This is a genomic window from Propionispora sp. 2/2-37 (assembly GCF_001298735.1).
In the GTDB taxonomy this organism is placed as follows: Bacteria; Bacillota; Negativicutes; order Propionisporales; family Propionisporaceae; genus Propionispora.
The window spans coordinates 1-57671 of the sequence record NZ_CYSP01000004.1 but is presented as its reverse complement, the minus strand read 5'-3'; the positions used below and the strand labels follow the sequence as shown (position 1 = coordinate 57671).

Below are 57671 nucleotides of genomic sequence, written 5' to 3'. Positions count from 1 at the left end.
TGGAATGTCTGCAGCATTATTTCAGGGTGTTTGGTTGTGTAAACCGGGCAGGAGATGTCAGCTATGAGCAGAAATTTATTATGAATAGTGATTTTGACGCCAGTGGGTCGGCCTGACCATATAAGGAGACAGACAACATGGATGAATGGGAAAAAGAACGCCTTTCCGTAAAAATTGCCAGTATGTACTATATACAAAACCTTACGCAGGATGAAATTTCGAAAAAGCTGGGGATTCACCGGACTACGATCAGCCGTTTAATTAAATCGGCCCGCCAGGAGGGAATTATTACCATCAGTATCCGCGAGGATTTAAATAAGTACTATGAACTGGAGAGCAGGCTGGAAAGTGTGTTTGGATTGAAAGAAGCATATGTTGTGTCTTCGCAGCGGGTGAAAGAAGGCGGTTCGGAAAAACAGGCATTGGGAAAAGTATGCGCCGATTTATTGACACAAATCGTACAAGACGGTGATGTTGTCGGACTGAGCTGGGGAAGCTCGCTTAAAGAAGTGGCCAATGCCCTGAAGCCGTCACACCAGCAAAAAACTTTGCAGGCCGATATTGTGGCCATCTGTGGCGGGCCAGGCAATGTTGAAAGTGAAAACCACGTAAATTCCATCGTTGGTAAGGTCAGTCAGGCATTGAAGGCCAGGCCGAATTATTTCTATGCCCCGATCATTACTTCAAAAAAAGAAACCAAAGAAGCTATCTTGCAGGACGATAACTGCATTGCAGTCACCAATCTCTGGAAAAAGGTACGGATTGCGGTAGTAGGAATCGGGTCTTTTCCTGAACATAGTTCTATTTTGCCTTCCGGTTATATAACACCGCAGGAAATTGAAATGTTGCGGCAGTTGAAGGTTGTCGGCGATATATGTTCCCGGTTTTACACTATAGACGGCAGTCCGATTCATATTGAGCTGACAGAAAGGACTATCAGCATAGATATGGAATATTTAAAGCACATGGATTATTCCATCGCTGTTGCCGGTGCACCGCAGAAGGTGCCGGCTATCTTAGGGGCGTTAAAAGGCAAGTTTGTCAATGTTTTGATTACTACTGAAGAAACGGCGCAAAGTCTGCTGGATGTTGCTGAGAAATCAAAATAAGGATGGGATGAAGAATGAGGTTTGCTGTGGATGAGCAGGTTTTTGCAAAACTGGAGCAGGTGTGCTTTGGTGTTGTGGTAGCCAGGGGTATTAATAATACTAGGCGCTCTCCGGAGATTGACCGGCTGCTTTTACAAAGCATCCAAATGGTCCAAAACCGTTTTCAGAATGAAAAGGTAAAAACGGCAGCGGAAATTCTTCCTTACCGGCAGGCTTTTAGCCTATTGAGAATCAATCCGAATAAATATATGAGTTCAATTGAAGCCATGGCCTCGCGCCTCGAAAAGAAAAAAGAATTTCCCCATATTAATCCGGTGGTAGACTTGGGCAATGCAATCTCGCTTAAGTATTTAGTACCTATTGGCGCACATGATCTTAGCAGCACTCAAGGCGATATCCAGGTGAGGTTTTCCAGGAACGGAGATATTTTCATTCCTTTTGGGGCGGCGGAGCAGGAGGTTTTGGATGCCGGGGAATTAATCTATTCTGCCGGAAATCTGGTAAAGACCAGAAGATGGATTTGGCGACAGAGTGAGCAGGGTAAGATTACTGCGGACAGCAGTAAGGTGTTTTTTCCCATTGATGGTTTTATTGCGGAAAATGATGACCGGGTTTTACAGGCCAGGGATGAATTGGCAAAGCTGCTTGCCCGTCTGTTTTCCTGTGAGGTGCAAGTGGGTTGGGTGGATAAAAAGAATCCGGTAATGGATTTGTAGCGGGAAAAGAATACGAAAACTACTTGTCATTCAGAATATTATGTGTTATATTTGATGCATAATATCGTAGACTGGCGTGTTACGGTAACGGCATTAGCCAGTAGGAGTAGCTTAGGAGTATTTCTAAGTTGTACTCTTACTGGCTATTCCCTTTTACAACAGGAGGGATGGCATTTGGCCATAATACAGGGCCCATTTTCTGTTCAGCGCATTTTAAGCAATAATGCGGTGATTGCCAATACGGTCAGCGGGCAGGATGTTATTCTGTTAGGCAAGGGAATGGGATTTGGACGTAAAACCGGCGATATGCTGACGAGTCCAAAATATGAGAAGATATATGTTGTTCCGGAAGGCGTAGCGGAACAACAGGCCTTAAACTTGGTTGAGCAAGTAGATCAGGCGGTTATCCAGGTCACGGAAGAAATTATTGAACTGGCTAAAAGACAATTGGGACAGGCGTTGCATCCCCGTATTTATGTGGCGTTGACCGATCATATTAACTTTACTTTGATCCGGCTTGCCCAGGGAATGGAGATCAAGAATCCTTTTATTTCTGAAATTGAGGCCATGTACCCGGATGAATTTCAGATAGCACAGCAGGGGGCTAAACTGATTGCAGAAAAGCTGCAGGTGACTGTTCCGCGTGAGGAGATCGGCTTTATTGCACTGCATTTGCATGCAGCCAGGCATAACCGGTCTGTGGGGGAAAGCTTAAAATACTCTAAAATCATTAATAAGGTAGTCCGGATTATTGAAGCCGAAGTTGGACCGTTGCAGGAACAAAGCAGCATTAATTATACGAGGCTGCTTACCCATTTGCAAAGCTGTATTCATCGGCTGGTCACGTTGACTACGATTGAGAATCCTTTTATGGAACAATTAAAAAAAGATTTTGCCGAGTCGTATGAATTAGCCCGGCAAATTGGTGATATAATTGGCAAAGAATTAAAAATGAAAGTACCTGACGCGGAAATCGGATACCTAACTATCCATCTCGAGCGCATTCGCAGCAAAAATAGTTGATATCCTGTGATAATTAGATATGGAACGTGTTACTGGTAAAGCAGGCATGAGTTGTTAGTGAGGACGTAAGTTCTCATAATGGCTCATGCTTTTTTTATTCTATTTTTAAGGAGGTGATTGGAGTATTTATTGGCGATAATTGACCAAATTATAAAATAGAGAAGATAAGAGAGGAGATTTACAATGTTCAAAAAATCATTCGGTATTTTGCAACAAGTTGGTAAGGCACTTATGCTTCCCGTCGCCTTGTTGCCGGCAGCCGGTTTATTATTGGCGTTTGGCAATGCTTTGCAAAATCCAGCCATGTTAAATTTGCTGCCTGTTTTAGATAATCAGGTGATCCATGCACTGGCTAAAGTTATGGAGCAGGCTGGGAATATTATTTTCGGCAATCTTTCCCTGTTGTTTGCTGTCGGTGTTGCCGTTGGCTTATCAGGCGGGGAAGGGGTTGCCGGTCTGGCAGCTATAGTTGGTTTTTTAATTATGAATGTGACGATGGGGCTGGTCAGTGGTGTTACTGCGGATATGGTTACCGGCAATCCGGCATACAGTAATGTATTAGGAATACCCACTTTACAGACCGGGGTATTCGGCGGTATCATCGTAGGTATTCTGGCAGCTCAGGCATACAAACGGTTTTATAATATTGAACTGCCGTCCTATCTTGGCTTTTTTGCCGGGAAACGGTTTGTCCCCATTGTGACGGCAGCGGCAGCGGTCATCTTAGGTATTGTTATGACCTTTATTTGGCCGCCGATTCAATTGGGATTGACCTTGTTTTCGCGAAACATGATCGATACGAATAAGACACTGGCCGCTTTTATCTTCGGAGTTATTGAACGTGCTTTGATTCCTTTTGGCCTTCATCATATTTTCTACAATCCGTTTTGGTATCAGTTTGGTGAGTACGTAAGTAAGAGCGGGCAAATTGTCAATGGTGACCAAAGTATTTTCTTTGCCCAACTCAAAGATGGCGTGGCTTTTACGGCCGGAACATTTATGACCGGGAAGTTTCCTTTCATGATGTTTGGTTTGCCGGCAGCGGCTCTGGCTATTTATCACGAAGCGAAACCGGAACAAAAAGCTGTTGTCGCCGGTATTATGGCCTCGGCGGCACTGACTTCCTTCTTAACCGGTATTACCGAACCTATTGAATTTTCCTTCCTGTTTGTCGCCCCGGTCTTGTTTGGTATTCACACTATTTTTGCCGGTTTATCCTTTATGTTGATGCATATTCTGAATGTAAAAATCGGTATGACATTTTCCGGCGGGGTAATTGACTACTTGCTGTTTGGCGTTATTCCCAACCGTACGGACTGGTGGCTGGTGATTCCCGTGGGGCTAGTTTTTTCCGTTGTTTACTATTTTGGGTTCCGGTTTGCCATCCGTACCTGGAATCTAAAGACCCCTGGGCGGGAAGATGAAACAGAAACAGAGGAAGTGCCCAATATGGGCTCTTCCGGTTTGGCAGTTGATATTCTGGAAGCGCTGGGAGGGAAAGGTAATCTTGCCCATCTGGATGCTTGCATTACCCGGTTACGTGTCAGTGTTAATGAGATAGAAAAAGTAAATAAAGATAGACTGAAAAGTTTGGGTGCGTCAGGTGTCATGGTGGTAGGTGATAACCTGCAAATTATCTTCGGACCAAAATCAGATATGATTAAGACACAAATACAGGATATTATCGCGGGTAAAAATCCGGTGCAGAGCTTGACAGCCCAGAATGCTATAAGCAAAGTGGAAATGGCAGCCACGGATAAAAAAACGCTTACACGTTTTGTTGCTCCGCTTGACGGAAAAGTTATACGTTTGTCACAAGTCCCCGACCAGGTGTTTTCGCAAAAAATCGTTGGCGACGGTTTTGCCATTGAGCCGAGCCATGGTGAGGTAGTTTCTCCTGTAGATGGGACTATAACCAGCGTGCCGGAAAGCAAACATGCTGTGGGAATAACTGCCGACAGCGGATTGGAACTCATTGTTCATATTGGTATTGATACCGTTAATCTTCAGGGAAGCGGATTTATTTCTCTGGTTACACCGGGAGATCATGTTACTGCCGGCCAGTGCATCCTGAGGGCTGATCTGGAAAGTATCAAGCCTAAAGTCCCATCCCTTATTTCTCCGGTTGTATTTACCAATCTGTCCGGTGAAACCGTTGTAGTCAAGGAAGAAAAACAGGTAAAACGTGGAGAAGAAATGGACATCAGAATACAGTAATATGCCATAGGCAGTATAATGTAGTGAAAAGGCATCAGAATGTAGTATTCTGGTGCTTTTTCTACTGTTTTTCCAATAGGATTGTTTTGCAGAGGACATAATGAAAACAGCGAACACGGATAAAGCAATAAAAGAAGACACAATTTTTTATGTGTTATTGCCATGGAGGGGATTTTTACAGTGAAAAATGCATTCCGGTATTTCCAGCAGATTGGTCAATCACTGATGCTGCCTGTATCTGTTCTGCCGGCAGCCGGACTTTTATTTCGGTTTGGAGAAAAGGATTTACTGGATATGCCGGCACTAAGAGAAGCGGGCATGGCAGTATTTACAAATTTGCCACTCATTTTTGCCGTGGGAGTAGCTATCGGTCTTTCCGGCGGGAAATCGGTTGCCGCCTTGGCAGCCGTGGTTGGACATCTGATTTTTCTGGCGGTATTACAGTCCATCAATCCGGAGATGAATATGGGTGTTTTTTCCGGTATTACCATGGGAATTGTGGCTGCCGTTGCTTATCGCCAGTATCATGAAATAAAACTGCCCCAGGTATTGGGTTTCTTTTCCGGGAAACGTTTTGTACCAATAGTGACATCAATAGCCGGGGTTTTTATTGCTTTTCTGCTGCAGCTGATCTGGCCGGTATTTCAGAATGCAATTGATACAGTCGGTCATCTGGCTGTGAATTCCAGTTTCGGTCCGGCCTTCTTTGCTGCCGGTAAACGTCTTTTGATTCCTATCGGGCTTCATCATGTATATTATCCGGCTTTTTTGTATGAATTCGGCCATTTTACGACCATAGACGGAACGGTTATCCGTGGCGATTTCAACCGTTATTATGCCGGAGATCCGGCGGCCGGAATGTTTATGGCCAGTGAATTCCCCATCATGATGTTTGGTTTGCCGGCAGCGGCTTTTGCTATTTTTTATAATGCACTTCCGGAACGCCGCAAAGCAGTTGGCGGATTAATGGCCAGTGCCGCACTGACCTCGTTTTTGACTGGAATTACTGAACCGGTGGAATTTACTTTTATTTTTCTGGCACCGGCATTATTCATTTTCCATGTGTTGATGGCCGGAATTTCCGGCCTTATTACCAGCTGGCTTGATATTCATCTGGGATTTACGTTTTCCGCATCATTTATTGACTATGTATTATCTTATCATTATGGTCATCACCAGCTATGGCTATGGCCGGTCGGACTGGGTATCGGGATATTGTATTTTGCCGTTTTCCATTTTGCGATAAACTATTTTCAATTAAAAACACCCGGACGGGAGGAGGCGTTCCTGTCCGAACAGGCAGTTCCACATAGCCGGCTGGCAGATAAGGTGCTGGAGGCCCTGGGCGGAGCAGGTAACATCGAAGCTCTGGACGCCTGTGTTTCGCGGCTGAGGGTCTCGGTACGGAAGCGGGAACTGGTAAAAAAACGGGAATTATCTTACTTGGGAGCCGTTGGCATTATGGAAATGGGTGATAATTTCCAACTTGTTTTTGGAACGCAGTCCGATCTACTGAAAGAAGAAATCGCCGACTTGCTCGGCAATGTAATTGCCGGCAGAGAGGAGCATATAGCGCAAGATGCTCCTCCGGTTGAGCAATATATCCGTATTAAAGCTCCGGTCAGCGGCAGGATTTTCCGGGAAAGCGAGTGTCCGGCCGCAAATGGTAATCATGTCGCAATTGCAACCGGAGACCGTTATTGTCTGGCGCCCGTTGTTGGCAGGATTACGGAAAGTGATTCCGAAAACCGGTTCCTGACCATGATGATTAATGATTCTTACCGGATTAAAATCCGGGTTGACAAGGCCAAGGGAAAGCCGATGATGGTAGCTGATAAAGGACAAGTGGTTTGTCCGGGAGAACCGTTAATGAGTCTGCCGCATCCGGAAACGGGCGAATTGATCATCATAGATCTTGTTGTCATTGGAAACGGTGAGATCGAAATAACTCCGGCGGAAGAAGTAACGGCAGGGGAAGATGTAATTATACAAATAGCGGAGAAGTAGTGTCTGGCAGTAAACAAGCTGAATTTTGTAAAGGCTATACAAAAATTCAGCTTGTTTTGTCACGGATAGCTTAGGTTTCGGCCAGAATCATTCCTGTTTGGGAAATATCATAACCTCCCATACCGGAAATTTCATTATGAAAGTTCTTGGAACCTAGTATAGTAAGCAGTGCATGGAACTGGGGCTTGGCGGCATCTTCCCTGCGAATGACCAAATCGTAACGTTCTTTTTTTAGCGGAATAAAGTCAACAGCATTGACCTGCAATGCTGCTTTTTCAATTCCCAGTCCTACGTCGGCTTCACCTCTGGCAACGCAGCTGGCAACAGCTAAATGACTCATTTCTTCGTGGGCATATCCCTGAATGCTACTGTGATCTATTTTTAGTAAACGAAGTTGTTCGTCCAGCAAAACCCGGGCACCGGCCCCACGTTCACGATTGACGAAACGAACCTGGGGCTGGCTTAAATCCTGCCAGGTTTGAATATTTTTGGGGTTGCCCTTTGCTACATAAAGCCCCTCCATACGATGTGTTAAGTTGACAATCAGTGTCCGGTGACCGGGTAGAAGGTGACGTACGTACGGCAAATTGTAAGTATCCGTATCGCTGTCCCATAAATGTGCGGTAACGGCGTTGGCCGTTCCCCGGTACAAGGAGATAAGACCGTCCATGCTGCCAATATACTTGCGGAGAAACTGAATGTAGGGCATTTCTTTTTCCAGATGTTTGGTCAAAATATCCAGCAGCGGGTCCTGACCGCAAAGGATAAGACCGTCATGAGAGGCAAAAGGGGGCTGCTCGGTAGAGAGAGGAATAGTCGTTCCGGCCGGAGAAAGACCTTTAGATTTATTGATATAGATCTCCAGATCCGGAGCTTCGACCCGCATCTTTCTGCCGATACGGTAAGCTGTTAGGTCACCACGTTTAATCATTTCATATACGGTAAAGCGTGAAATTTTTAAAATCTTGGCTACTTCTTCCGGTGTATATACGGTTGTTTCCGGCATGACATTCCACTCCGTTCCGTTGTAGAAATTTTATTTGAAAAATCAGGGCGGTTATGATTTACTGGTCTATCTGCTGTGTAATTAATAAAAAAACTGCATGGCAGCAGCAGTGCCGGCAGAGGAGTTTACTGCTTTGTGCCAGGAAGGTGGCGGACCGGGGACTTCATGACCTTCTTCTAAAAAGAGGACTTCATTTCCTAAAGAAAGCGCTTCCTCCGGAGAGTGAGTGACCAAAATAAACGGAATTTGCCAGATTTTCTGCAGTTTTCTTAATTCGTCCTGCAGTTCATAACGGGTTTGCGCATCAAGTGCCGACAAGGGTTCGTCCAACAGCAAAATTTCCGGTTCGGACATAAGTGCCCGGGCTAATGCCACTCTCTGCTTTTCGCCGCCGGATAACTGATGGATGGTCCTATTGTGCAGATGTTCAATTTTAAGCAAGTTTAGTAATTTCTGATAGAGAACAATGCTTTTGGATGTATGGTTTTTTACTCCATACCAAATATTCCGGCTGACATTCATATGGGGAAATAGCGCCAAATCCTGAAACATATAGGCAACATTCCGCGCTTTTGGCGGTAAGTAGGTGTGAGACCGGGAATTAAAAAATATTTTATCACCGAATACGATATTGCCTTCATCAGGTTTGATTAATCCGGCTATAGAACGTAAAATGGTTGTTTTGCCGCATCCGGACGGACCAAACAAGACAAGTATTTTGTTTTCCATGGTAAAGCTGATATTTAAAGTAAAGTGAGAGAGTTTTTTTGTAATATCAATGGCTAACAAACGACTCATCCTTTCGACAAAACGTTATTTTCCCACTTTCCAATGATTTAATCCCCAAATCAGCGAAAATGTGGCTATGCTGATAATGAGTACATAGATACCGGCAGTGGTCAGATCATTGGCTTCGGAGGCAAAGTAAATAGCTAAGGGAATGGTCTGAGTTTTTCCCGGAATATTACCGGCGATCATGATCGTTGCACCGAACTCGCCCAGTGTACGGGCAAAAGAAAGCACCATACCAGATAAAAGTCCGGGCCAGGACAGTGGAACAGTGACAGTCCAGAATACGCGCCATTCACTTGCACCCAGTGTGCGGGCAGCATCTTCCAGAATGGTATCAATACTTTCAAATGCAGCTTTGGTACTTTGATACATTAGCGGGAAAGAAACCACCGTTCCGGCTAAAATGGCGGCAGCGGGCGTAAAAATGATCTGCGTATCGAAATATCTGTTTAACAATATACCGATGGGGCCTTGTTTGCCAATCAGCACAAGCAATATAAATCCTGTGACTACAGGCGGTAAAACCAGTGGCAATGTAAACAGGGCTTCAATTGCCGCCTTACCGGGAATATGTGTGCTGCGCATTAGATAAGCTGCTGAGACGCCAAACAGAAATATGAAAACCAGTGAAATGAGTGCAACTTTTATCGATAGGATTACAGGCTGCCATTCGATCATGTCCATGAATACCCATTCCTTCATTGAGAGAGTGTATTTATTTGCTCATCGTAAAACCGTATTTTTCAAATATGGCTTTGCTTTCCGGCGTCCTTAAGTATGCAAGAAATTCTTCAGCGGTTTTTTGCTGTTTGGTACCGGATAAAATTGCGGCCGGATAGACAATCGGTTTATGTGATCCCTCCGGTGCGGCAGCGGCGATTTTCACTTTGTCACTGACTGCAGCGTCGGTTTTATACACTATACCGGCGTCAACGTTGCCGGTTTCGACATAGGTTAATACCGTACGCACATCTTTGCCAAAAACGATTTTATTTTGCAGTTTATCCCAGATATCAAGCTTTTTTAAGACTTCCTGTGCATATTGACCGGCAGGTACGGTTGCGGTTTCGCCTACGCTGATGTTGTGCACTGCGTCGCCGGCTAAATCCTCGTATTTAGTTATAAAGAGAGTCGAATCTTTTGGAATAACAACAACCAGTTTATTTTCGACTAAATTTTTACGACTGTCTTTATTGACCAGGTTCTTGTCAGCAAGTTCGTTCATTTGCCTGGGCGCAGCAGAGATAAAAATGTCCGCCGGCGCACCCTGTTCAATTTGTTTTTGCAATGAACCGGAAGACCCTAAATTGTAAATTACTTTTACATTGGAATGTTTTGCTTCAAAGTTTTTTTGAATTTCCGCCAGCGCGTCTTTCAGACTGACTGCAGCTGAGACATTCAGTTCAACAGCCGCTTCCGCCGGTGGTGCGACCGGTTTATCGGTCTTGGTACCGCCACAGCCTGCCAATAAAGCGGATGCGAATACAACTGACAAAGTTATAATCCAGGTGAGTCTTTTCATGGTATTCCTCCTGAAAGTTAATTTTCCGGAAATCGGTTTTGTTTATAGCAGCAATCCGGCTGGATGGCTAAAACAACAAAAAAATCAACTAAATATAGTTTAGAGTAACTACATTAGTTGATACTTCTTTGTACCTGTTGCCATGTTTGCAAAAGTTCAGAATTACTTATCTCTATATAATATAATTTATATAAGCCATCAATTTGTTTTGGCTCGTCAATTAAAATCTTGAAAAGTGATTTTCCGGAAAATCCGGTTTTGTGTATAGCAGCAGTCCCTTTGGATGTCTGAGATAATAAAAAAATCAACTAAAATATAGTTTAAAACAACTACATTAGTTGATACTTCTTTGTACCCGCCGCTATACTTGAAAAAGCTTAAAATAATAATCTATGTATTTTTATATAAGCTATTATATACGAAATAAAATGAAAAAATCAATAGGTTTTTATTTGGTTATATTTGTTTTTATCGTGGTACTTGTTATTATGCAGATAAGAAATCTGTATTTGTTTTTTAAGGTATGATTAATCAATAGATAATCTTGGACAGAAGGTGGTGGCGCTATAACGCAATAAATTCTGACGACGGTCAAACGGACGTGTTAGGTTATAAGCCTGGAGCCAGCGTTCAAATGTGTATGGCAGGTTTTTTACAGGCGTGTCGTATATTCGGATGCCTTCAAAGAAACCGGCAAGAATGAATTTTCTAAACCCCTGAATGGTTCCGGAAGGGCGCCGGGCTGCTTGTAGGGACAAACTACTTGCAGCGGGAATTTGACCGTCTGGAGAGTAGTACAGTATAGTTGGCTTATTATAGTTTTTAGCAGCATAGACAGGGGCAATTTCAGAGCGAAATAAGGCCAGTGCCGCGTCCAGAGAGCGCTGGGGCATGAATTTGCCAAACACATAGCCGTTGTATAAATCAATAAACAAGTGTATGTATTGTAAGCTTTTCAGTTTATTGACCATTCTCCGGGTACAGATACATTCATAGGCGAGAAGTTCGCCGGGATAGGAAACACTGATTTCACGGTCACAGAAGACCGGATTTAGACGCTCGACAAAACGGATTTGTTGTGCATTCAGCGACTGGGAATTTTCTGTATGCAGGTCGGTTAACGCCTGACATAATGCTGTTTTCGTTTCGATTCCGGCGCATCTTTTTATATGCTGCAGTTCCTGAATGGTAAGCTTCAGGCCATTACGATTAAAGAAATCCAGCAGACGAAATTCATTCCAAAAGGGATTTTCCATACAAGTGGCTAAGATGAAGCTTTTCAGCAGTGGAGAAGATACATGAGGACATGCAGCAAGATCAACAGCTTTTTGATAATAAGACAGTCCGGGTGAAAGCTTGGGCTGACAGGATAGGGCTTCTTCCATGCACATCAGACCAATGCCGCTGTTAATCGCTTTTGGCACCGGCACAGCAAAAACAGAATTAGGCATGATAACACCTCCAAAATAAAAAAATGCGGTTTCAACACTTGGGGATATCGTGTTGGCCGCATTGCCTTCATCAGTATAGTTTCTTTATAGCGTTATTATACACTTAGTTTATGTTTATTTCAATTGGTTTTTGTTTGATTTAGTCAATTGCTATTATCATGCTGCTCGTATTTCGGGTGAATTGATAGGGGCAATATTTTTCGCGGGTTATTTTTACAAATTTAAAGGATTTTTAGAAAAAGTGTAGGAAATTAATATACTGTTTTTAACATATTCACTTTTGGGCTTTACATGGTTGAGTTAAGTCAGTGTCAACGGGAGGCAGTATTGAATGGTTGGAAAATTGGTTGAAGTCCAGGATTTAGTTCCGGGCACCGTCCTTGCGGACGCGGTCCTTGCGCCTAATGGCAAAGTGCTTTTAGGCAATGGTGTGGCACTGACGGAACGGCATATTTTTTTGTTAAATTCATGGGATGTAAAATGTGTATATGCGGTTGCCGAGGAAGCGGAAGCTGCCGAACCTGTAAAAGCTGCGGCTGAACCGGATATCGTAGCAAATGGCGGACTGATTGCTAAAAGTCATTATGAATTTGAAGAGCGGTACGGTTCAATTGCCGGCAGTGCGGTGCAGGCATTTGATTTTATGCGTAAACAGAATTTAATTCCTGTTCCGTGTTTAAGGGATACAGCGCACGATATTCATCAAAGTGTTGTAAAATATACGTCCACGGTAACCAGTTTGTTGTTGATTGATGGACAGGATATACCGGATTTTGTATCGCAGCATTCCATTAATGTGGCATTTTATGCCAGCTTTATTGCCCGTCAGTTACACTGGAGCGATAAAGAGATCAGAGAAGTGGCCCTGGCCGCTTTATTGCATCATGCTGGTAAATTAAGTGCCGGCACGTTAATTGAGCTGCATACGCAAACGCATATTGCGGAAGCTGCCGTCCTTTTAAGAAAAACCAAGGGACTTTCCCTTGAAACCATTTTGGGAATTATTCAGCACAGGGAGCATATGGACGGCAGTGGAATTCCTACCGGCGTTGCCGGAACGAGGATTCATCCTTACGCCAAAGTAATTGCCATAGCCGACTCCTTTGATGCCCAGATCCAGGCGGGCGAGCAGGCCAATCCTTTTCCGGTGCTGGATCTGCTGAGGCGGGAAATGTTTGGCAAGCTGGACACGGAAATTTGCACCACCTTTCTTAACCGGGTAAAAGATAATTTGCTGCATACCAAAGTTGTTCTTGCTAACGGAAGAGAAGCGGAAATTGTTTATTTCAGGCCTAATGGCTCCAGCCTGCCGCTTGTCAGAACGGCGGACAATCAGATTCTTGACCTGGAACAGCTTGGATATTCTGTGATTCAAAGAATTGCACTGCCCAATTAATAAAGCTTACCGGGTATAGTTTGCCCAATCAATTCATATATCGGCAAAACCTGTTCAAAATGTAATGCTGGCTGTCCAATAGCACTTTTTCTAAGTGCTATTTTTTTATAATTAGTTTGCGTCTTTCCTGTTTTAGATGCTAATATAGAGGAAAGTAATTGTAAGATAAATCCGAATATATTGAGAATTGCCGGGGGTGAAGCGATTTGAAAAAGGATATGCTTGCTATGATTAATGCTGAAGACAAGAAAAACCCGTATACAGATGATCAATTAGCGAATCTTTTAAAAGTCCGGCGCGATGAAGTCACTTCACTGCGGAATGAACTGGAAATACCTGACTCACGGAAACGACGGGAACCGTATTTGCTGGAGACTTTTGCACAAATCCTGGCAAATCATCCTGAGCTGTCGGACCGTGAACTTACTGCAGAAATCAATAAACAAGGTTTTACCATTTCACGCTTTACGGTCGCTCAAATACGCAAGGAGTTTTTATTGCCTGCCAATAGGATGAGCAAAAAGCAGACCATCTGCGATCCTGGTGATGAAGATGAACAAATGAAATCTGCCATTCATAAAAAAACAGCAACTTTCCGTCAGATTATTGGTGCGGCAGGAACTTTAAAACCGCAAATTCAACAAGCGAAGGCTGCCGTATTGTATCCGCCCCTCGGGCTGCATACGCTGATATTGGGACCGACCGGATCGGGAAAAAGCTATCTCGCGGAAGCCATGTACCGTTATGCGGTAGAGTGTGACAGGATTTCCTCTAAAGCTAAATTTGTTGCTTTTAATTGTGCTGATTATGCGGAAAATCCACAAATGCTGCTGTCACAGTTGTTCGGGTACGTCAAAGGCGCTTTTACCGGGGCGGATGCGGCGAAAGAGGGGTTGGTGGAACAGGCCAATGGCGGCGTGCTGTTTTTAGATGAAATTCATCGGCTTCCACCGGAAGGACAGGAAATATTATTCCATTTAATCGATAAAGGTAAGTTCCGGCGGATGGGGGAAACCGGCGAGGCCCGCGAAATACAGGTGCTGGTTATTGCCGCCACCAGTGAAGAAGTGGAGTCTTCACTGCTGTTTACTTTTCGCCGCCGTATACCGATGGTTATTGAGTTGCCGCCACTGGCAGAAAGAACCATCGGTGAGCGTTATGAAATGGTGCGGGAATTTTTAAGTAAGGAAGCCGACCGTATCGGTGTAGGAATTAAAGTCTCGCAACCTGTTTTGCGTACTATGCTGCTGTACGACTGCCAAGGCAATGTCGGGCAGTTGCGCAGCGACATTCAGGTTGCCTGTGCCAGGGCTTTCTTAACCTATTTAAGTGAACGGCATAAAATTGTTGAGATTGATCTTCTGGATTTACCGATACATGCCCGGAGAGGATTAACACACATTCACAGCCGTAATCAGGAAGTGGAAAAACTATTGCTGGGTGATCTTGTCGTAAAGCCGGGTGAAAAGGGTGAGTTTTTGCCACAAATGGAAGATTTGTATGTTTTGCCCAGAGAGATTTATGATTTTATCGAAAGAAGTTATCAGGATTTACAGTCAAGGGGAGTGGAACAGGAGGAAATCAACCGCTTGATTGATGGTGAACTGGAAGCGCAGTTCCGTCAATTTGCGCAAAAGTTTAGTCATTATGATCATGCTGTTGCGGCTCAAAATCTGGTGGATATTGTAGGGCAAGCCATGGTTGATTTGGCGGAGCGGATGATTGAAGTGGCAGAAAAAGAACTGGGAAAAGTAGATAGGCAACTGCTGTATTATCTGGCTATCCATATTGGTGCTACACTGGAAAGAATGCAGAAGGGGAAACCGGTTATCAATCCGCAGCTTGAAAAAGTCAAAAACGAGTATAGCCTGGAATATGCCGTAGCCAGGAAAATGATTGAGGCTGTGCAAGAGCAGATGGAATATATACTGCCGGAGGATGAGATCGGTTTTATTGCCATGTATTTACGGGCAATTATCCATCAGGAAGATGCCCGGCAAGGCAGGGTAGGCGTTTTAGTCATGTCCCATGGCAAAGTAGCCGCCGGTATGGTTGAGGTAGTAAATTGTCTGTTAGGGGTGAACCATGCCAAAGCTTTGGAGATGTCTTTGGATGAACGGCCGGAAGTTGCACTGGCGCGAGCCGTGGAAATGGTCAAGAATATTAATGAAGGCAAGGGGGTATTATTACTAGCCGACATGGGGTCGCTGATTACCTTTGGTGAACTGATTACCCAAAAAACCAATATCCCCACTTATACGGTTACGCGGGTCGATACCGTTATGGTGCTGGAAGCGGTGCGCAGGGCTATGCTGCCCGATGCCAAACTGAATGAGATTGTAGAAACACTGGATGCCGATAAAGTGGGGCTGGGGAGGTTGATTACTCCGGTGGAAAGCCCGGAAAAAAAGCAGAAGCAAGTCATCATTACTATTTGTATTACCGGTGAGGGGACCGCACAAAAATTTAAACGGCTTATTGAAAAAATGGTTCCGGAAATATGCGATCAGGCTGAAATTATCGCTTTGGGTATAACCGGCAAAGAAGATATTTACAAAAGTATAGAAAAAATTCAGGCTATGCATCATATTGCGGCCATCATTGGCAGTATTCGCCCGCAAAATACCAATATACCGTTTATTACCGTGGAGGAGATGCTCAACGGCACTGCAGCAGCCCGGATCAGGGATATTCTGACACTGCAGTCGAATCCGGAAGAAGCAATCCCGCCGAAAAGCTTACGGCTGCTGGAACTTGTAAAAAATGAATTAATTCTTATCCGTCCCGATTGTAAAACCAAGCAGGAGATATTGGATACTCTGGTCAAGGTTTTAGTAGATTACCAATATGTAAATAACGATTTTTTGCTGGACGTTTATAAACGGGAAGTCATGGGAAATACGTTTTTGGAGAGTGGGGCGGCCATTCCGCATGGCGGTCTGGAAAATGTCATAAAACCGGCCGTAGCGATTGCGATATTGGCGGAGCCGGTTCCCTGGTACGAGGGCAATATGGCGAAAGTTGTTGCCATGCTGGCGTTAAAAGAGGATGTTGAACAGGAAGTGGTCTATTTAATTAATGTCTTGGAAGATGAAAGGTTTTTAAGGAAGCTGGCAGCTATGGAAACCGCAGAACAGGTAAAATCTGTTTTGTTGGAAAATAGCTTGTTTTCCGGTACGGTTTAATTTTATAGCCACTTACACAACATGCTGCAGCGAGTAAGCTGCAGCATGTTGTGTAAGTGGCTGACGGCAGTAAACTCTGCCAGAGCGTTGGCATAAAAATTGCAAAGGGAATATGGTGAAGACCAGTACTATGTGTCAGAGGAGATGAGACGGTATGAAAGCAGCCATGTATTACGGACCGCAAACAGTGAAAGTGGAAGAAGTGCCAATGCCGGTAGCCGGACCGGGGGAATTGATTATTAAAAATCGTGTAGCGCTAACTTGCGGTACGGATGTTAAAACGTACGTCCGGGGATATCCCCTGTTCAGACCTCCTTACGGGTTTGGGCATGAAGCGGCAGGTATTGTGGCTCAGGTTGGTGAGAATGTAAGTGGGTTTAAAGTGGGCGACAGAGTGGTGGCTCATAATTCGGCACCTTGCAATGTCTGTTTTTACTGTAAACAAGGCCAACATTCGATGTGCGAGAATATTACCTTCAATCAGGGCGCTTTTGCTGAATACGGAAAAATCCCGGCAGCCATTGTAAAACAAAATGTGTTTCATATTCCTGAAAATATGGAGTTTGTGGATGCTGCCATGGTAGAACCTTTTTCCTGTGCCGTATACGGGGTTGAACAAATCGGCATAGCTGCCGGGGATACGGTCGTTGTAAACGGCGCTGGCCCAATTGGTTTGATGTTTATCAGACTGGCTTATTTTCATGGAGCAAAAGTCATTGCCGCCGATTTATCGGATGAACGGCTGGAAATAGCCAAAAAACTTGGCGCAGCTGTTACCATTAACCCGCAAGGTTGTGGCAGCGATCCGGTAGCGGCAGTCAGGAAAGTCACCGAGTATAAGCGCGGGGTTGATGTGGCGATTGAAGCGGTAGGACTTACTGATCTGTGGGAACAAACCATCCGTATGGCCAGAAAGGGGGGACGGATACTTTTATTCGGGGGCACAAAGGCGGGAACCAGTGTCAGTATTGATGCCAATCTGCTGCATTATTCCCAGTTAACCATTAAGGGGGTTTTTCATACAACACCTAAACATGTACAGATTGCATTTGATTTAATTAAACATGGAGTGATTGCGTCCCGGGATTTTGTAAACAAACGCTATCGGCTCAATGAAATTGAAGAGGCTATATTATCGCATAAAAGTGGTAAGGTAATAAAAAACTGTATTGTATTTGATTAATCCAGTATTGAAGAAAAGCTACAAGCGGTACGGGAGAATATGTGGCAGATTTTGAGTCCGGCAGTGGAGGCTTTTGTCGCAGATTAAACTGCCGATAAGGTCTAAGCACTAGAAATTGTAGTTCTGCAAAGTCTGCCATTGCTATGGCATTGAAATTGCATAAGATAATAATCAGAATAGTCCTTAAAATCAGTATATACAAGATAATACGATAAATTAGCGGATAACTGATTTAAATGAAATACTTCATTCCAGGCGGGGAGGATGCAAAGTGTATAGCGAAGCCTTAATTGAAACGGGGTTTATTGGAGCGAATATTGATGCCGGAACAAAAGAAGCCGCAATGCGTGAACTGGCTAAGCTCTTTTTTGAAAACGGATTTACTAAAGATAGTTATATGGATGCCATACTGGCCAGAGAAGAAGTTTTTCCTACAGGCCTGCCTACGGAAACCTTTGGGGTCGCTATTCCACATACGGATGCTATTCATGTTATCCGCCCGGGAATTGCCATTGGAGTACTCAAGCATCCGGTTAAGTTTGGCATGATGGGCTATCCGGGGGAAACGGTAGATGCCAAACTTATGTTTATGCTGGCCATTCAAGACCCGGAGATGCAGATTCAGTTATTGCAGGATTTGATTGAATTATTTTCGGATGCGAAATTAATGACGGATTTAGTGGCGGCCACTGACCCGGCGCAGTTGGTGAGACTGGTTAAATGCTATTTTGGGAAATTATCGACTAGCTGATTCCAGCATGATGTCATCGATGTGGTCGAAAAAGCAAAAAGGAGGATTTACATGAGTTTTATTGACGGATATATTCGATTCTTTTTGGGGATTCCCGGTCAGATGGCATTTGATCTTGCAAAAGATTATCAGTATGCAATTTATGCTTTTGGGTTTGTGTACGGGATCTTTGTTACCATGGGCGCCTATAATTATCGAACAATACTGCCCCGCTGCTCGGAACGGTTTATAGCGGAACGGCTGCAGCATATTAAACGGCCGGAAGGCGGCATTTCTTATGAGGAAACAGAACAGATAATCGCCGACTGGAAACAAATGATCAATTCTCTGCCTAAATATATGTGCATTATGGGCAAACGGGATTATTGGGTAGTATGGCCTGATGGTGATGAATATGCTGAAAAACTCCGGATTGACCATGGCTATATTAAGAAAATTCATGACCGGCTGCAACAACAATCTTAGCGTAGAGAAGGGATAGCGTGATGCAAGAGTATGATTTTGATTTGCTTATGTTTGCCAAAGAAGGATTACAGCAAGAGGCCTGCGCTCTGCTTGCGGCAGCCGAAAGGATTGGCGAGGAATTTAGGCTGGCTGTGGACATCGTATGTAACTGTCAGGGCAAGGTGATTTTGACCGGGGTTGGCAAATCCGGTATTGTAGCACATAAAATAGCCGCCACGATGGCCTGTGCCGGCATCCCCTCATTTTTTCTGCATGGGGCGGAATCCTTTCACGGGGATCTGGGAGCCGTGCAAAAAGATGATGTAGTGATTTTTATTTCCAATAGTGGCAATAGCGATGAAATCAAGCGGGGAATGGTGTCTGCCCTGAAAAGGATTGGTGTAAAACTTATTGCCTTTACGGCAAAGCCGGATTCGGTTTTAGGACAAAACAGCGACACTATAATTGACATTTCGGTGGAAAGAGAAATTTGCCCGCTGGGATTATCGGCTACTACCTCGACGACATTGACAATGGCATTGGGCGATGTGTTAGCTATGGCTGTGATGAAAGCGAAGGGAGTTACCCGGCAGGAGTTTGGTTTTTTACATCAGGGCGGTGCCAGAGGCGCGCAGCTAAAGAATAGCTGCTGCTAAGCGTATTTCTCAGGAGGTCGATACATGATGTTGAACAATAAAGTCGTTTTTATTACCGGAGCGGCGCAAGGGATTGGGAGACAAATCGCGCTGACTATGGCCAGGGAGGGTGCCAGCGTCATTGTCGGCGATATTTCTGAGCAAGCAGGGGACGAAACGGTAAGCATGATTAAGAAAGCTCACGGTGATGCCCTGTTTATGGCTTTGAATATAACCAATTCCGATAGTTTGCAGACTGCAGTGGACAAAGCATTAGCCGTTTATGGACAAATTGATGTCCTGGTGCCCAATGCCAGTGTGAATGCCCGACATTCCTTTATGGAAATTAGTCCGGAGGAGTGGAGCAGGGTAATTACAATTAACTTGACAGGCACATTCTATACCATCAGAGCGGTATTACCGCATATGCTGTCCCAGGGAAAAGGCAAAATTATCGTCATATCCTCCGGTTCTGCTGAAACCGGCAGCGGCGGTGGTGCCCATTATGCGGCAACCAAAGCCGGGCAAAATGCCATGGTGCGTAATCTGGCCAGGGATTACGGTCCGCAGGGCATTACGACCAATGCTATAGCACCCCGGGTAATTCAGACCGAAATGCTGGATGCATTATATCCTGTCGGAGCGGCACGGGATAATCTGATACAGAAGATTCCGGTACGCCGTGTGGGACAACCGGAAGATATTGCTGAATTGGCAGCTTTCCTGGCTTCCGATAAAGCCGATTATATTAACGGGCAAATTATTCTTGTTGATGGCGGGCGTACGTATGCTTCGTAATTTGCCTCGAAAAATTGGAGGTTTTTGTATGAAAATTACCATTTGCCCCTCGCTGTTTGCAGCTCCTATGGGCTATTTGGCGGAGGAACTGCAGGAAGTCGAAGCCAGTGGTATTACATCGTTACATGTTGATGTCATGGATGGCAATTTTGTCCCCAACATAGCCTTTGGCCCCGATCAGGTAAGAATGTTACGGCCTTTAAGCAAGCTGGAATTTGACGTGCATATGATGGTGGTCAATCCGGACCGTTATATCCCTGATTATGTGAGTGCCGGAGCCGATTCGATAACCGTACATGCCGAAGCCTGTACACACCTCCACCGTACGATACAGCTGATAAAAAGTCATGGGAAAAAAGCCGGTGTAGCCTTGAATCCGGCAACTCCGCCTTGCGTACTTGACTATGTTTATGACCTTTTGGATAAGGTGCTGATCATGACTGTGAACCCGGGATACGGCGGACAGAAAACCATTGCCGGGATGAATATGAAAATTCAGGATTTACAGGAGATAAAACGAAACGGGGATTATCCTTTTGCCATTCAGGTAGACGGAGGGATCAATCAGAATAACATTCTTTCGGTTATTGACGCCGGTGCACGGAATATTGTTATTGGCTCGGCCGCATTCCAAAGACACAAAACCAAAAGCAATATTCAGAATTTCATGACTATGCTTGAAAGGGTGATTGTATGAAGGGGGCAAAAATTTATGGAATCAGGGACATCCGGGTAGAAGAATGCCCTATTCCGGAACTGAAAACCGTAAATGATGTGATTATAAAAATCAAAGCCGCAGGTTTTTGCGGCTCAGACATATCCAGGTATGGGAAGCTGGGGCCGCATACGGCGGGAGCCATCTTCGGGCATGAATTTGCCGGGGTGGTGGTAGAGACCGGAGAAAGTGTGACTGGCTTACAACCCGGTGATGCAGTTACCGCCTGTCCGACCGCGCCCTGCTTTACGTGTGAGTACTGTCTACAGGGAAAGCATGCCCGGTGTGAAACTTTACAGGTTATTGGCGCCAGGGAAGACGGGGCTTTTGCCGAGTATATCAGACTACCGGGCAGAAATGTTTTAAAGCTGCCTGAAGGGGTGGATTTTGAAACGGCGGCGGGAGTGGAACCTGCTTGTGTTGCTTTGCATGGCTTTTATCGTACCAACATACAGGCCGGGGATACAGTGGCGGTGTTGGGAGTAGGCCCCGTCGGGCTGTTTGCTGTTCAGTGCGCCAACCTCTTTGGTGCCGCCAAGGTCATTGCCATTGATATCTTTGATGAGAAACTGGCTATTGCGAAAGAGCTGGGGGCCGATTTATGCGTCAATTCCCAACAGATGGATGCCGTTAAGGCAGTTAAAGAGTTAACAGACGGGAAAGGCGTCACTATCGCCGTTGAGTCTGCCGGCAATCCGTTTACCAGTGCCCAGGTCTTTTCACTGCCCCAAAAAGGAGGAACTGTTGTTTTTATGGGGATTCCTTACGGTGATGTACCGGTAGCCCGGGACCATTTTGAAAAAATAGTGCGTAATGAGCTGACCGTACTGGGTTCATGGAATGCCATATCCAGCCCTTATCCCGGTAAAGAGTGGCAAACCGCTCTCCATTTTATGAAAGAAGGAAAAATTCGCGTGAAACCTATGGTAACCCATCGCATCACTCTTGATGAAATTCCTGAGACCTTTGAAAAAATATATAAGAGGGATACCTTTTTTGGTAAAGTTATGGTCTTTCCGGAGGGAAAAGAAGAGTAAGGGGGACGGTTATATGAAAATATCCCTGGGGTCCGATCATGCCGGATATGAAATGAAAGAAAAGCTAAAACAATTTTTGCTTGACCGATCCATAACAGTCATGGATTGCGGCCCTGGCAGAGGCGATCAACCTGTGGAGTATGTACCGATTGCCCAAAATGTGGCACAAAAAGCCGCTTCCGGTGAGACCGACGGCGGGATTTTGATTTGCGGTACCGGCATAGGGATGTCCATTGCTGCCAACAAGGTTCCGGGAATAAGAGCCGGGCTGTGCAATGAATTGTTTACCGCCAGGTATGCCAAAAGTGATGTGAATATTAATGTGTTATGCATGGGCAGCCGGATTGTAAGCCAGAGAATGGCCGAGGAAATTACCACCCTTTGGCTGGAAACTCCCTTTACGGGTGGCAGGTTTATACCGAGGCTGCAGCAGTTGAAGGATTTGGAAGATGAAATGAGGCAAACTCCATGATAAAAATTGCCGCCTCCATGATGTGCGCCGATCAGTTGACATTAAAAAATGAACTGGACCGCTTAGCGGCGGCTAAGGTAGATTTGCTGCACTGCGATGTTATGGATGGTCTATACGTGCCTAATCTGGCTATGGGTCCGGAGGTACTGGGGGCGATACGGCAATATACGATCATTCCGCTGGATATTCATCTGATGATCATACGCCCTGAGCGGTATATCGATAAGTTCACGGCCCTTCGGCCGGAATATATCTCTGTTCATGCCGATGCCACCGAACAGCTTTACCGGGTTGTAACGATGATTAAAGACAAGGGAGTTAAAGCCGCTGTGGCGTTAAGCCCGTCAACACCCCTGCCGGTCATTGAATCGGTTTTGCCGGAACTGGATATGGTGTTGGTTATGACTGTAGATCCCGGTTTTGCCGGACAGAAGTTTATACCCGGTGCTTTGAAAAAAATTAAAGAATTAAAGCAAATATGCATGATAAAAAAGCCGGATATGTTAATTGAAATTGACGGCAATATCAACAGCTGCACTATTCCGCCGGCTGTAGAGGCGGGGGCAAATGTACTGGTAGGCGGTACTGCATCGGTATTTAAGGGGGCAACTGCCGACTATACGCAACTGGTACAGGAAATGCGCAATGCAGCTCAATAAAGATTTGGGGGAAATAGAATGAAAGCATTAGTGAAGTTTGCGGCAGGTCCTTTGCATTTAGAACTTAGGGAGGTCCCCACTCCGGAGCCCGAAGCAGGACAGATCCGGATGAAAGTGGTGCGGTCAGGCATATGCCATACCGATCTTGATTACTACCGTACAGGAGGAGCGCCACTTAAACCTCCGGTTATTCTCGGTCACGAAGTGGCAGGAATTGTGGATGCAGTCGGCGAGGGGGTTACGGCAGTAAAACCGGGTGATCGCGTACTAACGCAGACGACCTACTCTGTTTGTGGCAAGTGCCGGTTTTGTAAAAAGGGACAGTTAAATCACTGCATTGCGCGCCAGGGTATTGGTTCGGTAGCCAATGGTGGTTTTGCCGAATATTTGGTAAATCGCGAAGAAAGCATTATGAAGCTTCCCGATACGGTGAGCTTTGAAGAAGCTGCCGTCGTGGAACCGCTGGCCTGCGGTGTGCATGCCTTAATGGAAAGAACCAATGTATGTGTTGATTCCGTAGTGGTTGTCCTCGGGCCGGGGGCCATCGGGCTGTTGGTGGCGCAGGTAGCCAAAGCTCAGGGTGCCTATGTCATCATGGCGGGGCTGACTCCTGATCAGCAGCGGTTAAATCTGGCGCTGGAACTGGGAATTGACAGAACTGTAGATATCCAGAAAGAAGATTTGGATGGTGTGGTAAAAAGCTATACGGAAAACTACGGTGCGGATATTGTGGTAGAAGCGACGGGAGCAAGGGCGGCAGTCGATTTGGGCATGAAAATAACAGCCAAAGACGGCGTATTTATTCCCATGAGCTATTTCCCCCGTTCGATAGAGGTGGATTACTACCAAATAAAGCAAAGAGAACTCAATGTATTTGGTTCATCCAGTCAGATACCAAGTTCCTGGCCGAAAGCTCTGAAGTTGATTGCCAATGGGAAGGTCAACGCTAAGGCTGTTGTATCGCATGTGCTTCCGATGTCGCAGTGGAAAGAAGCGTTTGAGCTTGTGGAAAATAAAAAAGGTTTAAAGGTCATGCTGGACCCTTCGCAGTAAAATTTTTTAGAAGCCGGAGTGAAAGCCAATCCCTTTAGTACAAGTAGTACAGCCGCCGATTAGGGGTCGGCAGCTATACTTACCTGTAGATACATGATTGCTTTTCAGAAAGGAGTGATTGTTGCGGTATAGGGATGAAGCGTAGCGAGATAAGAAAAACAATCTATGGGGGTGGAGAAATGGCACAAAAACGAATTTTATGTGCATGTGGTACAGGAATTGCAACTTCTACGGTAGTGGCAAACAAGGTAAGACAGTTATGCAAGGACAATGGAATTGATGCGACCGTAGATACGTGCAAGGTAACCGAAGCAGCGCAACGGGCAGTGGCGATAAAAGCTGATTTAATTGTTGGTTCCACTCAGGTTCCCGGGGATACAAAAGGAATTCCCATCGTGATTGGCATGGCTTTCTTAAGCGGGTTAAAACTTCCGGAGACAAAAGAGAAGATTCTGGAAATCCTGAAAAAATAACACGATCCCAACTCCAATAGATAAAGGAGGAATACTTTGTGGAATTGGTATTAGAATTTTTCAAATACGTCATTGATATGGGTACTGCTGTCGTAATGCCGCTTATTATTATAGTATTAGGTTTGGGTTTAGGTGTCAAGTTCAGCCAGGCAATCCGGGCCGGTATTACTGTAGGGATAGCATTTACCGGGTTAAATATTGTCATTGGTTTAATGGTTAATAATATTTCACCAGTAGCGAAAGCACTGGTAGAAACCTATGGATTCCAGCTAACCAGTATTGACATGGGGTGGCCTGTCGGTGCGACCCTGGCCTGGGGAACCATTGTTGTACCTTTTGTTTTTGTCGCTATTCTAGGTACGAACATTGTCATGTTAGCGATGAATTGGACGAAAACAATGGACGTGGATATCTGGAACTATTGGCATGCTCTGTTTACCGCTTCCATCATTTACGGTACAACCAATAGTTTTACACTGGCAATTTTAAGCTCGATTATTAATATGGCTTTAGTATTCAAACTGGCTGACTGGACACAGAAGGACTGCCAGGAGGTATTGGGGCTGGAAGGGGTTTCGCTGCCCCATATTCAGGCGACTTCCTGGGCCCTTATTGATTACCCGATAAACTGGGCCATTGACCGGATTCCCGGTATAAAAAATATTCGCTGGACAACCGACACGGTTCAGGAAAAATTAGGAATTCTTGGTGAACCCATGTTAATCGGTCTGATGATCGGTGCATTATTGGCTTTCTTCGCCCATATGCCGTTAAAAACCATTCTGGGAGTTGGTATTGCAGTATCGGCGGTATTGGTCTTACTGCCGAAGATGATATCCCTGCTTATGGAAGGGTTGATGGTTATTTCGGAAGCCACCTCGGAATTTATGAATAAACGGTTTCCGGGTCGCGAAGTCTATATCGGCCTGGATGCTGCCGTTGGTATCGGTCATCCTTTCGTTGTTGCGACAGCGCTTATCGCAATTCCCATTACGTTATTGCTGGCGTTTATATTGCCGGGAAATACTACTCTGCCGATTGCCGATCTTTCCGTGTTAACCTTTTTTAACATCTTCTCCATTGTGCCTAGTAAAGGAAATCTGTTCCGGGGTATCATTTGCGCCACTGTAAATTCAACGATTATTCTGTATCTGGCAACAGCCGGGGCGCCGTTAATGACCAAACTGGGCATTGCTGCCGGATTGCAGATCCCAGAAGGTGCTGCTCAACTCACTTGCCTGGCTGTAGGGGCACAATGGTATACCTGGCTCACCTACTGGGGTGCGGTGGCATTGCATGGTTTATTTGGCATCTAGTATAGAAGCTGATTCAATCAGAAAAATTTTTACACTTGTGAACCGATACGGCCGCTTTACCGCCGGCCGTATCGGTTACCTGTTAGACGGAACGGCCAAGGACAGCGAAAACGTGCGCTTAGCTGGAGGGGAAAATGGGAGAAAAGATGCTGGCAATGGTGTTGCATGGTCCGGGAAATTTAGTTTGTGAAACTATTGATAGGCCTAAGTGCGGCAGGAGAGAAGTTTTGATACGGGTAAAAGCCGTTGGTTTATGCGGGTCGGATATCAGGACAATTACTTTTGGCCATCACCGGCTGCATTATCCACAGGTCATCGGCCACGAAATTGCCGGTGAGGTGGTGGAAACCGGTAATGAAGCCGGTCAGTTTACAGTGGGTGACAGGGTGTACGTAGGATCTATCGTTCCCTGCCATCGATGTGAGCCCTGCCGAAGGGGTTGGCACGGGCTTTGTGAAAACATTGTTGTGCCCGGATCGGATATCCCCGGCGGGTATGCGGAGTACATGGTCTTAACCGGGGATATGCTGGACCGGGGCATTAATAAGATAATGCCGGATCATGTTAGCTATGAAGAAGCGGTGCTGGTGGAACCGTTGTCCTCGGTTTATGCCTGCCAGAAACATATCGATATCACTCTGGGCGATGTAGTTGTTATTATCGGCGCCGGTCCGGTTGGCTGCCTGCATGTGGAACTGGCGAAGCTAAGAGGCGCCGGACTTGTCATTGTCGTCGAACAATCCACCAAGAGACTAAATATGGCGAAACAATTTGGCACAGATTATGTAATTAATTCGTCAGAAGCCGATCCGGTTGCTGCTGTCAAGCGGCTTACCGGCCAGTGGGGAGCAGACAAGGTGATTTCCGCTTGTCCGGCGCTGGAAGCTCAGCAGCAGGCTGTTGCCATGACCCGGAAAATGGGCAAGGTCGTTTTTTTTGGCGGTGTAGCGAAAGGTACGTTAACACCGCTGGATACCAATTTGATTCACTACAATTTGCTTACTGTGTACGGGCACTATGCCTACAGTGAGATGGATTTACGGGAGTCTTATCAATTAGTGGTTTCCGGCAAGCTAAATGCAAAAAAATATATTACACACACTTTGCCTTTGCGGGAAATTGAAATGGCAATTAAATTAACCCGTAACGGTGATGCCATAAAAGTTGTTTTAATTCCCTGAAAGGAGGAGAACCTGATGCTGAAAAGCAAGGTAGCCCTGGTGACCGGCGGGTCGCGCGGTATTGGTAAAGCCATTGTAGAACGGTTATATAAAGAAGGGGCCAGCGTGGCGATTAATTGCGCCAATAGTACGGATGACGCCGGGAAATTGGCTTTTTCGCTGGATGAAAGTGAGGAAAGGGCTAAGGTATACCAGGCCAATGTTGCGGCGTGGAGCGAAGTGAAAACTATGTTCCAACAGGTGATTAATGATTTTGGCGGTTTGGATATACTCGTTAATTGTGCCGGCTTGGGGATATCACGTGACTCGGCTTTAGCACTTAGCCAGCAAGACTGGGATCTTGCAGTTGACGTGAATTTTAAAGGAAGCGGTTATTGCTGCATAGAAGCGATTAACTGGATGAAGAACCACGGCGGCGGCAACATTGTTAACATTTCCACGTCAGCCATCTTTGCCCCGCGCGGGGGAACCATTCCCTACAGTGCATCCAAGGCCGCTGTAGTAAATATGACCAGGGCGCTCGCCTGGGAGTTTGGACCGGATCATATCAGGGTGAACGCGGTTGCGCCGGGCCCCACGGAAACGGACATGGTAAAAATGTTTTTTACACCGGAAAGACTGGAAAAAACCATCAGGGAAATTCCTTTAAGAAAAATCGCCCGGCCGGAAGATATTGCCGGTGCGGTATTCTATCTTTTAACTACGGATGCCGCCATGATGACAGGACAAACACTGGTGATTGACGGTGGCAGATCACTAAGACATTTGGAGAGTTAAATCAATAGGTCGGATACGGATTGCCTGAAGAGCACTAAATAAGGTTATGGCTGAAAAACCGGATCATATTATTGAGGATATGCGAGCGTTGCGGCACATTATCGGGATAACTACTCCGGCAGCGTGTGATATTGGGGACGCTAATATAAAACGTGATAAAGGTAGGGATTAACTTATGAAAATCCTTGTTTTTAGTGGAACGAGTGATTCAAAAGCCGCAAAAATTACCAAGGATATGCTGGCCGAATGTAAAAAAAGAGGAATGAACCATATTGAAGCGGTTACGGCGAATATGTTTACAACGGATTTAAAGCAACTGGAAGAATCTCATAATCCGGATATTATATTACGTTTAAGCACAAAAACGCTGGATACTGCCCGCCCGGTTATCGACGGTATGCCATTGGTCTATGCGTTTATGGGACCTGCCAAAGTGTATGATGAGATACAAAAATATTATCACGAATAAGCCGGTGGTGATATGTTCATGGGAGAGGTGCGTATGTCTGTGGAATATTTCCGGGAAATTCTTAGAGAACTGGAGCAAACTCTGGAACGGGTGGCGCAAAAGCCAACAGAGGTTTTGACAGAAGCCATCCTTCAGGCAAACCGTATTTTTCTTGCCGGTGCCGGCCGGTCGGGACTTATGGCCAGAGCATTTGCTATGCGGCTGATGCATATGGGGTTTACTGTATCCGTCGTCGGCGAAACGGTAACTCCCGCGCTGGGACGACAAGATTTGCTGCTGCTGGCATCCGGATCGGGAGAAACGGGAAGTTTGGTTTCTATGGCCAATAAATGCAAGGCCATACAGGCTAAACTCGCTGTGATTACCATTGTCCCGCAGTCAACCATCGGGCGTATGGCGGATGTGGTCATTGAGATTCCTGCTTCCATTAAAGAAAATAATGGCGGCAATCGCACTTCCCTGCAGCCGATGGGCTCTCTTTTTGAGCAAACCTTGTTATTGCTGACAGACACAGTCATTTTAAAACTGATGGAGCTAAGAAAAATCCAGGCAGATGCCATGTTTGGCCGTCATGCCAATCTGGAATAACGAAAGGAGTTATAGCATGCTGGAAGAACTGAAAAAAGAAGTGGTCGCGATTGCCCGGCAGGCGGAAGCATCAGGGCTCTGCCGCCATAAGTCCGGAAATTTCAGTATCCGGGATGAAAAAACAGGATATGTAGTGGTGACACCTGCCGGTGTCGGCAGAGAAGAATTGACGTATTATGATATTTGCGTTGTAGACGGGAAAGCCAATGTGCTGGAAGCCATTCCCGGGCGCAAGCCGACCAGTGAACTGCTGTTACACCTAAAAGCCTATGCAATCCGGCCTGAGGTGATGGCCGGATTGCATACACATTCCCGTTTTGCCACTGCATTTGCCGTAGTAAACAAAGAGATTCCTGCCATTGTTTACGAAGGGGCAGCTTTAGGCGGGGCAGAAGGAATCATCCCGGTTGCCCCGTACGGGCGGCCCGGTACCAGCGCTTTAGCTGAAAGTATTACCGGACCTATTAAAAAAGCGGACGCGGCTTTGCTGGAGAGCCACGGTGTCATTACTGTTGCTGAAAATGCCAAGGACGCATTGCTAAAAGCCCATTATGTGGAAGAAATCGCTGAGATTTACTACCGGGCGTTGATGATAAGCGGGGGAAAAGAGCCGGCTATTATAGCACCGGAGGAATTTGCACAATGGCAATATCCGCCGGAATTTAAGCTTCACAATCATACGACTAAGGCATAGTGAGGCTGTCTTATATTTTTGGCAATACAGATACCGGTACTACCCGGTATCTTTGTTATTCTTCGGCAGGATGAAGCCTTTGGTGTGAAGGGGAATAGTACTCAAGGACGGTACGTAAATCCTGTGGTAGCGGGGCATGGACAGTGATGGGCTTTTTATCGCTTATCCGCCGGAAAGTAACCGATGCGGCGTGCAGAGCCTGCCGGGCTATGTAAGGTGAAGCAACACCATACATAGCATCGCCAATAATTGGGTGTCCGATATGGGCTAAGTGGAGGCGTATCTGGTGCGTGCGTCCCGTATCGAGAGTCAGTTCCAGCAGGGTGGCATCGCCAAGGCGGCGCAGGGTCCGGTAATGCGTAACGGCAGGATCACCTTGAACAGAAATGATTCGGCGATTGGGCCGGGACGGGTGAATAGCAACGGCAGCATTAATCGTTCCGCAGGCAGGGGCAGCATTTCCCTGAACCAAGGCCCAATACCGCCTGGTCAGTTGTTTGGTTTTCAGTTGTTCCTCTAATAAAAACTGGCTCTGTGAATTTTTGGCAAATAATATGCAACCGGAAGTGTTGCGGTCGAGCCGGTGAACCGCGCGGGGTACAGCGGTAATTTGCTGTGCCTGAAGGTAATGGGCTAAATAATTGGCAAGAGTGCCGGAAGTTGTATAACCGGTGGGATGGACAAGCTGGTAAGGCGGTTTGTTTAATACATACATATTGGTGTCTTCATACAGTATGGTAACCGGACCTTTTTCCGGTTGTACGCCATAGGAGGTATCTTGCAAGAGGCAGACTTGTATAATATCTCCCGGCCGTAATATTTTTTGCAAGAAACTTGGCCGCCCATGGATGCGGATTCCCTTTTTTCTGGTTAATTTCTGAAGGTGCCTGCCGCTGTACTTCAAAATTTGTTTGAGATAGGTTTCAACAGTTAATCCTGCATGTTCCGGAGCAATTTTATATGAAGTAAATTTTTTCACTTGCTTCTTCCCTTCCCGTAATGAATCTGCTGTTAAGTGCCATGATACAATACTTTTGCGCAGGAAACAACTCTTCAGAGTAGATTGCAAACCGTAAAATATAAATTAAAAATAGATAAATTGTGCGTATGGATAATTCTACATGTGGTATAATGACCATGTACGTTTGTGGCTGCTTTATAATAAAGGATACAGCTTACAATTTACGGTACATATACTGCTGATTGGAGGGGATAGGAATGGAAGAAATTGTAAATGCGGTTACCCATGGAGTAGGGGCTGTACTGGCCTTGGCCGCACTCGTTGTGCTGGCTGTTGCAGCCAGTATGTACGGCAGCGTCTGGCATACGGTAAGCTTCAGTATTTACGGCGGTTCGTTGGTTTTGTTGTATTTGGCGTCTACGTTGTATCACAGTTTTACCAATGAAAAACTAAAACATATCTTTAAAATTTTCGATCATTCGGCTATTTATTTGCTGATTGCCGGAACCTATACCCCGTTTGCCTTTGTGCCGCTCCATGGAACACTGGGCTGGATCGTATTTACCGTGATCTGGAGCCTGGCCATTGTTGGCATTGTTTTCAAAGTGTTTTTTGTAAAACGCTTTAAACTATTTTCGACTTTGTGTTATATCCTTATGGGGTGGTTCGCCGTTCTGGTGATCAAGCCGCTTATTATCACTTTGCCGCCGGAGGGCTTATACTGGCTGATTGGCGGCGGGGTTTTGTACACGGTAGGTGCTGTTTTTTATTTGGCGAACAGAATGCCATATAATCATGCAGTCTGGCACTTTTTTGTCATGGCCGGCAGTGCCGCTCACTTTGTTAGCATTTTTTCCTATGTGTTGCCTATTTCGGTTCCAGGGTAAGGCATGTTTTGGTTGTGAGAGGCGTTGGCTTTCGCATAGTGGCGAAGGGGCAACGCCTTTTTATATGGCCGCCGATGAAAAAAATTGCGGAGAGATTCCAAGGAGGATTTTAGTAGACAAATTTGTCAGCTCTATATTATAATAAAATACAAGTTTTTAAATAATCATTTTAAATGCAAATTTAATTGATAGGGTGACAGTCATGGTGGACGGATGTCTTGATAAGCCGACGGTTAATAAGATAATCGAAGCGGCAGTGAAATTATTTTCTTTAAAAGGGCTGGCTGGTGTTTCAGTTAAAGAACTGGCTGAGGCGGCTGGTGTCAATGTAGCATTGATTTCTTACTACTTCGGCGGCAAGGAGAAATTATATTCCTATATTATTGAGCATCAGCTCATGGTTATGGGAAAGGAACTGGAAACTATTCACCGAAAGACGCAGGATCCGGTAGAAAAAATCCGCTTATTTGTCTATACAGCCGTTGCTATACATAAGCAAAATCCGCATATTGACCTTTTACTCTATCGGGAATTATTCAGCCCAACCGACTGTTTTGAAGCCATTGTCAAGGTGGAGGCGGAACGGTTGCATGAGTTTTTAGATGGCTGTATCAGGGCTGCCATGGCATCGGGAAAGTTCCGTCGAGACCTTGATATTCATTGCGCCACGATATCGCTTTTTAGTATGATTCATTTTACTTTTTTTACGCGGTGTTTACCGAACACCAAGTTATGCGCGAAAGAGGATCAGGAGGAATATTATGTTGAACAGGCTTTGGAAATTTATTTTAACGGGGTGATGAGCCCAGGCGCTAAGAGAGGAGCGAGACCTAGTTGACTTGTTTTGAATGCTGGTATTAGTGAAAATCTGTATACTTACATATAGGGAGAGACAGGTATTTAAGAAATAGGGGGTTTAATCATTGGCTAATCAATATGGTAAAAAAATTGGTTGTTTTGCTCTTATCCTTGCCCTGACAGCCGTAGTGACAACCGGCTGCAGCAAGCAGTCGGCCAGTCAAACAGCGCAAGCTATAGAGGTTAAGGCAATGCAGGTCATTCAACAGGATACACCGATTACCTATGAATATGTAGGACAGGTGCAGGCCAAAAATGAAGTAAAATTGCAGGCTAAGGTATCGGGAGCCATCGTGGCTAAAATGGTCAGTGGCGGTGCCATGGTCAAAAAAGGACAGCCGTTATTTCAATTAGACCGGAGGCAGTATGAATCTTCGTTGCTTGAGGCCAAGGCGCAGCTGGCTCAGGCGGAAATTCAGCTGGCCAATTCCAGGCTGGATACCAACCGTTATAGAACGTTGGCGGCCCAGAATGCTATTGCGCAACAAACTTTAGATACACAAGTGGCTGCCGAAGAACAGAATGCCGCCTTGGTAAATGTTTATCAAGCGCAGCTAAAGCTGGCCGAAGAAAATATTCAGGACACTCTCATTCTTTCGCCTATTGACGGGCGTATGGATGTGAATGATTTGAGTGTCGGCAGCTTTGTAACCGCCGGCTCGACGGTTATGGCTACGATTTCTTCCATTGACCCGGTGTTTGTGCAATTCAGCATGAATGAAAATGAGTATTTGCAGTTAGCACAAGGCAATGGGGCCTTGCCGAATTCGTGGGGGAATAATTTGAAACTGGTTCTCAGCAACGGTGTGGAATATCCGGTAACCGGCCAGGTCGAACAAGTTGACCGTGGCATGAATCAAAATACCGGGACCATTACTTTGAAAGCCTCTTTTGCCAATGCCGACAGGCTGTTGGTTCCCGGAATGTTTGCCAGAGTGGTCGCTCCGGGGGAAGTCCGTCAGGGAGCTTTACTGATACCGCAGCGGGCAGTACAGGAATTGCTGGGAAAAACTTTGGTTACCGTTGTGGCCGAAGGGGATAAGGCAGAGTCCCGGGCTGTGAAGATGGGACCGAAAGTAGGGAACCTGTGGATTGTGGAAGAAGGCTTAAACCCCGGTGAACGGGTTGTTGTCGAAGGAACCAATAAGGTTCAGCCGGGAACGCCTTTGCAGGTGACTTTGATTGGATTGGATGAACTGAACAGTTCGGACAAACAATAGGGGGTGTTGACATGGCTAAATTTTTTATTGAGCGCCCCGTATTTGCCATCGTGCTGTCCATTTTGATTACATTAATCGGCGGAATTGCGGCATTTAATTTACCTATTGCCCAGTATCCGCAGATTTCGCCGCCTACGGTCAGAGTAAGTGCCACGTACCAGGGGGCAAATGCCGATGTAGTGGAACAGACCGTGGCCCAGACCATTGAGGAGCAGGTTAATGGGGTTGAAGACATGGTATCCATGAGTTCAACCAGCACCGATTCCGGTATGTATACTTTGAATGTCCAGTTTGAGACAGAGAAAGATGCCGATATTGCCACTGTTCAGACTCAGAACCGGGTGGCGCAGGCGGATGCCTCCATTCCGGATACGGTTCGGCAGTCCGGTGTAACTACTAAAAAATCCACTCAGGACATGGCGTTTATTTTTGCGCTGTGGTCACCTAACGATACGTATGATGCAAGTTTCTTGAAGAGTTATGGTACTATTTATCTAGAAGATGATATTAAGCGTGTTAAGGGTGTCGGCAATGTTATGGAATTTGGTGCCGACTATGGGATGCGTGTTTGGGTGAGACCGGATAAGCTTGCTCAATTAGGACTTACAATAGCTGATGTGCAAAGTGCGATTGAAACGCAAAATATCCAGGCTCCGGCAGGTAATATCGGTGCGATGCCGGCCCCGCAAGATCAAGAAAAGCAGTATACGGCCAAGGTGAAAGGCCGACTTTCTACTCCGGAGGAATTTGGCGATATTATTGTCAGAGCTGAAGCCGATGGATCTTTTGTAAGGGTAAAGGATATTGCTAAAGTTGAACTGGGCAGTAAAGACTATAATTTTAGTTCTAAATTAAATGGACATACGGCTGCGGGTTTTGCCATCCAGCTTAGCAATGATGCTAATGCGCTAGAAACCATCAGCAACGTGCGTAAGGTGCTGGAGGAGGCTTCCAAGCGTTTTCCTCCCGATTTAGAGTACACCGTCATGGTTGACAATACCAAATTTGTTCGTGAATCAATGGTCGAAGTTGTCAAAACGTTTGCGGAAGCATTAGTACTGGTCTTGCTGGTGGTATTCGTCTTTCTGCAGAACTGGCGGGCAACACTGATTCCGATGCTGGCAATACCCGTTTCGCTGATTGGTACTTTTGGTGCCTTTGTTGCCTTAGGGTTTTCGATCAATACGCTAACTTTATTTGCCATGGTTTTGGCTATCGGGCTTGTTGTGGATGATGCTATTGTCGTTATTGAGGCCGTTGAACATCATATGCGCTATTCCGGCTTAAGCCCTAAGGAAGCAACCAAGCGGGCCATGAGTGAGGTATCCGGACCGGTTGTAGCTATTGCTTTCGTTTTGGCTTCCGTGTTTATTCCTGTCGCTTTCTTTGGCGGAACGATGGGAATACTGTACAAACAGTTTGCTTTAACCATTGCCGTTTCCATGGGGCTGTCCGCACTTGTCGCATTGTCCCTTACGCCGGCCTTATGTGCCATGATGCTTAAACCGTATAATCCGGATGAGCATAAAGGTATGCTAGGGAGGTTTTTTGACCGGTTTAATGACTGGTTTGAAAGAACAATTGAAAAATACGGACATGGTTTAGGAAAATTAATACCTAAAGCCAGTGTGTGCCTGGCTATGCTGATAGTAGTGCTTATCTTAACCGGCGCGTTATTTAAAATGGTTCCGGGTGCCTTTGTACCGGAAGAGGACCAGGGCTATTTTATCAGCACTTTGACTTTGCCGGAAGCGGCCAGTGCCAACCGCACTGCTGAAGCTATTGACAAACAGACGACAAGCGTGGCTCAGCAGGCGGGCGTTGAAAATACGATGGCGATTGTTGGTTATGATATGTTAAGCGGCGGGTTAAAGTCTAATGCAGCTACTATGTTTGTCGGACTTAAACCATGGGATGAGCGTACCAATCCGCAGACTGCCGTTGGAGCGCAAATTGGCCAGGTATTTAAGAATAGTGGTCATTTGCCGGAAGGCAGGGTTATCGCTTTAAATCCGCCTTCACTGCCCGGTCTGGGGATTGCCGGCGGGTTTACGCTGATGCTCCTGGACCGCAGCGGCGGTACACTGGATGATTTTGACCGTGTTTCCAAGGAATTTATTGCCGCGGCCAGTAAGCGCCCGGAAATCGGGCAGGTGTATACCACGTTTCAGATGAATACGCCGGGGTATGAGTTTGAGGTCGACCGGGAGAAAGTTGAGAAACTGGGAATTCCGCTGGATGATGTATTTACCACCTTGCAAATCTATTTTGGCGGCGCGCAGGTAAATGATTTTAATAAATTCGGCCGTACGTTCAAGGTTATGCTCCAGGCGGATGTGGATTACCGTTCGCAGGTGGATGCTACGCGCTATTTCTTCTTAAGAAGTTCAAACGGTACGATGGTGCCGCTTAACACCCTGCTTAAGCCGAAACCGATGAATGCGGCCACATTAATCAGCCGCTACAATGGTTCGCGATCCATCCAAATTAACGGTATGCCGGCCAGTGGTGCCAGCTCCGGGCAGGCTATTACTGCCCTGGAAGAAGTGGCGGCACAGACTTTACCGACCGGCTACAGTTATGAATGGTCGGGGCAGAGCCGTGAAGAAAAAATTTCCGGCAGCCGGGCACCGGTCGTGTTTGGTTTTGCCATTCTCTTTGTATTTTTGTGCCTGGCAGCTTTATATGAAAGCTGGAGTGTACCGTTCGCCGTACTTTTATCCGTGCCTACCGGCATCTTTGGCGCTTTTCTGTTCCAGTACGCCCGTCACTTGGAAAATAGTGTGTATATGCAGATCGGCCTGGTCATGCTCATTGGGCTGGCGGCCAAGAATGCAATCCTGATCGTTGAGTTTGCCAAAGTCCGGGTTGATAACGGCATGGAACCGGTGAAAGCGGCTATTGAAGCGGCAAAAATCCGTCTGCGTCCCATACTCATGACCTCGCTGGCCTTTATCATCGGCTGCCTGCCCTTGGCACTGGCGACCGGAGCAGGGGCGGCGGCCAGAAATTCTATGGGAACTGCCGTGGTAGGCGGCATGTTTATGGCCACTACCCTGGGGATCTTCCTTATCCCGGTCCTCTTTGTGGTAGTAGAACGTTTTACGGAAAGAATTAAGCGCTGGAAGCAGGGGAACAACCATCCGGCTTCGCTTAACAAGTAAATCAATACCAAATACGACGATTTCCCGTTCGGGAAATCGTCGTATTTTAAATAAATGCAAAAAGAGAAAGGGAGATTCGATATGCCTGATCATGGAGCAAAAAGTTTGTTACATGCCTCGACACCGCGCGGTAGGGATATTGATGCAGTTATCTTCGATCTGGATGGAACTTTGGTTGACAGCGAACCCAATTATTTTGAAGCGCTCAGAAAAGTGCTGGCCGAGCATAGGGTGGATTTTACGCTGGAATGCAATAGAAGATATGTTGGTATTGGGGTAAAAGAGGTGGTGGACCATGTTAAAGCCGTTTATGCCATTGACGAAGCTGCTGCCGTTATGATGGAAAGAATAAATGCCTATTATATTGATTTTGCCAAAAAAAATACACCGGTTTTTCCGGAAATGAAAAAGCTGGTAGCCGAATTGAAAAAACATGATTATCCGCTGGCGGTTGCTTCCGGTTCTTCGCGGAGTATTATTGAAATGATTCTGTCCACAGCCGATATGGAACCATATTTTGATGTTGTCATTTCCTCCGAAGAAGTAGGGAAAGGCAAGCCGGAACCGGATGTTTTCCTGGAGGCGGCGAAGCGTCTCGGTATTTTGCCGGAAAGGTGCCTGGTTATTGAGGATTCACAGTACGGGGTGCTGGCAGCAAAAAGCGCAGCTATGCATTGCATTGCCATGCCGGGAAGTTTTGACGAAAGTATGCAGGCACATTATGCAATGGCCGATCTGCTTTTCAAAAACGGTATTCATGATTTTTCTGCCGAACAGGTGTTAAAATGGGTAAGAACGGATTGCCTGGCGGTCTGAGAGGATAAAAGGCAGCTCCAAATTGTTTTGGAGCTGCCTTTTATAGCAGTTTTTATTATCAGGCAAATTGAAGATGTTTGCTTAATTTTTTGCGGGCACGCTGAATGGCATTGTCTACAACCTTTGGATCAAAATTAAGTTTTTCTGATATATGACGCTGTTTATAACCGGTTATGTATAGTTTGAAAATTTTACGTTCATTTTGTGACAGATGGGTATCAATAAACTGCATAATTGTTTCCACCGACTCTTTATCGGCGATTAGATTAAGCGGGTCTTCGGTGCGTTTTTCTACGACAAGTCTGTCTACCAGCTTCATACCGCTGTCCTGCGTGAGCTCGTCACCGGTATAATAGAGAGAACAGGCGCTGTTGGCGGCTTTGTGCTTATTGCGGTTGGCTGTTTTGATTGCCGATTTCATCATGTTTTTTATGTTGATGATGGCAATGACGTCAAAATTGTATTTCCCATTCTCTTCGTAACGCATGACCGCTTTATATAAGCCGAGAAGTCCCCATTGGTAGAGGTCGTCGATATCGCCACCAGGCAAATAATACTTATGGGCATGCGCATAAATAATATTTTTGAAACGCTTGGCCAGTCGATTAAATTCTTCGTCGATAATCGTCCCTGAACTATCGAAACAGTAATTTAACATAATACCCCTCTTAGCTTTTTATTTTTTACAAAAAGTTTAATACTTTCAGAAAATATAACATCTTTTTACATTTTAAAACCTTTTTACCAAATGTGGAATCGGACTATGGTCATGATGAGATGGGGCACTAGTCCTATTTTAGTGAAATATGTCTGTTTTTAGGTCGTTATATGTAAAAATAACGTTTAATTTGCTGAATAAAGAGGTTGAATTCATGTTTACAAAGTTATAAGCGGTTTTACATTGAATAAAAAATAGTATAAAATTGTTGGCAAGAGGTGTTGGTTTTGAAATGCATAAAAGTATTATTGCAGGTGTTATTATTATGCTTTATTAGTTTACTCAGTAACGAAATTGCGCCGCTCCTTCCTTTTAAAATTCCGGGGAGTATTATTGGTATCCTGATCGTGTTTGTTTTATTGGAGCGTCAGTGGCTGCCGCTCAACTGGATTGAAAACGGCGCCAATTTATTGATATCTGAGTTATTATTGTTTTTTATTCCATCGGTGGTCGGTATTATGCAGTTTTCTGATGTTTTGTGGCCGCAGTCGCTGGGCTTATTTACGGTGATTGCCGTCAGTACTCTGGCTATGTTATCTTTTATTTATCTGGCGACTGTTTTTTTAGGTTATTACCGGGAAAGGCGGCAGCGGGTATGATGCTGGTATGGCTGGTTATCACCTTGGTAGTGTATAAGATTACCAAGCTTTGTTATAAAAATATTTCGCATATCCTGTTGTCACCCGTGCTGGTTTGCCCGCTAATACTGGTTGGTATGCTGACTTTGTTACATATACCCTATGAAAATTATAACAGCGGGGGACAAATACTCAGTTTAATGCTGCAGCCGGCCACGGTGGCTTTGGCTATTCCGATGTACAAGCATCGCCATATTATCAAAAAGTATTCGCTGGAGATTATTTTATGCGTGGTGGGAGGAGCCGTTATGGCCATCTTTACCTCCATGGGCATGGCCGAGGTGCTGGGGATGCCGCAGCAAATGGTGGACAGCCTGGCTTTACGCGCTATTACTACTCCCTTGGCGATCAGTGTTTCGCAAATTTTAGGCGGCAACCCGGCCATGACGGCTGTTTTTGTTGTTATTACAGGGATACTGGGAACCATACTGACTTCTATGATGCGCAGATATACCACTTTGCAGAATTCCGTGGCATCGGGCATGATGTTTGGCATATCGGCGCATGGCATTGGCACTTCAAAGGCGCATGAAGTGGGCCATTTGGAAGGGGCTGTCTCCAGTCTGGCAATGATTTTTATGGGCATCGTAACGGCTTTTATAGCGCCGGAGCTTATCCCGCTGTGCCATGAACTATTGCGTCGGTTTATTTTGTAAGAAAAACTGACGTTTTTTATAATCGACAGGAAAGAGGGATGGTAGTCTATGGTGACGGATAAAAAGATTATGCTGAGTGAAAACGAAATTCCGCGGCAATGGTACAATATTCAGGCAGATATGCCGAATAAGATGGCTCCGCCGCTTCATCCGGGAACAAAGCAGCCGATCGAGCCGAAGGATCTGGCGGTAATTTTTCCGCTGGAATTGATTAAGCAGGAAGCAAGTCAGGAACGCTGGATTGACATCCCGGATGAGGTCATCCATAAATACCGGATATGGCGCCCTACTCCGTTGATCCGTGCCTATGAACTGGAAAAAGCACTGGATACGCCGGCAAAAATTTATTATAAATACGAAGGCGCAAGCCCGGCAGGCAGCCACAAGGCCAATACTTCCATTCCTCAAGCCTATTACAATAAAATTGCCGGCATCAAACGTCTGGCGACCGAAACCGGCGCCGGGCAATGGGGCAGTGCCTTGAGTCTGGCCTGTAGCCTGTATGGTTTGGAATGCACGGTTTATATGGTAAAAGTCAGCTATAAACAGAAACCATACCGGCGTTCCTTTATGCAGGTTTATGGGGCTGAAGTTATTGCCAGCCCGTCGGAATATACGCAAGCCGGCAAGCAGGTATTGGCAGCCAACCCTGAGGCGCTGGGAAGTCTGGGCTTGGCCATTTCGGAAGCGGTGGAAGATGCGGCCGGTCGTGCCGATACGAATTATGCACTGGGCAGTGTTTTGAATCATGTCGTACTGCATCAGACGATTATTGGCTTGGAGGCTAAAAAACAGCTGGAAAAAGCCGATACGTATCCTGATGTTGTAATCGGCTGCAGCGGCGGAGGGAGTAATTTTGCCGGTATTGCCTTTCCTTTCCTTAAAGATAAAATTGCTGGTGGAAAAGTACGGTCGGTTGCTGTTGAGCCAACCGCTTGTCCGACCTTAACGAAAGGAATTTTTGCCTATGATTTTGGCGATTTGGCACAATTGACCCCCATGATGAAGATGTATACTCTGGGACATAACTTTATGCCGTCGGGCATTCACGCAGGCGGACTGCGTTACCATGGCGAATCGCCGCTGGTAAGTCAGTTATATCATGACGGACTGGTTGAAGCACAGGCTTACAATCAGAATGAAGTATTTAAAGCTGCGCTGTTATTTGCCAAAACAGAAGGAATTATCCCTGCTCCGGAATCGGCACATGCCGTTAAAGCCGCTATTGCCGAAGCACTCCGGGTAAAGGAAGCGGGGAAAGCAGAAACCATCTTATTTTCGCTGTCCGGGCACGGGCATTTTGACATGGCGGCTTATGATAACTTTATCAGTGGCAATATGGAAGATGTACCTTGTGATGAAGAGGAAATTCAGGACAATCTGAGGAGTTTGCCGAAAATATAAATCAAGGCCGGTACCACTCTGTAAGTGGATACCGGCCTTGACTGCCTGGGATTTACATTTTTCGTTTGTTGGTGAGTTTATTCCAGGCATAACGTCCGGCCATTAGGACCCCCATGAATAGCATCATGGCTATGAGCATGTCGATCATTTGGGCAAACATTCCGCCTGCGCCGAAGCCGAACAGGCTGCTTAACATGCCGCCCAGCAGCATACCACCGCCAAACATGCCAAGGTTGCGGAGAAAACCCCCGGTGTTGGTTTGCTGAGACATAGATTGCGCTGTCTGCGGATTGGCTTGTTTCGCCTCAGGAGCTTTTTCGTTATAACTCTTTGCCGGGGCGGAAGGTTTATAATCACTTGATTTTGAAGGCGCGGTCTGGGTTGTCGGCGGTTTGGAAGATGGGGCTATACGGCGTGATTTGGTGCCGCCAATGGCAGCAGAGGCGATTAATTGAAATGAAAGAACCAATACTAGTGTGCATAATATTATTTTTTTCATGTTAGCTCTCCTCCGTATGAGTTTTAATATCTTCAGGGAAGGTATAAATTTCGGCTAAATTAGGTAACTCTCCGGCTAAATAACGGTCAATGTCATGGACATCGATATAAAAAGTACAGGCAACTTCAAGGTATCCCTGTGCTGTGCCGTGACTGACATTGCGGATATCCATAAGCCGTTCGCGCAACTGCAGGCATTCTTCGGGGGAAGCCGTGACGTTGAGCTTGGTTAACGGAACGCCGTATTCGCGAAGAACTTCTTGCAAACTTAATCTTTCGGACATAATTAGCACCTGCCTATGTTTGTTTTTTTATACTGATTAGAGGCTATCTGCTGTTGCTATTGCTGCACCTCCTTGAAAATAAAAAACTTTGTTTATACGAATATCGTATAAACAAAGTCTCACCAACAAAATATGCCGATACAACCGGGTATATGCTACCGTAATGACGACTGTATCGTAAAGGTTACTCCCTTTGTAAGAGGTATATATTAACAATACATAGTATAGTCAATAATCGGACGGATGTCAATAACTGTTTATCGATATGCTGGTGCTGATCGGCAGGATTTATGATAACCATCACGAATTTGTATAAAATCTGCATATTATGGTTTGCCGCCGCGGCCTAAATGGTGCCTGCAGCAGGGGAAGGAGTCAACCGATGAGTCATATTATACCTAAAGTAGCAGCTGTCCAAGATATCTCCTGTTATGGGCGGTGTTCGCTAAGCGTGATTATACCGGTACTTTCCATTATGGGAATTCAAGTATGCCCGTTACCTACCGCTGTATTGAGTACCCATCTGGGGGGATTTAACAATCTGGAATTTTATGACTTTACTGATCGCATGCCGGCCTTTTTTCAGCACTGGCAACGGGAACAAATCACCTTCGATGCCTTATACAGCGGTTTTTTGGCATCGGAGAAACAGATAGATACTGTCAGACAGTTTATTGACGAATTTAAACGTTATGCTAGCCTGGTGCTGGTTGATCCGGTTATGGGTGACGGAGGAAAATTATACTCGACTTATACGCCGGTGATGCAGCATAAAATGAAGGACTTGGTGTCGCGGGCGGACGTCATTACGCCGAATTATACAGAAGCTTGTTTTTTACTGGGAAAACCCTATCAGGACAGCGAATATCATCCGGAAATTATCCGGCAATGGCTGCTGCGCTTGTCCGCTATGGGGCCATCCCGTGTAGTCATAACCGGCATACCCCATACAGGGGGGAGAATTGTAAATGCCGGGTATGACCGCGGGGAAAATGCGTATTGGGAAGTCAGCGGGAATTACATTCCGGTGCGGTATCCCGGAACAGGAGATATCTTTGCCAGCGTTTTGCTGGGCGCTTTGCTTAACGGCGCCTCGCTGGCCGACTCCATGCACCGGGCGGAGCAGTTTGTCACTTCGGCTATAGAGATTACTTATCGTGCAGGTACGCCCGTACGGGAAGGGGTATTGCTGGAGAAAATAGTAGGCCGGTTAGGGTCTTAGACTGGTGCTGATTAGTATCGGGAGGGGAAATTTATATGTTGGGGGCACGTGGTTTAAAAACCAGGGATTTGGCTTTTATTGGAGTATTGTCCGCTATGTGTGCAGTTGCCACAGCGGTTAAAATTCCTTTGGGAGTTGGGGCTATGGTTCATTTGGGAACGGCTTTCCTGTATATTGCCGGCATACTATACGGTGGAGTATATGCCGGTTTTGCCGGAGCGATTGGATCGGGGCTGTATGACCTGATTATGGGATTTTCGCCGTATACCTTATGGTCCTTTGTGATAAAGGGAATTGCCGGATTGATTATTGGAGTTGTCGCCAAGGGCATGTGGCCGGAAAGCGGAGTTCAGAAATCTTCGGCGGGGAAAGTTTTTTTGGCCTGTTTACTGGCTGCAGCCTGGACTGTTTTCGGATATGTATTTGCCTGGTGGCAGATTATCGGCAGTCTGACCGTGGCGCTAACCAATATACCAAGTTCTTTACTGACGTCAGGAATTGGGATGATCGTGGCATTATTTCTGGCGCCAAAGCTGCGTAACGTTATATAGAGAGTAACGCTTTCCAGTTGGACTAAAGTATGTTATCATAGAAGAAGGAAACGGAATAGGGAGGCAATAATATGGATAAACGTTCAAATGCAGTGACCTTCAAAGGTAAGGCGGTTACTTTAATAGGACCGGAAATTGCAGTTGGTATGAAAGCTCCCGATTTTACCGTGCTTTCTCCTGGCCTGGAACCAGTAAAACTTAGTGATTATCAGGGGAGGGTCCGCATTATCAGTGTGGTGCCGTCCGTCGATACGTCGGTATGTGACTTGCAAACGCGTCGTTTTAATGAAGAGGCAGGCTCTTTGGACGGTGTGCTGGTGTTGTCACTCAGTGTTGATCTGCCGTTCGCGTTGGGCAAATATTGCGCAACCAACGGAATTGAGAATGTCAAAACGGTTTCCGATCATAAAGAACTTGATTTTGGTTTGAAATATGGTTTTGTTATTGAAGAACTGCGGCTATTGACCAGGGGTATCGTGGTTGTCGACAGGGATGGCATCGTGCGATATGTCGAGTATGTCCCCGAGGTCTCTCAACACCCTGACTACGATAAGGCACTGACTGCCGTCAGGCAGTATCTGTAGACGAGCATAGCAACGCATTATAAAGATGAGATGCCCTGCCTAGGAAGCCGGGCATCTTTTTGTGTTTTTAAGCGCAGCTCTTTCGTAGGTTGGTAGGAGTGAAAAGCGCGGTAATATACTAGTTTGGAAAGTTAGGTGGAATAGATGATGAAACTTATTGTATCCGATATGGATGGGACACTTCTCAACTCCAAAAATGAAATAAGCGATAAAAATGTGGAAGCTTTGCTGGCAGCACAGCAGAGGGGAATAGAAATTGCCATTGCCACAGGCCGGACTTATAAAAACGCTTTCGCCTTGTGTCAACGGTACGGGTTAAAACCGCATATTATTTCCAATCATGGTTCTTTTATTTACACCAAAGAGGGTCAATTGATCAAAACGGTTGCACTTGAACCTGAGGATGTGCATCATGCGGTTGATTGGCTGGAGGAAAATTCCTATTTCTATGATCTTTGCACGGACGAATATACCTTTATGCCTAAACGAGCCAGAGAAATCCTGCTGCAGGATTTTGAACAGGCACAGGCTGAAAATCCGCAGGAAATTTTGGCGGAAAGAAAGCGTTCCATTGACTGGCTTTTATCGATGGAGGGCATTGTATTTGTTGATAATATGCGCGAGGTTGCTTATAAAAATTACTTTTTCGGAAATATCGCGGCGATGACTTATAATAAGAAACGTTTGGCAGTGGGACGGGAATATTTTAAACAATATCCCGGAGTCACGATGACGGTGGCTGCCGATGAACTCTTTGAAATGATTCACAGTTCAGCTTCAAAAGGCAATGCGGTTGAATACCTGGCCAACAGGCTTCACATTCCATTGCAGGATATTATGGCAATCGGTGATCATTACAATGATATTTCCATGCTGGAAAGAGTCGGCCTTGGGATAGCTATCGGCAACGCAAAGGAGGGTGTAAAAAAAGTCTGCCGGCACGTTTCACTCAGCAACGATCATCATGGTGTTGCCTATATTGTGGAGAGAATGCTGAAAGGATGGAAACCCACCTCGTACAGCGTTTAAAATAGGAATGACATAATCCCGCATACTGCCGCAAAATGTGAGCAGTGTGCGGGTTGTTTTTAGTCCGTGCAAAAGCAAGAAGTTTAAAAATTAGCAGAAAATAAAAAATTATACTAAAAAACTAAAATCAAAAGAGGATTTTTGAAATTTACGACTAATTATACTTATATAAACATTTTAAAAAGTGAAAATATTTATTTTATTTCTAGACGAAAAATATGGCTTATTGTTAAAGAAGTTCACATATATTATTACAAGGAGGAGTGCTGGGCTTTTTAATCTTGCTTTTTGATAGGTGGTAGAAATTTGATTTAATAAAGTGTTTAATAAAGTGACCTTTAATTTTGTGCATTGTTTTGTAGTTGCCAGTTGAAAAAGTTTATATTTTATTGCGGCTTTGGCAGTAATATAAGGCAGGAAGCAATTGGTTGGCTTGGGGGCAGCGGCGGTTGCTTTTGCTTTACCTGCTTTATATTTGCAATATTCTACACAAATTATGTATAGGAGGGTTATTAGTGAAAAGGAATTGGAAAGGGCTTATTTTATCAACGCTGCTGGCGGGGGCGCTGCTTGCCGGATGCTCATCAGGACAGCAGGCGGAAACCAAGCAGGGTGCCGGGGACAAACCAGCTATTGGTGTAGCGATTTACAAGTTCGATGATACGTTTATGTCGGGTGTACGCAGCGCTATGTCCAAAGCAGCAGAAGGTAAGGCACAGCTTGATATCGTTGACAGCCAAAACTCTCAGCCGACACAAAATGACAAGGTTGACCTATTTATCAATAAAAAAGTGAAAGCATTGGCGATTAATCCGGTTGACCGCAATGCTGCCGGCGTATTAATTGATAAAGCCAAAAATGCAAATATTCCAATAGTATTCCTCAATCGTGAACCTCTTACTGAAGATATGAAAAAGTGGGATAAAGTATACTATGTAGGTGCTAAAGCCGAACAGTCGGGTATTATGGAAGGACAACTTCTGGTGGATTACTTTAAAGCCCATCCTACTAAAGACGGTGTTGTGCGTTACGTTATGCTGAAAGGCGAACCTGGACACCAGGATGCCGAACTGCGCACTAAATTTGCCATTAAGGCTATGGAAGATGCCGGCCTGAAACTGGAGAAAGTGGCTGAAGATACCGCTATGTGGGACCGTGTAAAAGGACAGGAAAAGATGGCCGCTTTCCTGGCTGCTAACGATAATATTGATTGCGTACTGGCCAATAATGATGATATGGCCCTGGGTGCCATCGAAGCATTAAAGGCCAAAGGTTATTTTAAAGACGGCAAATATATACCTGTAGTCGGTGTTGATGCCACCGCTCCGGCATTGAAAGCTCTGGAGGAAGGTACTCTGTATGGTACGGTATTGAATGATGCGGTTAACCAGGGAAAAGCAACCGTCAACCTGTCTACCGTCTTGGCTTTGGGGCAGACTCCCAGCAAAGAAAATGTAGGGTATGACATTACCGATGGCAAGTATATCTGGATTGACTACAAGAAAATCACCAAGGAGAATATGAACGAGGCCAAATAGCCTTGCTATCTTACTAGGTCACTAGTCTTTACAAGTCTCAATGAAGAGGCAAGGATCAATGTACGCTGCGTTGTTCCTTGCCTCTGCGTTTTAAAGTCTTTGGGGAAAGAGAGGCGGATATCATGACGGAAACTCAATATTTACTTGAAATGAATCATATCTCCAAAGAATTTCCCGGCGTAAAGGCGCTTGATGATGTAACTCTAAAAGTGCGTCCCGGTACTGTGCATGCATTAATGGGAGAAAACGGTGCAGGAAAATCAACGCTCATGAAATGTTTATTCGGGATCTACTATCCCGACGCAGGAGAAATCATTTTAAATGGTGAAAAACTGGAGATCAAAAATTCCAAAGATGCACTGAACTATGGTATATCCATGATTCATCAGGAACTGCATCCCGTACCGCAGCGCAGTGTTATGGAAAACGTGTGGTTAGGACGCTTCCCTATGAAAGGACTGGGACCGTTTCAGTTTGTCGATCATAAGAAAATGTTTGAGGATACAGCTCATCTTTTTAAGGATCTGGATATTGATTTAGATCCCGAAGTTTTGGTAAAGACCCTGTCCGTTTCAAAAATTCAGTCCATCGAAATTGCGAAGGCCGTATCTTTTAAGTCGAAGTTGATTGTTATGGATGAACCGACATCCTCCTTGACCGGTAATGAGGTGGAACACTTATTCCGCATTATTCGGGATTTGCGGAAACGAGGCGTTTCTATTATTTATATATCCCATAAAATGGAGGAGATTCTTCAAATATCGGATGATGTGACGATCATGCGAGATGGTAAGTACATCGGAACCTGGCCGGCGCAAGACATGACTACCGATATGATTATATCGAAAATGGTAGGCCGTGATCTTTCGCAGCGTTTTCCTGACCGCGATCATGAGCCGGGCGATGTGGTGTTAAAAGTTGAGAATCTGACATCGACTAATCCGCGCTCTTTTAAAAATGTATCATTCGAATTACGCAAAGGGGAAGTTTTGGGCATTGGCGGTTTGGTAGGTGCACAACGCACCGAACTAATTGAAGCCATTTTTGGGCTTAGATCCATCATATCCGGCAATTTTTACATCAACGGGAAAGAGGTAAAGATAAAATCTCCAGCGGATGCCAAAAAGCATAAGATGGCATTATTAACCGAAGAACGGCGGGTTACCGGCATATTCCCTGTTCTGCCTATAATAGAGAATACCGCAATTGCCAATCTTGATCATTATCAGACGCCGTTTCTTCTTCTGAATGAGAAAAAAATGCGTCAAGATACTTTGGAAAGCATAAAAAAAATCCGCGTCAAGACTCCTTCGGAAAAGGAACTGATCAAAAATTTGTCGGGGGGCAACCAGCAAAAGGTATTGGTTGGCCGCTGGCTGCTTACCGAACCGGAAATTTTGCTTTTGGATGAGCCGACACGCGGTATTGATGTTGGCGCTAAATTCGAGATATATACAATTATTGCCGAACTTGCCAAGCAGGGGAAAAGCATTATCATGATTTCTTCGGAAATGCCTGAATTACTTGGAATGTCTGATCGAATTATGGTAATGTGTGAAGGGCGGCTGACTGGTATCCTTGACCGTAGCAATGCGACAGAAGAGGAGATTATGCGTCATGCGACACTGTATATGGCGTAAACAAGGGGAGGTTTTATCTAATGCATTTTGACAGCAATAAAGCAAAGAATTTTTTAACGCAGTATGCAATTTATTTTGTTCTGCTTGCCTTGATAGTGGCTATTGCAGTGTATAACACCAACTTTTTATCAATCAGCACATTACGTGATGTACTTTTACAGTCGGCAACGCGTATTATTATTGCATTAGGCATGGGTTTTATATTGATTACCGGCGGAGTTGATTTATCTGCAGGCCGTGTCGTTGGCTTGGCTGCCGTATTATCGGCATCTATGCTGCAAAGCCCGGACTATTCACGGCTCTTTTTCCCCAATTTGCCTCACTTGCCGTTAATTCTCCCCATTGTACTTGCGGTGGCTGCTGCGCTGGTGGTGGGCTTGATTAATGGATTTGTTGTCTCGCGGTTGAGTGTACCGCCGTTCATTGCAACGTTAGGCACTTATGTTGCCGTTTACGGTGCCAATTCGCTATATTTTGATATGAAACCGAATGAATCTCAGCCAATTGGCGGCTTGCGGGCTGATTTTACGAATCTGGGATCCGGCGCTATCGGCACTGGGCCGTATTCTCTTCCGTATATCGTTTTGATTGCCATCATCGTGGCTTGTATCGTTTGGGTTATATATAATAAAACCAAGCTGGGAAAAAATATGTATGCCATTGGCGGTAATGTGAATGCGGCCATTGTATCAGGTATCAATGTAAAATGGAATTTATTGGTTATTTATGCGATTGCTGGCGGACTTTTTGGTTTTGCCGGTGTACTGGAGGCTGCCAGAACAGGCGGCGCTACCAATAACTACGGGAATATGTATGAACTCGATGCGATTGCCGCCTGCGTAATCGGCGGAGTTTCCACTGCCGGTGGTATCGGAACCGTGCCGGGAATTTTAGTCGGCGTATTAATCCTTACGGTTATTAACTATGGTTTGACTTTTGTCGGCATTAGTCCATATTGGCAGTTAATTGTCAAAGGTACGATCATTGTTGCTGCCGTCGCAGTAGATATTCGGAAATATATTTCCAAACGATAAGCTGCTGATTGTCCGCTTAGGATAGCTCTGAGTAATAAGAAACCGTGTAGTTTTCACTACATGGTTTTTTTGTCTTCTTTTTTCTCCAGTACAGGATTTTAGAAAAGATAGTGGAATATTACGATAATAATATACTGTTCGACTATTAGCCGCCTTTATTTTTTTTTATGCATGGTCTATAATAAAAGTTATTTACTCATATCATGGAAGTGATTTGAATTTCCCGGGACGTTTTAGGTAGGCTATTCTTTAACTATAGGAGAGGGCTAATATGGATATCAATGCAACGCATTTGGTGTTTGATTCTGCTATTGGCAATTGTAAACCGGTTACCGTTATTGACAATCATGGCGAATGCCCGTTTTGCCGTCGGGAGCAACTGGAAGGTATACTTGTTGAAGACGGGCCGATCTTGCTGTTGAAAAATAAATATCCTGTATTGCGGGATTCTTTTCAAACCGTTTTAATTGAGACCTATGATTGTAATTCCGAACTGTCGCTTTACCCCAGGGAGCACTTGCATAAATTGCTTCGTTTCGGGGTAGAAAAATGGTTGGAAATGTCACGGGACAAACGGTTTAAATCCGTGATTTTTTATAAAAACCATGGACCTTATTCGGGTGGGACGATTCGTCACCCCCATATGCAAATTGTGGGGCTGACCCATATTGATTACAAAGAGCATATTACGCGGGAAAGCCTGAATGGACAAATTGTTGATCAGTGTCCTGGTGTGGAATTAAATATTTCAGACCGGCCTAAAGTCGGCTTTGTTGAGTTTAACATACGAATGAAAAGCATAGAGTATATAACTATTATGGCAGATTACCTTCAACTGGTGGTGCGGTATCTTCTAAATGATTTTCATAAAAGCATTAACAGTTATAATTTGTTCTTTTATGAAGTTGATCAAGAAATTATTGTTAAAATTGTTCCCAGATTTGTTACATCGCCTCTGTTTCTAGGCTATGCGATTCCACAGGTATCCAGTCAGATAACGGAAGTGATCGCCGATATACGGACAAAATATTTTGTTCAACACGATGAGTAACAGTTTTTCCATTTATATTATGATGGGATGAGGAAGCATGAATAATTTAGAACAGATATTGGCTGCTAATCAAAAATTTGTTAAGGACTTGCCGGCAGAATACATCCGATGTTCCACGGAAATCAGCAAGCTGCCGCAGCGACAGCTTGCGATTTTTACCTGTATGGATACGAGGCTGGTTGATTTTCTAGAACCGGCTATGGGAATTAAACGCGGGGAAGTGAAAGTCATCAAAAATGCCGGTAATTCCGTTACCGGACCATTTGAAGCGACTATTCGCAGCTTGGTTGTCGGCATTTTTGAACTGGGTGTGAATGAAATTATTGTTATTGGGCACAAAGATTGCGGTATGTCGCAAACGAATTCCCGCAGGCTGGTGGAAAAAATGCTGGCCCGGGGGATTGCGGGGGAAGCCATACAGATGATTGAAAAGGAACTGGAAGATTGGGTGGATCATTTTCAGCATCCGGAGGACAATGTCAGGGATGTGGTAAAAAGGATTTCTACTAATCCATTGATTCCTAAGGATGTTCCGGTTCATGGCTTATTGTTTAATCCCCATACCGGCGAGTTGGATATTATTGTGAATGGGTACCGGAATTTTTGACAAACATCCGGGGCAGGCTCATTACGGAATCGGAAGAGATATAGTAAAAGATTTAGTTAGAGATGGCGAGGAGGAAGCAGGTCAATGAAAATGCGGGGAGCAGAAGCGATAATCAAATGTTTGGAAGCCGAAGCGGTAGACGTTGTATTCGGCTATCCGGGAGGGGCTGTCTTAACGTTATATGATGCTTTATATAAACTCAATTTTCCTCATATTTTAGCCAGGCACGAACAGGGGGCGGTACATGCTGCCGACGGGTATGCCCGTGCTACCGGCAAAGTTGGGGTGTGCATTGCTACTTCGGGGCCGGGGGCAACCAATCTGGTAACCGGCATTGCCACCGCCTATATGGATTCTGTGCCTTTGGTAGCGATTACCGGGCAGGTGGGCGTCTCGTTAATTGGTAAGGATTCTTTTCAGGAGGCCGATATCCGGGGCATTACTACCCCTGTGTCTAAGCATAATTATTTAGTCAAAAAGGTAGAGGAGCTGCCCCGGGTGTTAAAAGAAGCTTTTTATATTGCCAAAACTGGGCGGCCAGGACCGGTGGTTGTTGATATTTCGAAAGATGTGTTTAATGCGGAGTTGGATTTTGAGTATCCGAAAGAGGTAAAGCTGCGGGGCTATCACCCTGTTGCTGATGGTAATCCGCAAGAAGTCGATGCTGTTGTCGAGGAGTTGCTTAAAGCGGAAAAACCCTTGATTTTTGTCGGCGGCGGAATCAACATTTCCGGAGCCTGCCAGGAACTTGCCTGTTTGCAGCAATTAACCGGCATTCCGGTGACCGCCAGCCTTATGGGGTTGGGCTGTGTATCCGGCGAATCACTTTATTTAGGTATGCTTGGCATGCACGGCACCTATGCTTCGAATATGGCCGTAACCGAATGTGACGTTTTGCTGGGAATCGGCGTCCGGTTTGATGACCGGGTGACCGGTTCGGTACCGGATTTTGCAGCGGGAGCCAAAATCATACATTTTGATATCGATCCAGCTGAAATTAATAAAAATATCCGGGCTGATTTTAGAGTGGCAGGAGATTTACGCTGGTCTTTGCCGCTTTTATGCGAAAAAATCCGTGCAGTGGATCTCAGGAAGTGGAAGGAACAGCTTCAACCCTGGTGTAAGCAGCTGGCAACCTGGAAACAGGAAAAACCGCTAACCTATGACCGCCGCGATGATGTGATTATGCCGCAAGCGGTGATTGAAAAGGTAAGTGAGCTGACCCAGGGGAGTGCGGTGATTGTTACCGATGTAGGGCAACATCAAATGTGGACGGCACAGTTTTATGATTTTTCTCATTCCAGGTCGTTCTTAACTTCAGGTGGGTTGGGTACGATGGGGTATGGTCTGCCGGCTGCTGTCGGCGCTCAGGTCGGTTTGCGGGATCAAATGGTGATTCTGTTTACCGGTGATGGCGGAATCATGATGAACTGTCAGGAAATGGTGACGGCTGCGGATAATGAATTGCCGGTCAAAATTATCGTTATGAATAATCAAGTGCTGGGTATGGTTTCGCAGTGGCAACGTATGTTTTACGGTGGGCGGTATTCCTATACCAGCCTGAAGGGGAAAACGGATTTTGTTAAATTGGCTGAGGCAATGGGTGTTACCGGAATGCGTATCAGCAGGCCGCAGGATTTGGAGCCGATGCTTAGAGAAGCATTCGCCATACCGGGACCGGTTTTGGTTGAAGTGCGATTACCGGAAGAGGAAGACGTGTTGCCCATGGTTCCCGCCGGGGGACGGTTAAATCAGATGATTCTCGAAGGAGGCTGCACAGGAAAATGAAATATACGTTAGCCGTATTAACGGAAAATAAACCTGGAGTATTGACGCATATTGCCGGACTGATCAGCCGGAGGGCCTATAATATTGAGAATATCACGGCCGGGCCAACGGAGGAAGAGGATATTACCCGCATTACCATCAGTGTGGAGGTCGATGATGAAATTGAATTGGAGCAGGTGGTCAACCAGCTTTCCAAATTGATTGATGTAATAAAAATTGTTAACCTTACCTCGGTGGATTCCATTCACCGGGAACTGGCTTTAATTAAGGTAAAGGCCAGTAAGTCCACACGCTCCGGTATTGTTGATATTGTAGAGATCTTCCGGGCTAAGATTGTGGATGTCAACCGGGAAACGATGGTTATCGAGCTTACGGGGGAAGAAAGTAAAATTGATGCATTATGTGAGGTACTGGCTGATTTCGGTATTATTGAAATTGTCCGGACCGGTAAAATTGCGCTTTCGCGTGGCCCCATAGCCGCAAAAGAAATGTAGGAAGCTTCCGGTTACTTTTGTGGCTGGCAGCGGAATTTTCCCAATCAGTAGAATCGGGGTATAGAGTATGATTGTAAAGAAGATAATGACATCAGAAAGAGTTTGTACTACGGTGGACGCAGAACGGGTTTGCCGCCTGGCAGATGAGTGCGGGGTTGTTGCAACCCTGGTTGACAGCGTGGTTAGACAGGGGCAGAAATGGATGAACGACTTTGAAGTAGAGGGGCCGTCCGGCAGAGTGGAAACCTTTTTAATTCGTCTTAGGGATGTGGAGGTGTCGTGACTGCCATTTATGCCATTGCCGATTTGCATTTATCCGGGTTTCCTCCCCGTAAGCCCATGCATATTTTCGGGGAACATTGGCTTAATCACTGGGATAAGATAAAGTCATCCTGGTGTCGTACTGTAACAGAGCAGGATACGGTCTTACTGCCCGGCGATATATCGTGGGCTCTTCATTTTGATGAAGCGCTGGAAGATCTGCAGGTTATCGCTGCATTACCCGGGCGGAAGATTATAATCAAGGGAAATCATGACTATTGGTGGCTGTCACAGGCTAAGATGCAGCGCTGTGTCCCGGAATCAATTTCCTTCATTCATAATTCCTATGTGGCGGTCGGTGATGTGGCTGTTTGCGGCAGCAGAGGCTGGCTGAATCCGGAGGATGAATATTTTACCCTGCAGGACGAAAAAATCTTCCAACGGGAAAAAGGACGCATTCTGGCTTCTTTAGCGGCAGCCAGGCAGGATGGTTTTTCCCGCATGATATTAATGACGCATTATCCGATGTTTTATCAGGGAGAAAGCTGCGAATGGATTAGTCGTTTAGGCGAAACGTATCATATTTTGCATTATATTTTTGGCCATTTGCATGGTAAAGCTATTTCGCAGGCGCCTGCCGGATTATGGACAGGAATTGAATGCCATTTGGTTTCCTGTGATGCTTTGGACTTTAGGGTGAAAAAAATTATGGAGATTGAAGTACCTTAACAATCGATTGCCTCAAATATAGACATATCTGAATTACCGCCGTCCATATATATTATCAATGGAGGTGGTCTGTATGGATGGATGTGAGACGGACTTACAGGCGGAGTATCAGTTGATGCGCCTTAAAGCCGCCTGCGAAACACTGGATATTTTAATGGGGTTATTGGAACAGGAAGCTGCCAAAACCCAAAATACGGTTGCCATAAACCAGATTGCCACGACAATCATTGCGCTGCTTGAGCTTGATATCCAATCTAAAACCTCTCAGACTGTTGTAACAAATCCGGTGGTATCTACCTACGACTACGAGGAATAAATAGAAAAAAGCGTCTCTTTTTTCGGTTTTATACGCTAAAAGAGACGCTTTTTCAGGTAGTGAATATAATGAAGTAGTATAAACTGGCAACGGGAGAGGGATATTATGTGGAAGCAAATCTTTTGCCTGGAAGATTGTATATCTATATATACCTTAGTGTTTGTTTTGATATGGTTTGTTGCATGGGTGCTGAATGCTTTTCAATATGCTGATTTCGATCTGGATCAGCTGTTGGAGCTGTATGCCTGGCTGATGACTCAGTTAAATGCGACCTATGCCATAAATTCCATCTGGAACAGTCCGCGGGGCTGTCTTCCCGACCGGAACGGAGAGAAATAAAAGTCCTGCCTGTACGCAGCGGAAAGGGAGCTTCTCTATTCATGAAAATTATGGTAAAATCCTTATAGTGCATAGACCAAACTAATAGCAAATTATACTGGTAGCAAGGGAGGAAAAACCATGGAATTATGGTTTACTGAATGGCAAACCAAGAATGTAGGCTTGACTTGCCGCGTAAAGGAAACGCTGTTTATGGGTAAATCCGAATATCAGGATATTGCGGTAGTTGATTCACAGGAATTCGGCCGCATGCTGGTGCTGGACGGCGTATTTCAAACATCGGTCTTTGATGAATTTATTTATCATGAAATGATCGCCCATGTGCCACTCTTTACCCATCCTACACCACAGCAAATTTTAATTATTGGCGGAGGGGATGGCGGCACCTTGCGGGAAGTGGTCAAACACACGTCCGTTAAGCAGGCGGAAATGGTCGAAATTGACGGCATGGTAGTCGAGGTTTGCAAAAAACACCTGCCCGAAATTAGTGTTGAACTGAACGGGAATAATCCGAAAGTGCAGCTAACGATTGGTGATGGTATCCGGCACATGAAACAGGCTAACAATAAGTATGATGTCATTATTGTCGATTGCTCCGACCCCATAGGGCCGGGAGAGGGACTTTTCACACCGGAATTTTATCAGGATGTTTATCAGGCGCTAAAAGAAGATGGACTTTTTGTACAGCAGACGGAGTCGCCTTTTTACCATCAAGCCCTGCTTAAACGTTTGGCGAAAGACATCCGCAGACTGTTTCCCATAACCAATGTATATTTGGCACCTATTCCTTTATATCCGGGCGGGCTGCACTGCTTTACCATGGGGTCGAAAAAATATAGCCCCATACAGGTTGATACTCCGGTGCCACCCTTTGCCACGCGGTACTATAACCAGCAAATTCACAAAAGTTCTTTCATGCTGCCGAATTTCATACAGGATTTGCTTATATAAATAAGAAATGGGCTTGCCGCCAGGCAAGCCCATTTCTTATCGTGCCATTTTAAATCAGGTTTTCCGGATTCAGACCGGATAATTCCGGCAGTACAAAATGTCCGTCTTTGCGGATCAGCCGTCCGTCAAAATAAATTTCCCCGCCTCCGTATTCCGGCGTTTGAATACAAACCAAATCCCAGTGGATGGTTGATTGATTGCCGTTGTTGGCGACTGTGTAAGCATTTCCCGGGGTAAAGTGGAAACTGCCGCGGATTTTTTCATCAAATAAGGTGTCTTTCATGGGAGTGGTAATATAAGGGTTGACTCCCAGGGCAAATTCACCGATGTAGCGGGCACCTTCGTCGGTATCCAGAATTTTATTGAGGGTTTCCGTATGGTTGGCAGTTGCTTTTACGATTTTGCCTTTGCTAAATTCCAAGCGGATGTTTTCATAAGTCACTCCTTGATAAACAGCCGGTGCATTATAGGTGAGACAGCCGTTTACGGAAGATCTGACGGGGGCGGTATAGACTTCACCATCAGGAATGTTGCGCAGCCCTGAACATTTTACGGCCGGAATATCTTTAATAGAGAAGACCAGATTAGTCTGGGGACCGGTGATTTTTACCTCATCCGTTTTTTGCAATAAATCGACCAGCGGAGTCATGGCATCCGCCATTTTCCGGTAGTCAAGGTTGCAGACGTTGAAATAAAAGTCTTCGAAAGCTTCGGTACTATTATTGGCCAATTGCGCCATGGCTGCATTGGGATAGCGCAGGACACACCATTTGGTGTGCGGCACACGGATATCCATATGAACAGGGCCGACCCAATGCTGTTGATATTTGCTCATTTGCTCCGGAGGAACGTCGGACAGCTCGCTGACATTGTCGCTGGCCCGGACACCGATATAGGCGTCCATCTGGCGCATGCGTTCCGACTCCCACTGGCTGATAAGAGTAAGTTGTTCCGTTGTTGCCTGCCGGAGCAGCGATCTTTGAAGACGGTTGTTCTTTAAGGTGACAAATGGCAGGCCTCCGGCCCGGTAAACTTCATCAACCAGGGCTTTAGCTAAGGGCAAAGCCTGGTCGAACACTTCAATCAGTACTTTTTCTCCGGGCTTGACATTGGTTGAATAGCCAATGAGATTTCTGGCTAACGTTTGAATTCTAGGATCCATGGTAACGCCTCCTGTATTGCTTGGGAATTCTTTCTAAAGCTTCTCAGTATATTAAATTGGCTGTAGCTGTTCATTATCCTGTTTAAGTTATTTTATAAAAAATAATGTAAAGAATACATAAAAAAATTTAGCTATTGCTTTTTTTATACGATTATGGCATAATACTAAATGTCCTTCCTCGATAGCTCAGTTGGTAGAGCAATCGGCTGTTAACCGATCGGTCGTAGGTTCGAGTCCTACTCGAGGAGCCAAATCGTGGCCCGTTGGTCAAGCGGTTAAGACACCGCCCTTTCACGGCGGTATCGGGGGTTCGATTCCCCCACGGGTCACCATAATTAGAGAACCAGGTTTTTAGGAGTGAAGCGACGCGAAAAACTGAGTGAATCGCTTAGTTCTGAGCGAAGTAAAGAACCTCCTAATCCTCTGTTAATTGGGCGATTAGCTCAGCTGGGAGAGCGCCTGCCTTACAAGCAGGATGTCGGCAGTTCGATCCTGTCATCGCCCACCAATTTGTTTTTAGATATCCGGTTCTTTGTGAACCGGATATTTCTGCTTACCGTACCGAAACAGGAAAATAAAAAAACAAGGTCAAAGTGACCTTG

At 45.4% G+C, this 57671-nt stretch carries 59 protein-coding genes and 3 tRNA genes (1 of these 62 running past the window's edge); 52 read left to right on the top strand and 10 right to left on the bottom strand.

The features are described 5' to 3' along the window. The 6 genes from P22_RS05125 to P22_RS05100 form a co-directional block, all read left to right on the top strand. Positions 1 to 116, top strand: partial view of a class II fructose-bisphosphate aldolase gene (locus P22_RS05125; RefSeq protein WP_054259153.1) — the end only. Its footprint begins 790 nt before the window's first position; only the last 116 of its 906 coding nucleotides appear in the window; its start codon lies beyond the left edge, outside the window; its stop codon occupies positions 114 to 116. 21 nt (positions 117 to 137) lie between these two features. After that, a complete protein-coding gene (locus P22_RS05120) occupies positions 138 to 1109 on the top strand; it encodes a sugar-binding transcriptional regulator (RefSeq protein WP_054259152.1) in 972 nt (323 codons plus the stop codon). Positions 1110 to 1123: 14 nt separating this feature from the next. Continuing rightward, the gene (locus P22_RS05115) at positions 1124 to 1825 is read left to right on the top strand and encodes a B3/B4 domain-containing protein (protein WP_054259151.1); all 702 of its coding nucleotides are present in this window, start codon (positions 1124 to 1126) and stop codon (positions 1823 to 1825) included. Positions 1826 to 1999: 174 nt separating this feature from the next. Further along, positions 2000 to 2848 carry a PRD domain-containing protein gene (locus tag P22_RS05110; RefSeq protein ID WP_054259150.1) on the top strand — a complete coding sequence of 283 codons (849 nt, stop codon included), beginning with the start codon at positions 2000 to 2002 and terminating at the stop codon, positions 2846 to 2848. 183 nt (positions 2849 to 3031) lie between these two features. After that, positions 3032 to 5065 (top strand): glucose-specific PTS transporter subunit IIBC, encoded by a 2034-nt coding sequence (ptsG, locus tag P22_RS05105; RefSeq protein WP_054259149.1) that lies wholly within the window; start codon positions 3032 to 3034, stop codon positions 5063 to 5065. A gap of 180 nt (positions 5066 to 5245) precedes the next feature. Continuing rightward, a complete protein-coding gene (locus tag P22_RS05100) occupies positions 5246 to 7072 on the top strand; it encodes a PTS transporter subunit EIIC (protein ID WP_054259148.1) in 1827 nt (608 codons plus the stop codon). A gap of 70 nt (positions 7073 to 7142) precedes the next feature. Here the strand turns inward: P22_RS05100 and P22_RS05095 are convergent, their stop codons facing one another. The 5 genes from P22_RS05095 to P22_RS05075 form a co-directional block, all read right to left on the bottom strand. After that, on the bottom strand, positions 7143 to 8078 hold the full coding sequence (locus P22_RS05095; RefSeq protein ID WP_054259147.1) for a helix-turn-helix transcriptional regulator: 936 nt from the start codon (positions 8076 to 8078) through the stop codon (positions 7143 to 7145). Positions 8079 to 8159: 81 nt separating this feature from the next. Next, positions 8160 to 8876, bottom strand: a complete 717-nt coding sequence (locus P22_RS05090; protein ID WP_373432666.1) for an ATP-binding cassette domain-containing protein — start codon at positions 8874 to 8876, stop codon at positions 8160 to 8162. Between the two features lie 15 nt (positions 8877 to 8891). Continuing rightward, on the bottom strand, positions 8892 to 9554 hold the full coding sequence (modB, locus tag P22_RS05085; RefSeq protein WP_235814559.1) for a molybdate ABC transporter permease subunit: 663 nt from the start codon (positions 9552 to 9554) through the stop codon (positions 8892 to 8894). A gap of 31 nt (positions 9555 to 9585) precedes the next feature. After that, positions 9586 to 10392, bottom strand: coding sequence for a molybdate ABC transporter substrate-binding protein (gene modA, locus P22_RS05080; protein WP_054259145.1), 807 nt, complete (start codon positions 10390 to 10392; stop codon positions 9586 to 9588). A 527-nt stretch (positions 10393 to 10919) separates the two neighbouring features. Then, positions 10920 to 11843 carry a hypothetical protein gene (locus P22_RS05075; RefSeq protein ID WP_054259144.1) on the bottom strand — a complete coding sequence of 308 codons (924 nt, stop codon included), beginning with the start codon at positions 11841 to 11843 and terminating at the stop codon, positions 10920 to 10922. A 331-nt stretch (positions 11844 to 12174) separates the two neighbouring features. Between P22_RS05075 and P22_RS05070 the strand changes: the two genes are divergently transcribed. The 19 genes from P22_RS05070 (at position 12175) to P22_RS04980 (ending at position 29669) form a co-directional block, all read left to right on the top strand. Next, positions 12175 to 13239: an HD-GYP domain-containing protein gene (locus P22_RS05070; RefSeq protein WP_054259143.1), complete on the top strand. Its 1065-nt coding sequence runs from the start codon at positions 12175 to 12177 to the stop codon at positions 13237 to 13239. Positions 13240 to 13445: 206 nt separating this feature from the next. Then, positions 13446 to 16424, top strand: a complete 2979-nt coding sequence (locus P22_RS05065) for a sigma 54-interacting transcriptional regulator (RefSeq protein ID WP_054259142.1) — start codon at positions 13446 to 13448, stop codon at positions 16422 to 16424. Between the two features lie 154 nt (positions 16425 to 16578). Next, positions 16579 to 17607, top strand: coding sequence for a zinc-binding dehydrogenase (locus P22_RS05060; protein ID WP_054259141.1), 1029 nt, complete (start codon positions 16579 to 16581; stop codon positions 17605 to 17607). A 271-nt stretch (positions 17608 to 17878) separates the two neighbouring features. Next, positions 17879 to 18358, top strand: a complete 480-nt coding sequence (locus P22_RS05055) for a PTS sugar transporter subunit IIA (protein ID WP_069972760.1) — start codon at positions 17879 to 17881, stop codon at positions 18356 to 18358. A gap of 51 nt (positions 18359 to 18409) precedes the next feature. Further along, positions 18410 to 18823: a hypothetical protein gene (locus P22_RS05050; protein WP_054259140.1), complete on the top strand. Its 414-nt coding sequence runs from the start codon at positions 18410 to 18412 to the stop codon at positions 18821 to 18823. 20 nt (positions 18824 to 18843) lie between these two features. Beyond that, positions 18844 to 19458 carry a KpsF/GutQ family sugar-phosphate isomerase gene (locus P22_RS05045; RefSeq protein WP_054259139.1) on the top strand — a complete coding sequence of 205 codons (615 nt, stop codon included), beginning with the start codon at positions 18844 to 18846 and terminating at the stop codon, positions 19456 to 19458. A gap of 24 nt (positions 19459 to 19482) precedes the next feature. Then, a complete protein-coding gene (locus P22_RS05040; protein ID WP_054259138.1) occupies positions 19483 to 20235 on the top strand; it encodes an SDR family NAD(P)-dependent oxidoreductase in 753 nt (250 codons plus the stop codon). 28 nt (positions 20236 to 20263) lie between these two features. After that, on the top strand, positions 20264 to 20932 hold the full coding sequence (gene rpe / locus P22_RS05035) for a ribulose-phosphate 3-epimerase (protein ID WP_054259137.1): 669 nt from the start codon (positions 20264 to 20266) through the stop codon (positions 20930 to 20932). Next, on the top strand, positions 20929 to 21987 hold the full coding sequence (locus P22_RS05030; protein WP_054259136.1) for a galactitol-1-phosphate 5-dehydrogenase: 1059 nt from the start codon (positions 20929 to 20931) through the stop codon (positions 21985 to 21987). The genes rpe (P22_RS05035) and P22_RS05030 overlap by 4 nt, the downstream gene beginning before the upstream one ends. Positions 21988 to 22000: 13 nt before the next feature. Then, complete coding sequence (gene rpiB, locus P22_RS05025) at positions 22001 to 22459, top strand: ribose 5-phosphate isomerase B (RefSeq protein ID WP_054259135.1); 459 nt, start codon at positions 22001 to 22003, stop codon at positions 22457 to 22459. After that, a complete protein-coding gene (gene rpe, locus P22_RS05020) occupies positions 22456 to 23118 on the top strand; it encodes a ribulose-phosphate 3-epimerase (protein ID WP_054259134.1) in 663 nt (220 codons plus the stop codon). Before rpiB ends, rpe (P22_RS05020) begins: the two co-directional genes overlap by 4 nt. Positions 23119 to 23136: 18 nt before the next feature. Next, positions 23137 to 24171: a zinc-dependent alcohol dehydrogenase gene (locus P22_RS05015; protein ID WP_054259133.1), complete on the top strand. Its 1035-nt coding sequence runs from the start codon at positions 23137 to 23139 to the stop codon at positions 24169 to 24171. Positions 24172 to 24350: 179 nt separating this feature from the next. After that, entirely contained in the window at positions 24351 to 24644 is a 294-nt protein-coding gene (locus tag P22_RS05010) for a PTS sugar transporter subunit IIB (protein WP_054259132.1), read from the top strand. 38 nt (positions 24645 to 24682) lie between these two features. Further along, positions 24683 to 25960, top strand: a complete 1278-nt coding sequence (locus P22_RS05005; RefSeq protein WP_054259131.1) for a PTS galactitol transporter subunit IIC — start codon at positions 24683 to 24685, stop codon at positions 25958 to 25960. Positions 25961 to 26094: 134 nt separating this feature from the next. Then, positions 26095 to 27141: an alcohol dehydrogenase catalytic domain-containing protein gene (locus tag P22_RS05000; protein ID WP_082378403.1), complete on the top strand. Its 1047-nt coding sequence runs from the start codon at positions 26095 to 26097 to the stop codon at positions 27139 to 27141. 15 nt (positions 27142 to 27156) lie between these two features. Further along, positions 27157 to 27918, top strand: coding sequence for an SDR family NAD(P)-dependent oxidoreductase (locus P22_RS04995; protein ID WP_054259130.1), 762 nt, complete (start codon positions 27157 to 27159; stop codon positions 27916 to 27918). Positions 27919 to 28093: 175 nt separating this feature from the next. Beyond that, positions 28094 to 28387, top strand: a complete 294-nt coding sequence (locus P22_RS04990; RefSeq protein ID WP_054259129.1) for a hypothetical protein — start codon at positions 28094 to 28096, stop codon at positions 28385 to 28387. 33 nt (positions 28388 to 28420) lie between these two features. After that, positions 28421 to 28975, top strand: coding sequence for a 6-phospho-3-hexuloisomerase (gene hxlB / locus P22_RS04985; protein ID WP_054259128.1), 555 nt, complete (start codon positions 28421 to 28423; stop codon positions 28973 to 28975). A gap of 16 nt (positions 28976 to 28991) precedes the next feature. Then, positions 28992 to 29669, top strand: a complete 678-nt coding sequence (locus P22_RS04980) for a class II aldolase/adducin family protein (RefSeq protein ID WP_054259127.1) — start codon at positions 28992 to 28994, stop codon at positions 29667 to 29669. 55 nt (positions 29670 to 29724) lie between these two features. On the opposite strand, the gene P22_RS04975 is transcribed toward P22_RS04980, so the two are convergent. Continuing rightward, positions 29725 to 30648 (bottom strand): RluA family pseudouridine synthase, encoded by a 924-nt coding sequence (locus tag P22_RS04975; protein ID WP_054259126.1) that lies wholly within the window; start codon positions 30646 to 30648, stop codon positions 29725 to 29727. A gap of 239 nt (positions 30649 to 30887) precedes the next feature. Between P22_RS04975 and P22_RS04970 the strand changes: the two genes are divergently transcribed. From P22_RS04970 to P22_RS04950, 5 genes are all read left to right on the top strand, one after another. Next, positions 30888 to 31517, top strand: a complete 630-nt coding sequence (locus tag P22_RS04970) for a PAQR family membrane homeostasis protein TrhA (protein WP_054259125.1) — start codon at positions 30888 to 30890, stop codon at positions 31515 to 31517. A 202-nt stretch (positions 31518 to 31719) separates the two neighbouring features. Further along, a complete protein-coding gene (locus P22_RS04965) occupies positions 31720 to 32355 on the top strand; it encodes a TetR/AcrR family transcriptional regulator (RefSeq protein ID WP_054259124.1) in 636 nt (211 codons plus the stop codon). A gap of 85 nt (positions 32356 to 32440) precedes the next feature. After that, a complete protein-coding gene (locus tag P22_RS04960) occupies positions 32441 to 33595 on the top strand; it encodes an efflux RND transporter periplasmic adaptor subunit (RefSeq protein WP_054259123.1) in 1155 nt (384 codons plus the stop codon). Between the two features lie 11 nt (positions 33596 to 33606). Next, a complete protein-coding gene (locus P22_RS04955) occupies positions 33607 to 36759 on the top strand; it encodes an efflux RND transporter permease subunit (protein WP_054259122.1) in 3153 nt (1050 codons plus the stop codon). 81 nt (positions 36760 to 36840) lie between these two features. Next, positions 36841 to 37575, top strand: a complete 735-nt coding sequence (locus tag P22_RS04950; protein WP_054259121.1) for an HAD family hydrolase — start codon at positions 36841 to 36843, stop codon at positions 37573 to 37575. A gap of 58 nt (positions 37576 to 37633) precedes the next feature. Here the strand turns inward: P22_RS04950 and P22_RS04945 are convergent, their stop codons facing one another. Further along, complete coding sequence (locus tag P22_RS04945; protein WP_054259120.1) at positions 37634 to 38233, bottom strand: sigma-70 family RNA polymerase sigma factor; 600 nt, start codon at positions 38231 to 38233, stop codon at positions 37634 to 37636. Positions 38234 to 38520: 287 nt separating this feature from the next. On the opposite strand from P22_RS04945, the gene P22_RS04940 reads away from it, so the two are divergent. From P22_RS04940 to P22_RS04930, 3 genes are read left to right on the top strand one after another with little or no spacing between them, the layout of a single operon-like run. Beyond that, positions 38521 to 38892, top strand: coding sequence for a CidA/LrgA family protein (locus P22_RS04940; RefSeq protein WP_054259119.1), 372 nt, complete (start codon positions 38521 to 38523; stop codon positions 38890 to 38892). Beyond that, positions 38889 to 39587 (top strand): LrgB family protein, encoded by a 699-nt coding sequence (locus P22_RS04935; protein WP_235814558.1) that lies wholly within the window; start codon positions 38889 to 38891, stop codon positions 39585 to 39587. Before P22_RS04940 ends, P22_RS04935 begins: the two co-directional genes overlap by 4 nt. 48 nt (positions 39588 to 39635) lie before the next feature. Continuing rightward, positions 39636 to 40991 carry a TrpB-like pyridoxal phosphate-dependent enzyme gene (locus P22_RS04930; RefSeq protein WP_156318857.1) on the top strand — a complete coding sequence of 452 codons (1356 nt, stop codon included), beginning with the start codon at positions 39636 to 39638 and terminating at the stop codon, positions 40989 to 40991. A gap of 52 nt (positions 40992 to 41043) precedes the next feature. Here the strand turns inward: P22_RS04930 and P22_RS04925 are convergent, their stop codons facing one another. Further along, complete coding sequence (locus P22_RS04925) at positions 41044 to 41490, bottom strand: hypothetical protein (protein ID WP_054259118.1); 447 nt, start codon at positions 41488 to 41490, stop codon at positions 41044 to 41046. Position 41491: 1 nt separating this feature from the next. Further along, positions 41492 to 41773 carry a hypothetical protein gene (locus tag P22_RS04920; protein WP_054259117.1) on the bottom strand — a complete coding sequence of 94 codons (282 nt, stop codon included), beginning with the start codon at positions 41771 to 41773 and terminating at the stop codon, positions 41492 to 41494. Between the two features lie 382 nt (positions 41774 to 42155). Between P22_RS04920 and P22_RS04915 the strand changes: the two genes are divergently transcribed. From P22_RS04915 to speE, 16 genes are all read left to right on the top strand, one after another. Beyond that, the gene (locus P22_RS04915) at positions 42156 to 42995 is read left to right on the top strand and encodes a pyridoxamine kinase (RefSeq protein ID WP_054259116.1); all 840 of its coding nucleotides are present in this window, start codon (positions 42156 to 42158) and stop codon (positions 42993 to 42995) included. 35 nt (positions 42996 to 43030) lie between these two features. After that, positions 43031 to 43546, top strand: coding sequence for an ECF transporter S component (locus tag P22_RS04910; protein WP_054259115.1), 516 nt, complete (start codon positions 43031 to 43033; stop codon positions 43544 to 43546). A gap of 71 nt (positions 43547 to 43617) precedes the next feature. Then, positions 43618 to 44130, top strand: a complete 513-nt coding sequence (gene tpx / locus P22_RS04905; RefSeq protein ID WP_054259114.1) for a thiol peroxidase — start codon at positions 43618 to 43620, stop codon at positions 44128 to 44130. Positions 44131 to 44274: 144 nt separating this feature from the next. Further along, positions 44275 to 45159 carry a Cof-type HAD-IIB family hydrolase gene (locus P22_RS04900; protein WP_235814557.1) on the top strand — a complete coding sequence of 295 codons (885 nt, stop codon included), beginning with the start codon at positions 44275 to 44277 and terminating at the stop codon, positions 45157 to 45159. 515 nt (positions 45160 to 45674) lie between these two features. Then, positions 45675 to 46697: a galactose ABC transporter substrate-binding protein gene (locus P22_RS04895; RefSeq protein WP_054259112.1), complete on the top strand. Its 1023-nt coding sequence runs from the start codon at positions 45675 to 45677 to the stop codon at positions 46695 to 46697. Between the two features lie 122 nt (positions 46698 to 46819). Further along, the gene (locus P22_RS04890; RefSeq protein ID WP_054259111.1) at positions 46820 to 48337 is read left to right on the top strand and encodes a sugar ABC transporter ATP-binding protein; all 1518 of its coding nucleotides are present in this window, start codon (positions 46820 to 46822) and stop codon (positions 48335 to 48337) included. Positions 48338 to 48357: 20 nt separating this feature from the next. Continuing rightward, the gene (gene mglC, locus P22_RS04885; protein WP_054259110.1) at positions 48358 to 49371 is read left to right on the top strand and encodes a galactose/methyl galactoside ABC transporter permease MglC; all 1014 of its coding nucleotides are present in this window, start codon (positions 48358 to 48360) and stop codon (positions 49369 to 49371) included. Between the two features lie 271 nt (positions 49372 to 49642). Further along, positions 49643 to 50422, top strand: a complete 780-nt coding sequence (locus P22_RS04880; protein WP_054259109.1) for a DUF4931 domain-containing protein — start codon at positions 49643 to 49645, stop codon at positions 50420 to 50422. Between the two features lie 37 nt (positions 50423 to 50459). After that, positions 50460 to 51029, top strand: coding sequence for a beta-class carbonic anhydrase (locus P22_RS04875; protein ID WP_054259108.1), 570 nt, complete (start codon positions 50460 to 50462; stop codon positions 51027 to 51029). Between the two features lie 84 nt (positions 51030 to 51113). After that, a complete protein-coding gene (gene ilvB / locus P22_RS04870) occupies positions 51114 to 52817 on the top strand; it encodes a biosynthetic-type acetolactate synthase large subunit (protein WP_054259107.1) in 1704 nt (567 codons plus the stop codon). Further along, on the top strand, positions 52814 to 53311 hold the full coding sequence (ilvN, locus tag P22_RS04865) for an acetolactate synthase small subunit (RefSeq protein WP_054259106.1): 498 nt from the start codon (positions 52814 to 52816) through the stop codon (positions 53309 to 53311). The genes ilvB and ilvN overlap by 4 nt, the downstream gene beginning before the upstream one ends. A 67-nt stretch (positions 53312 to 53378) precedes the next feature. Then, entirely contained in the window at positions 53379 to 53594 is a 216-nt protein-coding gene (locus P22_RS04860) for a hypothetical protein (RefSeq protein WP_054259105.1), read from the top strand. Further along, the gene (locus P22_RS04855; RefSeq protein WP_072169777.1) at positions 53591 to 54301 is read left to right on the top strand and encodes a metallophosphoesterase; all 711 of its coding nucleotides are present in this window, start codon (positions 53591 to 53593) and stop codon (positions 54299 to 54301) included. Before P22_RS04860 ends, P22_RS04855 begins: the two co-directional genes overlap by 4 nt. A 73-nt stretch (positions 54302 to 54374) precedes the next feature. After that, positions 54375 to 54617, top strand: a complete 243-nt coding sequence (locus tag P22_RS04850; RefSeq protein WP_054259104.1) for a hypothetical protein — start codon at positions 54375 to 54377, stop codon at positions 54615 to 54617. Between the two features lie 105 nt (positions 54618 to 54722). Next, positions 54723 to 54956 carry a hypothetical protein gene (locus P22_RS04845; RefSeq protein ID WP_054259103.1) on the top strand — a complete coding sequence of 78 codons (234 nt, stop codon included), beginning with the start codon at positions 54723 to 54725 and terminating at the stop codon, positions 54954 to 54956. Positions 54957 to 55076: 120 nt separating this feature from the next. Continuing rightward, on the top strand, positions 55077 to 55907 hold the full coding sequence (gene speE, locus P22_RS04840; RefSeq protein ID WP_054259102.1) for a polyamine aminopropyltransferase: 831 nt from the start codon (positions 55077 to 55079) through the stop codon (positions 55905 to 55907). 49 nt (positions 55908 to 55956) lie between these two features. On the opposite strand, the gene P22_RS04835 is transcribed toward speE, so the two are convergent. Beyond that, positions 55957 to 57069 (bottom strand): aminopeptidase, encoded by a 1113-nt coding sequence (locus P22_RS04835; protein ID WP_054259101.1) that lies wholly within the window; start codon positions 57067 to 57069, stop codon positions 55957 to 55959. Between the two features lie 175 nt (positions 57070 to 57244). Here P22_RS04835 and P22_RS04830 point away from each other — a divergent pair. The 3 genes from P22_RS04830 (at position 57245) to P22_RS04820 (ending at position 57577) form a co-directional block, all read left to right on the top strand. Further along, positions 57245 to 57320: transfer RNA gene (locus tag P22_RS04830), tRNA-Asn, on the top strand. Between the two features lie 6 nt (positions 57321 to 57326). Then, positions 57327 to 57401, top strand: a tRNA-Glu gene (locus P22_RS04825). Positions 57402 to 57501: 100 nt separating this feature from the next. After that, positions 57502 to 57577, top strand: a tRNA-Val gene (locus P22_RS04820). The last annotated feature ends 94 nt before the right edge of the window (positions 57578 to 57671 follow it).

Excerpts from the sequence above, each read along its gene's own strand:
- P22_RS04915 (WP_054259116.1), top strand. The coding sequence starts at position 42,156 with ATGAGTCATATTATACCTAAAGTAGCAGCTGTCCAAGATATCTCCTGT.
- P22_RS05075 (WP_054259144.1), bottom strand. The coding sequence starts at position 11,843 with ATGCCTAATTCTGTTTTTGCTGTGCCGGTGCCAAAAGCGATTAACAGC.
- P22_RS05060 (WP_054259141.1), top strand. The coding sequence starts at position 16,579 with ATGAAAGCAGCCATGTATTACGGACCGCAAACAGTGAAAGTGGAAGAA.
- P22_RS04970 (WP_054259125.1), top strand. The coding sequence starts at position 30,888 with ATGGAAGAAATTGTAAATGCGGTTACCCATGGAGTAGGGGCTGTACTG.
- P22_RS05115 (WP_054259151.1), top strand. The coding sequence starts at position 1,124 with ATGAGGTTTGCTGTGGATGAGCAGGTTTTTGCAAAACTGGAGCAGGTG.
- P22_RS04875 (WP_054259108.1), top strand. The coding sequence starts at position 50,460 with ATGAATAATTTAGAACAGATATTGGCTGCTAATCAAAAATTTGTTAAG.
- modB (WP_235814559.1), bottom strand. The coding sequence starts at position 9,554 with ATGGACATGATCGAATGGCAGCCTGTAATCCTATCGATAAAAGTTGCA.
- P22_RS05045 (WP_054259139.1), top strand. The coding sequence starts at position 18,844 with ATGCAAGAGTATGATTTTGATTTGCTTATGTTTGCCAAAGAAGGATTA.
- P22_RS05010 (WP_054259132.1), top strand. The coding sequence starts at position 24,351 with ATGGCACAAAAACGAATTTTATGTGCATGTGGTACAGGAATTGCAACT.
- P22_RS04935 (WP_235814558.1), top strand. The coding sequence starts at position 38,889 with ATGATGCTGGTATGGCTGGTTATCACCTTGGTAGTGTATAAGATTACC.
- P22_RS05095 (WP_054259147.1), bottom strand. The coding sequence starts at position 8,078 with ATGCCGGAAACAACCGTATATACACCGGAAGAAGTAGCCAAGATTTTA.
- ilvB (WP_054259107.1), top strand. The coding sequence starts at position 51,114 with ATGAAAATGCGGGGAGCAGAAGCGATAATCAAATGTTTGGAAGCCGAA.
- P22_RS04965 (WP_054259124.1), top strand. The coding sequence starts at position 31,720 with ATGGTGGACGGATGTCTTGATAAGCCGACGGTTAATAAGATAATCGAA.
- P22_RS04860 (WP_054259105.1), top strand. The coding sequence starts at position 53,379 with ATGATTGTAAAGAAGATAATGACATCAGAAAGAGTTTGTACTACGGTG.
- P22_RS05120 (WP_054259152.1), top strand. The coding sequence starts at position 138 with ATGGATGAATGGGAAAAAGAACGCCTTTCCGTAAAAATTGCCAGTATG.
- P22_RS05070 (WP_054259143.1), top strand. The coding sequence starts at position 12,175 with ATGGTTGGAAAATTGGTTGAAGTCCAGGATTTAGTTCCGGGCACCGTC.
- ptsG (WP_054259149.1), top strand. The coding sequence starts at position 3,032 with ATGTTCAAAAAATCATTCGGTATTTTGCAACAAGTTGGTAAGGCACTT.
- modA (WP_054259145.1), bottom strand. The coding sequence starts at position 10,392 with ATGAAAAGACTCACCTGGATTATAACTTTGTCAGTTGTATTCGCATCC.
- rpe (WP_054259134.1), top strand. The coding sequence starts at position 22,456 with ATGATAAAAATTGCCGCCTCCATGATGTGCGCCGATCAGTTGACATTA.
- P22_RS04930 (WP_156318857.1), top strand. The coding sequence starts at position 39,636 with ATGGTGACGGATAAAAAGATTATGCTGAGTGAAAACGAAATTCCGCGG.
- P22_RS04850 (WP_054259104.1), top strand. The coding sequence starts at position 54,375 with ATGGATGGATGTGAGACGGACTTACAGGCGGAGTATCAGTTGATGCGC.
- P22_RS04980 (WP_054259127.1), top strand. The coding sequence starts at position 28,992 with ATGCTGGAAGAACTGAAAAAAGAAGTGGTCGCGATTGCCCGGCAGGCG.
- rpe (WP_054259137.1), top strand. The coding sequence starts at position 20,264 with ATGAAAATTACCATTTGCCCCTCGCTGTTTGCAGCTCCTATGGGCTAT.
- P22_RS04950 (WP_054259121.1), top strand. The coding sequence starts at position 36,841 with ATGCCTGATCATGGAGCAAAAAGTTTGTTACATGCCTCGACACCGCGC.
- P22_RS05090 (WP_373432666.1), bottom strand. The coding sequence starts at position 8,876 with ATGAGTCGTTTGTTAGCCATTGATATTACAAAAAAACTCTCTCACTTT.
- P22_RS04955 (WP_054259122.1), top strand. The coding sequence starts at position 33,607 with ATGGCTAAATTTTTTATTGAGCGCCCCGTATTTGCCATCGTGCTGTCC.
- P22_RS05000 (WP_082378403.1), top strand. The coding sequence starts at position 26,095 with ATGGGAGAAAAGATGCTGGCAATGGTGTTGCATGGTCCGGGAAATTTA.
- P22_RS04995 (WP_054259130.1), top strand. The coding sequence starts at position 27,157 with ATGCTGAAAAGCAAGGTAGCCCTGGTGACCGGCGGGTCGCGCGGTATT.
- P22_RS04945 (WP_054259120.1), bottom strand. The coding sequence starts at position 38,233 with ATGTTAAATTACTGTTTCGATAGTTCAGGGACGATTATCGACGAAGAA.
- P22_RS04900 (WP_235814557.1), top strand. The coding sequence starts at position 44,275 with ATGATGAAACTTATTGTATCCGATATGGATGGGACACTTCTCAACTCC.
- P22_RS05030 (WP_054259136.1), top strand. The coding sequence starts at position 20,929 with ATGAAGGGGGCAAAAATTTATGGAATCAGGGACATCCGGGTAGAAGAA.
- P22_RS04920 (WP_054259117.1), bottom strand. The coding sequence starts at position 41,773 with ATGTCCGAAAGATTAAGTTTGCAAGAAGTTCTTCGCGAATACGGCGTT.
- ilvN (WP_054259106.1), top strand. The coding sequence starts at position 52,814 with ATGAAATATACGTTAGCCGTATTAACGGAAAATAAACCTGGAGTATTG.
- tpx (WP_054259114.1), top strand. The coding sequence starts at position 43,618 with ATGGATAAACGTTCAAATGCAGTGACCTTCAAAGGTAAGGCGGTTACT.
- hxlB (WP_054259128.1), top strand. The coding sequence starts at position 28,421 with ATGTCTGTGGAATATTTCCGGGAAATTCTTAGAGAACTGGAGCAAACT.
- rpiB (WP_054259135.1), top strand. The coding sequence starts at position 22,001 with ATGAAAATATCCCTGGGGTCCGATCATGCCGGATATGAAATGAAAGAA.
- P22_RS04925 (WP_054259118.1), bottom strand. The coding sequence starts at position 41,490 with ATGAAAAAAATAATATTATGCACACTAGTATTGGTTCTTTCATTTCAA.
- P22_RS04845 (WP_054259103.1), top strand. The coding sequence starts at position 54,723 with ATGTGGAAGCAAATCTTTTGCCTGGAAGATTGTATATCTATATATACC.
- P22_RS05040 (WP_054259138.1), top strand. The coding sequence starts at position 19,483 with ATGATGTTGAACAATAAAGTCGTTTTTATTACCGGAGCGGCGCAAGGG.
- P22_RS04990 (WP_054259129.1), top strand. The coding sequence starts at position 28,094 with ATGAAAATCCTTGTTTTTAGTGGAACGAGTGATTCAAAAGCCGCAAAA.
- P22_RS04835 (WP_054259101.1), bottom strand. The coding sequence starts at position 57,069 with ATGGATCCTAGAATTCAAACGTTAGCCAGAAATCTCATTGGCTATTCA.
- P22_RS05050 (WP_054259140.1), top strand. The coding sequence starts at position 18,410 with ATGAGTTTTATTGACGGATATATTCGATTCTTTTTGGGGATTCCCGGT.
- P22_RS04880 (WP_054259109.1), top strand. The coding sequence starts at position 49,643 with ATGGATATCAATGCAACGCATTTGGTGTTTGATTCTGCTATTGGCAAT.
- P22_RS04910 (WP_054259115.1), top strand. The coding sequence starts at position 43,031 with ATGTTGGGGGCACGTGGTTTAAAAACCAGGGATTTGGCTTTTATTGGA.
- mglC (WP_054259110.1), top strand. The coding sequence starts at position 48,358 with ATGCATTTTGACAGCAATAAAGCAAAGAATTTTTTAACGCAGTATGCA.
- P22_RS05015 (WP_054259133.1), top strand. The coding sequence starts at position 23,137 with ATGAAAGCATTAGTGAAGTTTGCGGCAGGTCCTTTGCATTTAGAACTT.
- P22_RS04890 (WP_054259111.1), top strand. The coding sequence starts at position 46,820 with ATGACGGAAACTCAATATTTACTTGAAATGAATCATATCTCCAAAGAA.
- speE (WP_054259102.1), top strand. The coding sequence starts at position 55,077 with ATGGAATTATGGTTTACTGAATGGCAAACCAAGAATGTAGGCTTGACT.